The 57,671-nt window shown below is 42.1% G+C and carries 54 protein-coding genes and 1 pseudogene (1 of these 55 running past the window's edge); 44 read left to right on the forward strand and 11 right to left on the reverse strand.

The genetic code is table 11. The features are described 5' to 3' along the window. Positions 1-193 precede the first annotated feature (193 nt). The 5 genes from K5Q29_RS05540 to K5Q29_RS05555 form a co-directional block, all read right to left on the reverse strand. Positions 194-580: a DUF6176 family protein gene (locus K5Q29_RS05540; RefSeq protein ID WP_105139563.1), complete on the reverse strand. Its 387-nt coding sequence runs from the start codon at positions 578-580 to the stop codon at positions 194-196. Positions 581-628: 48 nt separating this feature from the next. After that, on the reverse strand, positions 629-2,344 hold the full coding sequence (ilvD, locus tag K5Q29_RS05545) for a dihydroxy-acid dehydratase (protein WP_105139562.1): 1,716 nt from the start codon (positions 2,342-2,344) through the stop codon (positions 629-631). 160 nt (positions 2,345-2,504) lie between these two features. Beyond that, complete coding sequence (locus K5Q29_RS10700; protein WP_105139561.1) at positions 2,505-2,921, reverse strand: hypothetical protein; 417 nt, start codon at positions 2,919-2,921, stop codon at positions 2,505-2,507. Further along, on the reverse strand, positions 2,896-3,834 hold the full coding sequence (locus tag K5Q29_RS05550; protein WP_205032680.1) for a phosphodiester glycosidase family protein: 939 nt from the start codon (positions 3,832-3,834) through the stop codon (positions 2,896-2,898). The genes K5Q29_RS10700 and K5Q29_RS05550 overlap by 26 nt, the downstream gene beginning before the upstream one ends. Then, entirely contained in the window at positions 3,821-4,873 is a 1,053-nt protein-coding gene (locus K5Q29_RS05555; RefSeq protein ID WP_205032681.1) for a bifunctional glycosyltransferase family 2/GtrA family protein, read from the reverse strand. The genes K5Q29_RS05550 and K5Q29_RS05555 overlap by 14 nt, the downstream gene beginning before the upstream one ends. Positions 4,874-5,098: 225 nt before the next feature. On the opposite strand from K5Q29_RS05555, the gene K5Q29_RS05560 reads away from it, so the two are divergent. From K5Q29_RS05560 to K5Q29_RS05585, 6 genes are all read left to right on the forward strand, one after another. Then, on the forward strand, positions 5,099-6,802 hold the full coding sequence (locus K5Q29_RS05560; RefSeq protein ID WP_105139558.1) for an acetolactate synthase large subunit: 1,704 nt from the start codon (positions 5,099-5,101) through the stop codon (positions 6,800-6,802). Continuing rightward, on the forward strand, positions 6,795-7,271 hold the full coding sequence (gene ilvN / locus K5Q29_RS05565) for an acetolactate synthase small subunit (RefSeq protein WP_024412902.1): 477 nt from the start codon (positions 6,795-6,797) through the stop codon (positions 7,269-7,271). Before K5Q29_RS05560 ends, ilvN begins: the two co-directional genes overlap by 8 nt. 138 nt (positions 7,272-7,409) lie before the next feature. Further along, positions 7,410-8,432 (forward strand): ketol-acid reductoisomerase, encoded by a 1,023-nt coding sequence (gene ilvC / locus K5Q29_RS05570; RefSeq protein ID WP_009910803.1) that lies wholly within the window; start codon positions 7,410-7,412, stop codon positions 8,430-8,432. A gap of 294 nt (positions 8,433-8,726) precedes the next feature. Beyond that, on the forward strand, positions 8,727-9,977 hold the full coding sequence (gene ilvA / locus K5Q29_RS05575) for a threonine ammonia-lyase IlvA (RefSeq protein ID WP_002937416.1): 1,251 nt from the start codon (positions 8,727-8,729) through the stop codon (positions 9,975-9,977). A 9-nt stretch (positions 9,978-9,986) separates the two neighbouring features. Further along, positions 9,987-10,889, forward strand: coding sequence for an SPFH domain-containing protein (locus K5Q29_RS05580; RefSeq protein ID WP_002942264.1), 903 nt, complete (start codon positions 9,987-9,989; stop codon positions 10,887-10,889). An 85-nt stretch (positions 10,890-10,974) separates the two neighbouring features. Further along, positions 10,975-11,184: a hypothetical protein gene (locus tag K5Q29_RS05585; protein ID WP_009910800.1), complete on the forward strand. Its 210-nt coding sequence runs from the start codon at positions 10,975-10,977 to the stop codon at positions 11,182-11,184. Between the two features lie 123 nt (positions 11,185-11,307). Here K5Q29_RS05585 and K5Q29_RS05590 read toward each other — a convergent pair whose 3' ends face one another. Together K5Q29_RS05590 and K5Q29_RS05595 are read right to left on the reverse strand one after the other, a co-directional pair. Then, positions 11,308-12,051, reverse strand: a complete 744-nt coding sequence (locus K5Q29_RS05590; RefSeq protein ID WP_012775335.1) for an amino acid ABC transporter ATP-binding protein — start codon at positions 12,049-12,051, stop codon at positions 11,308-11,310. Further along, positions 12,044-13,609 (reverse strand): ABC transporter substrate-binding protein/permease, encoded by a 1,566-nt coding sequence (locus K5Q29_RS05595; RefSeq protein ID WP_024393418.1) that lies wholly within the window; start codon positions 13,607-13,609, stop codon positions 12,044-12,046. Before K5Q29_RS05595 ends, K5Q29_RS05590 begins: the two co-directional genes overlap by 8 nt. A 126-nt stretch (positions 13,610-13,735) precedes the next feature. Here K5Q29_RS05595 and K5Q29_RS05600 point away from each other — a divergent pair, with 126 nt between their 5' ends. The 8 genes from K5Q29_RS05600 (at position 13,736) to sufB (ending at position 22,245) form a co-directional block, all read left to right on the forward strand. Next, on the forward strand, positions 13,736-14,572 hold the full coding sequence (locus K5Q29_RS05600) for an undecaprenyl-diphosphate phosphatase (protein WP_014638628.1): 837 nt from the start codon (positions 13,736-13,738) through the stop codon (positions 14,570-14,572). Between the two features lie 127 nt (positions 14,573-14,699). Continuing rightward, positions 14,700-15,422 carry an adaptor protein MecA gene (gene mecA / locus K5Q29_RS05605; protein ID WP_002938171.1) on the forward strand — a complete coding sequence of 241 codons (723 nt, stop codon included), beginning with the start codon at positions 14,700-14,702 and terminating at the stop codon, positions 15,420-15,422. Continuing rightward, positions 15,419-16,591, forward strand: a complete 1,173-nt coding sequence (locus K5Q29_RS05610; RefSeq protein WP_024414291.1) for a glycosyltransferase family 4 protein — start codon at positions 15,419-15,421, stop codon at positions 16,589-16,591. The genes mecA and K5Q29_RS05610 overlap by 4 nt, the downstream gene beginning before the upstream one ends. Before the next feature lie 395 nt (positions 16,592-16,986). Further along, positions 16,987-17,760: a Fe-S cluster assembly ATPase SufC gene (gene sufC, locus K5Q29_RS05615; protein ID WP_002938165.1), complete on the forward strand. Its 774-nt coding sequence runs from the start codon at positions 16,987-16,989 to the stop codon at positions 17,758-17,760. A 16-nt stretch (positions 17,761-17,776) separates the two neighbouring features. Continuing rightward, the gene (gene sufD, locus K5Q29_RS05620) at positions 17,777-19,039 is read left to right on the forward strand and encodes a Fe-S cluster assembly protein SufD (RefSeq protein ID WP_105139564.1); all 1,263 of its coding nucleotides are present in this window, start codon (positions 17,777-17,779) and stop codon (positions 19,037-19,039) included. 3 nt (positions 19,040-19,042) lie between these two features. After that, positions 19,043-20,266, forward strand: a complete 1,224-nt coding sequence (locus K5Q29_RS05625) for a cysteine desulfurase (RefSeq protein WP_221877044.1) — start codon at positions 19,043-19,045, stop codon at positions 20,264-20,266. Next, positions 20,253-20,693: a Fe-S cluster assembly sulfur transfer protein SufU gene (gene sufU / locus K5Q29_RS05630; protein WP_105115869.1), complete on the forward strand. Its 441-nt coding sequence runs from the start codon at positions 20,253-20,255 to the stop codon at positions 20,691-20,693. The genes K5Q29_RS05625 and sufU overlap by 14 nt, the downstream gene beginning before the upstream one ends. Positions 20,694-20,829: 136 nt before the next feature. Then, the gene (sufB, locus tag K5Q29_RS05635; RefSeq protein ID WP_002938151.1) at positions 20,830-22,245 is read left to right on the forward strand and encodes a Fe-S cluster assembly protein SufB; all 1,416 of its coding nucleotides are present in this window, start codon (positions 20,830-20,832) and stop codon (positions 22,243-22,245) included. Between the two features lie 519 nt (positions 22,246-22,764). Here sufB and pbp3 read toward each other — a convergent pair. After that, positions 22,765-24,006, reverse strand: coding sequence for a D-alanyl-D-alanine carboxypeptidase PBP3 (pbp3, locus tag K5Q29_RS05640; RefSeq protein ID WP_221877045.1), 1,242 nt, complete (start codon positions 24,004-24,006; stop codon positions 22,765-22,767). 212 nt (positions 24,007-24,218) lie between these two features. Between pbp3 and K5Q29_RS05645 the strand changes: the two genes are divergently transcribed. From K5Q29_RS05645 to K5Q29_RS05690, 10 genes are all read left to right on the forward strand, one after another. Further along, on the forward strand, positions 24,219-26,009 hold the full coding sequence (locus K5Q29_RS05645; protein WP_105139097.1) for an oligopeptide ABC transporter substrate-binding protein: 1,791 nt from the start codon (positions 24,219-24,221) through the stop codon (positions 26,007-26,009). A 376-nt stretch (positions 26,010-26,385) separates the two neighbouring features. After that, on the forward strand, positions 26,386-27,384 hold the full coding sequence (locus K5Q29_RS05650; protein ID WP_002942324.1) for an ABC transporter ATP-binding protein: 999 nt from the start codon (positions 26,386-26,388) through the stop codon (positions 27,382-27,384). A 2-nt stretch (positions 27,385-27,386) separates the two neighbouring features. Next, positions 27,387-28,328, forward strand: coding sequence for an ATP-binding cassette domain-containing protein (locus tag K5Q29_RS05655; protein WP_002938145.1), 942 nt, complete (start codon positions 27,387-27,389; stop codon positions 28,326-28,328). A gap of 1 nt (position 28,329) precedes the next feature. Continuing rightward, positions 28,330-29,286, forward strand: coding sequence for an oligopeptide ABC transporter permease (opp4B, locus tag K5Q29_RS05660; RefSeq protein ID WP_002938143.1), 957 nt, complete (start codon positions 28,330-28,332; stop codon positions 29,284-29,286). A gap of 13 nt (positions 29,287-29,299) precedes the next feature. Beyond that, complete coding sequence (locus tag K5Q29_RS05665) at positions 29,300-30,202, forward strand: ABC transporter permease (RefSeq protein WP_024394948.1); 903 nt, start codon at positions 29,300-29,302, stop codon at positions 30,200-30,202. Positions 30,203-30,323: 121 nt separating this feature from the next. After that, positions 30,324-30,689: an Asp23/Gls24 family envelope stress response protein gene (locus K5Q29_RS05670; protein WP_002939192.1), complete on the forward strand. Its 366-nt coding sequence runs from the start codon at positions 30,324-30,326 to the stop codon at positions 30,687-30,689. A gap of 2 nt (positions 30,690-30,691) precedes the next feature. After that, positions 30,692-32,356: a DAK2 domain-containing protein gene (locus K5Q29_RS05675; RefSeq protein WP_105139096.1), complete on the forward strand. Its 1,665-nt coding sequence runs from the start codon at positions 30,692-30,694 to the stop codon at positions 32,354-32,356. A gap of 100 nt (positions 32,357-32,456) precedes the next feature. Next, complete coding sequence (gene tsaE, locus K5Q29_RS05680; RefSeq protein ID WP_105139099.1) at positions 32,457-32,897, forward strand: tRNA (adenosine(37)-N6)-threonylcarbamoyltransferase complex ATPase subunit type 1 TsaE; 441 nt, start codon at positions 32,457-32,459, stop codon at positions 32,895-32,897. Then, positions 32,890-33,417, forward strand: a complete 528-nt coding sequence (locus tag K5Q29_RS05685; protein ID WP_105105672.1) for a GNAT family N-acetyltransferase — start codon at positions 32,890-32,892, stop codon at positions 33,415-33,417. Before tsaE ends, K5Q29_RS05685 begins: the two co-directional genes overlap by 8 nt. Further along, on the forward strand, positions 33,414-34,607 hold the full coding sequence (locus K5Q29_RS05690; protein ID WP_105139095.1) for an LCP family protein: 1,194 nt from the start codon (positions 33,414-33,416) through the stop codon (positions 34,605-34,607). The genes K5Q29_RS05685 and K5Q29_RS05690 overlap by 4 nt, the downstream gene beginning before the upstream one ends. Positions 34,608-34,715: 108 nt before the next feature. Here K5Q29_RS05690 and K5Q29_RS05695 read toward each other — a convergent pair whose 3' ends face one another. Further along, complete coding sequence (locus K5Q29_RS05695; protein WP_024395377.1) at positions 34,716-35,018, reverse strand: hypothetical protein; 303 nt, start codon at positions 35,016-35,018, stop codon at positions 34,716-34,718. A 1-nt stretch (position 35,019) separates the two neighbouring features. Next, positions 35,020-35,433, reverse strand: a complete 414-nt coding sequence (locus K5Q29_RS05700; RefSeq protein WP_029171023.1) for an HIT family protein — start codon at positions 35,431-35,433, stop codon at positions 35,020-35,022. A 62-nt stretch (positions 35,434-35,495) separates the two neighbouring features. Between K5Q29_RS05700 and K5Q29_RS05705 the strand changes: the two genes are divergently transcribed. The 12 genes from K5Q29_RS05705 to K5Q29_RS05760 all read left to right on the forward strand — a co-directional run bounded on the left by K5Q29_RS05705 (position 35,496) and on the right by K5Q29_RS05760 (position 46,956). After that, complete coding sequence (locus K5Q29_RS05705) at positions 35,496-36,230, forward strand: ABC transporter ATP-binding protein (protein ID WP_024406554.1); 735 nt, start codon at positions 35,496-35,498, stop codon at positions 36,228-36,230. Continuing rightward, a complete protein-coding gene (locus tag K5Q29_RS05710; RefSeq protein ID WP_105139094.1) occupies positions 36,227-37,267 on the forward strand; it encodes an ABC transporter permease in 1,041 nt (346 codons plus the stop codon). The genes K5Q29_RS05705 and K5Q29_RS05710 overlap by 4 nt, the downstream gene beginning before the upstream one ends. A gap of 49 nt (positions 37,268-37,316) precedes the next feature. After that, positions 37,317-38,111 carry a cell cycle regulator CcrZ gene (gene ccrZ, locus K5Q29_RS05715; protein ID WP_002942360.1) on the forward strand — a complete coding sequence of 265 codons (795 nt, stop codon included), beginning with the start codon at positions 37,317-37,319 and terminating at the stop codon, positions 38,109-38,111. Continuing rightward, a complete protein-coding gene (gene trmB / locus K5Q29_RS05720) occupies positions 38,108-38,746 on the forward strand; it encodes a tRNA (guanosine(46)-N7)-methyltransferase TrmB (RefSeq protein ID WP_002939002.1) in 639 nt (212 codons plus the stop codon). The genes ccrZ and trmB overlap by 4 nt, the downstream gene beginning before the upstream one ends. Before the next feature lie 297 nt (positions 38,747-39,043). Continuing rightward, positions 39,044-39,514, forward strand: a complete 471-nt coding sequence (gene rimP, locus K5Q29_RS05725) for a ribosome maturation factor RimP (protein ID WP_002942369.1) — start codon at positions 39,044-39,046, stop codon at positions 39,512-39,514. Positions 39,515-39,586: 72 nt separating this feature from the next. After that, entirely contained in the window at positions 39,587-40,729 is a 1,143-nt protein-coding gene (gene nusA, locus K5Q29_RS05730; RefSeq protein WP_014638606.1) for a transcription termination factor NusA, read from the forward strand. Between the two features lie 16 nt (positions 40,730-40,745). Next, complete coding sequence (gene rnpM, locus K5Q29_RS05735) at positions 40,746-41,042, forward strand: RNase P modulator RnpM (RefSeq protein ID WP_002942375.1); 297 nt, start codon at positions 40,746-40,748, stop codon at positions 41,040-41,042. Next, the gene (locus tag K5Q29_RS05740) at positions 41,029-41,337 is read left to right on the forward strand and encodes a YlxQ-related RNA-binding protein (RefSeq protein WP_002942377.1); all 309 of its coding nucleotides are present in this window, start codon (positions 41,029-41,031) and stop codon (positions 41,335-41,337) included. The genes rnpM and K5Q29_RS05740 overlap by 14 nt, the downstream gene beginning before the upstream one ends. 17 nt (positions 41,338-41,354) lie before the next feature. Further along, positions 41,355-44,177: a translation initiation factor IF-2 gene (infB, locus tag K5Q29_RS05745; RefSeq protein ID WP_105139093.1), complete on the forward strand. Its 2,823-nt coding sequence runs from the start codon at positions 41,355-41,357 to the stop codon at positions 44,175-44,177. A 154-nt stretch (positions 44,178-44,331) separates the two neighbouring features. Continuing rightward, a complete protein-coding gene (rbfA, locus tag K5Q29_RS05750) occupies positions 44,332-44,685 on the forward strand; it encodes a 30S ribosome-binding factor RbfA (protein WP_002942382.1) in 354 nt (117 codons plus the stop codon). A gap of 280 nt (positions 44,686-44,965) precedes the next feature. After that, entirely contained in the window at positions 44,966-45,637 is a 672-nt protein-coding gene (locus tag K5Q29_RS05755; protein ID WP_105139092.1) for a colicin lysis protein, read from the forward strand. 164 nt (positions 45,638-45,801) lie between these two features. Further along, a complete protein-coding gene (locus K5Q29_RS05760) occupies positions 45,802-46,956 on the forward strand; it encodes a carbohydrate-binding domain-containing protein (RefSeq protein ID WP_105139091.1) in 1,155 nt (384 codons plus the stop codon). 35 nt (positions 46,957-46,991) lie between these two features. On the opposite strand, the gene K5Q29_RS05765 is transcribed toward K5Q29_RS05760, so the two are convergent. Next, positions 46,992-47,651 carry a trimeric intracellular cation channel family protein gene (locus K5Q29_RS05765; protein WP_024385176.1) on the reverse strand — a complete coding sequence of 220 codons (660 nt, stop codon included), beginning with the start codon at positions 47,649-47,651 and terminating at the stop codon, positions 46,992-46,994. Positions 47,652-47,883: 232 nt separating this feature from the next. Here K5Q29_RS05765 and K5Q29_RS05770 point away from each other — a divergent pair, with 232 nt between their 5' ends. The 8 genes and pseudogenes from K5Q29_RS05770 to K5Q29_RS05805 all read left to right on the forward strand — a co-directional run. Beyond that, positions 47,884-48,852 carry a thiamine pyrophosphate-dependent dehydrogenase E1 component subunit alpha gene (locus tag K5Q29_RS05770; protein WP_013730549.1) on the forward strand — a complete coding sequence of 323 codons (969 nt, stop codon included), beginning with the start codon at positions 47,884-47,886 and terminating at the stop codon, positions 48,850-48,852. Between the two features lie 255 nt (positions 48,853-49,107). Continuing rightward, complete coding sequence (locus K5Q29_RS05775; protein ID WP_002942393.1) at positions 49,108-50,103, forward strand: alpha-ketoacid dehydrogenase subunit beta; 996 nt, start codon at positions 49,108-49,110, stop codon at positions 50,101-50,103. Positions 50,104-50,444: 341 nt separating this feature from the next. After that, positions 50,445-51,833, forward strand: a complete 1,389-nt coding sequence (locus tag K5Q29_RS05780; protein ID WP_024385178.1) for a dihydrolipoamide acetyltransferase — start codon at positions 50,445-50,447, stop codon at positions 51,831-51,833. A 273-nt stretch (positions 51,834-52,106) separates the two neighbouring features. Beyond that, on the forward strand, positions 52,107-53,867 hold the full coding sequence (lpdA, locus tag K5Q29_RS05785) for a dihydrolipoyl dehydrogenase (protein WP_044677893.1): 1,761 nt from the start codon (positions 52,107-52,109) through the stop codon (positions 53,865-53,867). 142 nt (positions 53,868-54,009) lie between these two features. Beyond that, positions 54,010-54,864: an HAD family hydrolase gene (locus K5Q29_RS05790; RefSeq protein ID WP_205032646.1), complete on the forward strand. Its 855-nt coding sequence runs from the start codon at positions 54,010-54,012 to the stop codon at positions 54,862-54,864. Between the two features lies 1 nt (position 54,865). Beyond that, positions 54,866-55,105, forward strand: a complete 240-nt coding sequence (locus K5Q29_RS05795; protein WP_029171014.1) for a SemiSWEET transporter — start codon at positions 54,866-54,868, stop codon at positions 55,103-55,105. Between the two features lie 167 nt (positions 55,106-55,272). Then, positions 55,273-56,103 (forward strand): annotated as a pseudogene (licT, locus tag K5Q29_RS05800) (BglG family transcription antiterminator LicT); the annotation flags it as partial. A 202-nt stretch (positions 56,104-56,305) separates the two neighbouring features. Further along, on the forward strand, positions 56,306-57,671 hold the 5' portion of the coding sequence (locus K5Q29_RS05805) for a beta-glucoside-specific PTS transporter subunit IIABC (RefSeq protein ID WP_105139090.1). Its footprint extends 545 nt past the window's final position; the window shows 1,366 of its 1,911 coding nt (coding positions 1-1,366); it begins with the start codon at positions 56,306-56,308; its stop codon lies off the right edge, out of view.

Below are 57,671 nucleotides of genomic sequence, written 5' to 3' on the forward strand. Positions count from 1 at the left end.
TAAACTGTAACTGGTTTTAGCCATTTCTTTTTCCTCCTTTATCTAACCTGAACAATTAGATTATAACAGGAAAAAGAAATGGAAGCTCAAAGCCTTGGCAGCCACCAGCATAGCTGGTGGTTTTCTTGTTTTTCTCTTCGAGAAAAACTGGCTCGAAGCCATAATAAAAAGAAAATGAGTTGCATGAAGCAGCTCATTTTTTAAATGTTTTATCGTATTGTCTATCTAGTTCTTCCATGGTTTCATAAACAGGTTTGGGAATCATGACAACTTGCGGAGCCAAATCTACCATACTGTAGCTTGGGTCGATGCATTCTTCCCAGTATTCTAAATGTTTTTTGTCGATATAGGATTCTGAATCTTCGACTTCAATCCCTCCTTCGGCTTGGACAGAGTACCAGTAGAGGTATTCGCGGCCGTCCAGTACTTCACGGAAGATGGTTTCGACATACATTTTCTCTCCTTCAAGAGTCAGAAGAGTGTCTTCCATGTGCTCGTTGAGAAAGGCCATCCATTCATCTACTTTGGCAGTTTTCCCTTCTTTGACTCGAAAGCGGGAGAGTTCGACGTTTAGTTTCATTTTTCTCCTTTTGGAAAACCCTGCCGCGAGGACAGGGTCGTTGAGTTCTTATTTTTTCCCCGTACGTTCTGGTCTCCAGAAGTCGGTAACGGCTCCTTTAGAGGCAGAGGATACGGTATGGGCATATTTGCCGAGAACACCACGAGAGTAGAGTGGTGGAATGACAGTTGTTTTCTTGCGTTCTTCGATTTCTTGGTCAGAAACGTGCATGGTGATTTCTTTGGTATCTTGGTCAACCGTCACCAAATCACCTGTACGGAGGTAGGCAATTGGACCACCATCCTGAGCTTCAGGTGCGATGTGTCCAACGACCAGTCCATAGGTACCACCAGAGAAACGACCGTCTGTTAGAAGGGCTACCTTGTCACCTTGGCCTTTTCCGACAATCATGGAAGAAAGGGACAGCATTTCAGGCATACCAGGACCGCCTTTTGGTCCAACATAGCGGACAACGACTACATCGCCATCTACAATTTCGTCAGTCAAGACTGCTTCGATCGCTTCTTCTTCAGAATCAAAGACCTTGGCTGGACCTGTATGGTTGCGGACTTTCACACCAGAAACCTTGGCAACGGCACCTTCAGGAGCAAGGTTACCTTTGAGGATGATGAGTGGGCCATCTGCACGTTTTGGATTTTCAAGTGGCATGATGACATCTTGACCTGGAGTCAAGTCTGCAAAATTCTCTAGGTTTTCAGCAACGGTTTTACCTGTACATGTGATGCGGTCGCCATGAAGGAAGCCGTTTTTGAGCAAGTATTTCATAACAGCAGGGACACCGCCGACATTATAGAGGTCTTGGAAAACATATTTACCAGATGGTTTGAGGTCTGCCAAGTGAGGCACACGCTCTTGGAAATCGTTGAAATCTTCCAGTGTTAATTCAACATTAGCAGCATGGGCGATGGCTAGAAGATGGAGCGTAGCGTTGGTTGAGCCCCCCAGAGCCATTGTGACTGTAATAGCATCTTCAAAGGCTTCACGAGTCATAATGTCAGATGGTTTGATGCCAAGTTCTAGCATGCGTACAACAGCACGACCAGCTTCTTCAATATCAGCCTTCTTCTCAGGAGATTCAGCAGGGTGAGAAGAAGATCCAGGAATAGACATGCCCATTACCTCAATGGCAGTAGCCATGGTATTGGCAGTATACATACCACCACAACCACCAGGTCCAGGACAGGCATTACACTCAATCTGACGAACTTCTTCAGCAGTTAAGTCGCCATTGTTCCATTTTCCGATTCCTTCGAAGACAGAAACCAAGTCAATATCTTTACCATTGAGGTTTCCTGGTGCGATGGTTCCACCGTAGGCAAATACGGCAGGAATGTCCATATTGGCGATAGCAATCATAGAGCCAGGCATGTTTTTATCGCAGCCACCGATTGCGACAAAGGCATCCACGTTGTGCCCTCCCATAGCTGCCTCAATAGAGTCGGCTATGATGTCACGGGAAGTCAAGGAGAAGCGCATACCAGGTGTTCCCATGGCGATTCCGTCTGCAACGGTGATGGTACCGTATTGGACAGGCCAGGCACCTGCTTCTTTTACCCCTTCTTTGGCTAATTTTCCAAAGTCATGAAGGTGGATGTTACAAGGTGTATTTTCAGCCCATGTCGAAATAACCCCAACAATGGGCTTTTCAAAGCTATCATCGGTCATTCCTGTTGCGCGAAGCATGGCACGGTTGGGTGACTTGACCATCGAATCGTAGACAGAACTACGATGACGGAGGTTTTTAAGTTTGTTTGTATCGGTCATAATTTTCTTCTCCCTATCTTATTTTACCCATTATATCATAGATATGAAAGAAACGATAAAAGATTTGATGAATAATTGGAAATTTCCGAATTTTTCAACAATTCATTCTACAGTAAAAGGCACCTAAGAATTTTAAGTGCCCTTATCATTTATTTGTAGATTAAGTGGTCGTTTTTCGACGATTGTTTGCGGATGGATTGATGAAAAAAACGACTAAGGATAGAACTAGGAAGGCTGCGCCGATGTACCAATAAGGTTGATCTAAGGTAGTTGAACGTCCAGATAGGTTGATAATGCCTCGGAGAAGACAACCAGCTGTAATAGTTGCAACGCCAGAATTCCACAAATTATAGGAGAGACGTGAAAGAGTAGGTATAAGTTGCAGCAGACCGAGTAGCACAGCTCCGCCTATTAATGGTACACAGAACATATAATGCATAAAGACAGAGACTTCGCCATAGCTGAGACTTTCATAGATTCGACTGAAAATAAACAGGAAAGCTGTTATTGCTAAGTAGGAGATAAATGTTCTTGAAACTCTTGTAGTTGAATTAGTAACCGATGTAGACAATGTCACTTACCGCCCTTTCTGAGATAGTATTTCCATTTGTTGTTGGGTTGTTAACAACTTGACCGTTGAAGTAAAGAGTAGATGAACCACCGCCATCAAGGTTGTAGGCAGTTTGAGCACCATATTGTTTCATAACTTCTGCCAATTGATAGAGAGAGAGTCCTTCGCTTTCAGACGTACGTCCATCTGCTACGACGATGATATAATGATTTTCATCGATAATCCCGATAGCAGAACGAGGGTTGGATGACATTGCACGTCCGACTTCTGTTGAAGTATCAACGACAATTTCGCCGTTTTCGACCAATGATGGACCAAATGCTAAGAGGTTGACAACGCCCTTGTCAATCAATTCTTGGGCGGTAATCTCATTTTCATAAATGACCTCAAACGAGCCGTCTGCGTAGATGGCCAAGTCGCCATAAGATGCATTGTCCCGAACGGTGTCTCGATACAGAACCCCATTCTTAATAACATAACCAGTTGAGTTGGCCCCGTAGTAGTCACCATTAACCGCTAGAATGGCATTGTTTGCTGCCGCTGTTTCTGAGGTTTTAGCTGTTACGTTTGTGCCGTAAGTGTTTTGTGCAAGTGCTGTTTTTAAATACTCGGGTGAGCTGACTTGAATATCTGCGACGTAAACAGTTGTGTTATTGGTAGTAATCGTCTCTAAATTTATCTGAATATTATCGTCAGAGTAACTAGTATCAGTAGTAGATACATTGGTTGCTGTTGTGGCAGTGGTGGAAGACGAAGCTGTGGTCGTATTCTGAACGCTCGTAGAAGCAGCATTGCTTGCTGAGACGGCTGTTATCGCTTCAGAAATGACGAAGGTTTTTAACATGGAGTAAGTAAAGCCTCCTGTCAAAAGCATTCCGAAGATGGATGCGTAGGCAAAGGGTTTTTTAAGCAATTTCATGGGAAAATGATTTCCTTTCTTTAAAAATAATATTCTTTTGAACAAACCAAGAAGCTAGGAAAAGGAAGATACCAACTGCAAGTTTGACAATGTAGAGGTTGAGTTCTAGAATTTGGTGGAAGAGATAGAGGAGGGCTGTATCGCAAAGGAAGAGGACAAAGGCTAGTGTAAAGTAGCCTGCGCCTGTTCGTGCGATGCTCTCTTCATTGTTAAAGACTAATTTCTTATTAAGTGCAAAATTGCAGGTAGCGCTACAAATGCGAGCAATCGTGTTTGCGACCAATAAGCGTACAGCAGTTGGTAAGCTAGTGAGTAGCAATAAGGCAAGTGCATATACTCCGTAGTCAACTAGAAATCCACCAAAAGATGTCAGGGCAAATTTGAAGAGATTTTTGTAAACGAGCAGCCCATCTTTTATGGGACGAAAATGCGAACTGGCATTATCATCGATATAAATAGTTTGAATTGGAACTTCCGTAATTTTATAGCGTTGACTTGCCTGAGTTAACATGTTCATCTCGTACTCATAGCGGTCGCCTTCAATATCTAACATGAATGGAATTAAGTCAGTATGGAATCCACGCAAGCCTGTTTGTGTATCGGACACATTGACACCAGTTTGCAGTCTAAACAATACTCTGGTTAGTTTGTTACCAAATCGGCTACGGAGCGGGATGTCCTTAGTAAATTGACGGACGCCAAGGATGAGGCGGCTTGGTAGATTCATGGCGGCGCGTGCGACACGGTCAATATCATTTACAGCGTGTTGACCATCTGCGTCAGCAGTTACGATAACACCTGGTTTTCTCAAATCTTGGATGAAACTAAAGGCTGTTCGCAAGGCTTGGCCTTTTCCTTTATTGACATCATGGTGTAGAACAATCGCATAGGTTTTGGCGATTTCAAGAATATTTTTGGATGCGCCAGTACTACCATCATCTACAACGATGACCTGACAATTTAGCCTGTTTTTCATTATTTCTAATAGTTGGATTAATTTTTCATCTGGCTGGTAAGCCGGTATCACTACATAATACATATCCTAAACCTCATTTATTTTTCTTGTTAGGACTACTATACTGAAGTTTTCTAAAAGCAAGCTGAAACCAAGCCGGTCAAGGGATTTGCTTAAGTTTTGCTTAAGAAAATGTTAGGAAATAGTTAAGAAAACGAACAAATGTAGGAATTTTCAGAAAATTCCTTGACATTCTACTTCCTTGTGATATTATAGTAGATAACAAATTTGCAGAGAGGAGGAATATTCGTGCAAGAAATTCAACTAGACCAACCGCGTTCGGGGTCCTATCTCATTTTAGACACCCTGCATCAACTAGGAGTAGACCTTGTTTTTGGTTATCCTGGTGGGGCAGTTTTGCCTCTATATGATGCTATCTATCAATATGAGGGAATCCAGCATATTTTGGCTCGTCATGAACAAGGAGCGGTCCACGAGGCCGAAGGATACGCTAAATCATCAGGAAAGGTGGGCGTAGCCATTGTAACCTCTGGGCCAGGAGCTACCAATGCCATTACTGGAATTGCGGACGCAATGGGTGATAGTGTTCCTCTTTTAGTTTTTACTGGTCAAGTCGCAACACGTGGTATCGGTAAAGATGCTTTTCAGGAAGCAGATGTCTTGGGGATGACAATGCCGATTACCAAGTACAATTACCAAATTCGGGATACGGCAGATATTCCTAGAGTCATTACAGAAGCTCTCCATATTGCAACAACGGGGAGACCGGGTCCCGTTGTTATTGATGTTCCAAAAGACATCCAAGAAAGAGTTGTTGATTTTTATCATGACCCAACTCTACACCTACCAAGTTATCAGCCAACGATTGAACCAAATGGTTTGCAGGTTAAGAAAATTTTGAAACAGCTTAGCCAAGCTCAAAAACCAGTTATATTGGCTGGTGGTGGTGTCAATTATGCAGATGCCAATAAAGAATTAGTTGCCTTTGCAGAGCGCTACCGTATTCCAGTAGTTTCAACCCTCCTTGGATTAGGTGCAATGCCCATTGAGCATGAATTATCCTTGGCTATGGGGGGGATGCACGGTTCATACGCTGCCAATATGGCTATGGATCAGGCTGATTACATTATCAATATTGGAGCGCGATTCGATGACCGCCTAACAGGAAATCCAACAACCTATGCGCCAAATGCGACGGTAGCACATATTGATATTGATCCCGCAGAAATTGGTAAAGTTGTCAAAACGGCTATTCCAGTAGTGGGCGATGCTAAGGCAACCTTGAAAGCTCTACTTGCTTTAGAAACAGTCGAAACAGGCTATGCTGATTGGACGGCACAAGTATTGGAAAACAAACGTCGGGCGCCATTTTGGTATGATGAAGATGAAAAGGTTATTAAGCCACAGGCGGCAATTGAATTAATTGGTCAGTTGACGCAAGGGGAGGCCATTGTCGTGACAGATGTTGGTCAGCATCAAATGTGGGCTGCCCAATTCTACCCCTACAAACATGCACGTCAACTTGTAACATCTGGTGGCATGGGGACCATGGGCTTTGGTATTCCTGCAGCTATCGGCGCCAAATTAGCCAATCCAGATAAAGAAGTAATCATCTTTGTTGGTGATGGTGGCTTCCAAATGACCAACCAAGAATTGGCTATTTTGAATGGCTATGGTGTACCGATTAAGGTTGTATTGATCAATAACCACTCTCTTGGAATGGTTCGTCAATGGCAGGAATCCTTCTATGAAAAGCGTCGTAGCCAATCTGTATTTGACGATGAACCGAATTTCCAATTGTTGGCAGAAGCTTATGGCATTAGTCATTATAGTTTTGACAATCCAGCGACTCTAAGTGAAGACATGAAAGTTATCTTAGAAGATAAACCAATGCTCATAGAGGTTCATATTTCTAATCGTGAACATGTTCAACCGATGGTGCCAGCAGGTAAGAGCAATGCAGAAATGTTGGGGGTGAAGTTCAATGCGTAGAATGTTAACAGCTAAATTACGAAATTCATCAGGCGTCCTTAACCGCTTTACGGGTATTCTATCTCGTCGCCAAATCAATATTGAGTCCATCTCCGTCGGCCCAACAGAAGTAGATGGCATCTCACGTGTGACGGTAATTGTAGACGTGGCCAGTCACGATGAGGTCGAACAAATCATCAAGCAGCTGAACCGCTTGATTGATGTGGTTCGAGTACGTGACTTAACGGACATACCCCACTTAGAGCGTGAGGTGATTCTTGTCAAAATTTCAGCTCCGCCAACAAAACGAGCAGAAATTTTAGCGATTATCCAACCCTTTAGAGCAAATGTTGTCGATGTGGCACCTCACTCTATTACCATCCAAATGACAGGTGACGGAGATAAGATTGACGCCCTCCTGCGCGTGATTCAGCCTTACGGCATTAAGAATATCGCAAGAACGGGTGCGACTGGCTTTAGTAGAGACTGATTCTCTTCGATAATCAATCCTATACTGCGTTGACTTGGCTTGATGAACGTTAGTTCTATCTTCGTCTACATCGCCTAGTCTAGCCTTCGTTTTCTTTGAACATCCAAAATTACAAATAAAAATAGAAAAGAGAATCTTATGACAGTAACAATGCAATATGAAAAAGATGTAACAGTAGCAGCACTTGACGGTAAACGTATCGCCGTTATCGGTTATGGTTCACAAGGTCATGCCCATGCCCAAAACTTGCGTGATACAGGACACGATGTCATCATCGGTGTGCGTGCAGGTAAATCATTTGATAAGGCAAAAGAAGACGGTTTTGAAACTTTTGAAGTAGCAGAAGCAGCAAAACAAGCTGATGTTATCATGATTTTAGCTCCAGACGAAATCCAAGCAGACCTTTACAATGAAGAAATCGCTCCAAACTTGGAAGCGGGCAATGCCCTTGGTTTTGCCCATGGTTTCAACGTTCACTTTGAATTTATCAAGGTACCAGCAGATGTGGATGTCTTCATGTGTGCACCAAAAGGTCCAGGTCACTTGGTCCGCCGTACCTTTGAAGAAGGTTTTGGAGTACCAGCCCTCTATGCTGTTTACCAAGATGCAACTGGCAATGCAAAACATATTGCGATGGACTGGGCAAAAGGTGTTGGTTCAGCCCGTGTTGGTCTTTTGGAAACAACTTTCAAGGAAGAAACGGAAGAAGATTTGTTTGGGGAGCAAGCTGTTCTCTGCGGTGGTTTGACAGCCCTTATGCAGGCAGGTTTTGAAGTCTTGACAGAAGCAGGTTATGCACCAGAATTGGCTTATTTCGAAGTTCTCCACGAGATGAAACTTATCGTTGACCTTGTCTACGAAGGTGGCTTTAAGAAAATGCGCCAATCTATCTCAAACACTGCTGAATTCGGTGACTATGTATCAGGCCCACGTGTCATTACAGACCAAGTCAAAGAAAATATGAAGGCAGTCCTTGCAGATATTCAATCTGGTAAATTTGCAAATGACTTTGTAAATGACTATAAAGCAGGCCGTCCACGTATGGAAGCTTATCGTAAAGAAGCAGAGAATCTTGAAATCGAAAAAGTAGGTGCAGAACTCCGCAAAGCAATGCCATTTGTCGGACGCAATGATGACGACGCATTCAAAATCTATAATTAAACACTATCAAGGTAGATAGGGTGATAGTCAGCTTTACTTTGAGTGATGGCAATACATTTAAGGTTTGAGTTGGCAGATGAGGGGATGTCATTCCTTTTTTCCCCTATCTCCGAAAATGAATAAAAGAGCTGGTTTTCCCAGCTCTTTTGCCCATTTTGTTCATAAATAGACCTTTACAAAATTAAACATTCGTTTTCTGTTGAACAACATGCTAGTAGCTTGAATATAAGTCTAATTGCTAGGATTTTTCAGGGAATATTGGTACAATAAATATAGAAAGAAATTAATGGAACTATGATTACAGCAAAAAATGTAGAACAAGCATACTCCGTTCTTAAGCGCGTGGTAGTACGTACCCCCTTGGATTATAGTCGATACTTGTCGGAAAAATATGGTGCAACTATTTATTTAAAAAGAGAAAATGAACAGCGTGTTCGATCTTTTAAAATTCGAGGAGCCTATTATGCTATTTCACAATTGACAGATGATGAGAAGTCACGCGGAGTGGTCTGTGCTTCGGCCGGAAACCATGCTCAAGGGGTGGCCTACACCTGTCAGGAAATGCAAATTCCTGCTACGATTTTCATGCCCATTACAACTCCGCAACAAAAAATAGGGCAGGTTAAATTTTTCGGAGGAGACTACGTAGAGATTCGGCTCGTAGGTGATACCTTCGATGAGTCAGCCAAGGCAGCACAAGATTATACTCAGGAAAGTGGGAAAACCTTTATAGACCCATTCGATGATGAAAATGTGCAGGCTGGTCAGGGAACAGTAGCTTATGAAATCTTGGAAGAAGCGGAGGAGCAAACCATTAGTTTTGACCAAATTTTAGTTCCCATAGGAGGAGGTGGTCTGGTTGCAGGCGTTTCGGCCTATCTGAAAGAACATGCACCTGAAATTAAGATTGTTGGTGTTGAAGCAAGTGGGGCACGGTCAATGAAAGCGGCTTTTGATAAAGGTCGTCCGGTTAAATTAGACCAAATTGATAAATTTGCTGACGGTATTGCGGTACAGAAAGTTGGTAAGTCGACCTACGAAGTGGCTCGGAAATACGTAGATCGCCTGATTGGTGTGGATGAAGGATGGATTTCTGGGACTATTTTAGACCTCTATTCTAAGCTGGGTATTGTTGCTGAGCCAGCAGGAGCAGCAACGATTGCAGCTCTTGAGGTAGTCAAGGACCAAATCAAGGGGCAAACCATTTGTTGTATCATTTCTGGTGGTAATAACGACATCAACAGGATGCCGGAAATGGAGGAACGTGCGCTTATCTACGAGGGAATTAAACACTACTTTGTTGTTAATTTTCCACAACGTCCAGGGGCTCTTCGTGAATTTGTAAATGATATTCTAGGGCCAAATGATGATATTACTCGTTTTGAATATATCAAACGTGCCAATAAGGGAACAGGGCCGGTTCTAATCGGTATTGCCCTAGGAGATAAAACAGATTATACGCAGTTTATTTCTCGCTTGGAAGAGTTTGATCCCCAGTACATCAATCTTCATGAAAATGATTCGCTTTATAAAATGCTAGTTTAGGAGGTCATTATGGTGCTTGGTCCAATTGTTTTTATTGGTAGTTTCTTGTTCTTTGTACTGATTGCTTTGATTTTGATTGCTTCAGGGCTATACGTTGTCAAGCAGCAGACGGTCGCTATTATTGAGCGCTTTGGGAAATATCAAAAAACATCTACTTCAGGTATTAACTTTAAAATACCATTTGGAGTCGATGTCATCGCAGCCCGCATTCAATTGCGAATGTTGCAAAGTGAAATTGTGGTAGAAACCAAGACGCAGGATAACGTTTTTGTCACAATGAATGTGGCAACTCAATATCGAGTAAATGAAAATAATGTGACGGATGCCTATTACAAGCTCATGCACCCAGAAGCACAGATTAAGTCCTATATTGAAGATGCCCTGCGTTCATCTGTACCTAAATTGACCCTGGATGAGCTCTTCGAGAAAAAGGATGAGATTGCACTTGAGGTACAAAAACAAGTAGCAGAAGAAATGTCAACCTACGGTTATGTTATTGTCAAAACCTTAATTACCAAGGTAGAGCCAGACGCCGAGGTTAAGCAATCTATGAATGAAATTAACGCAGCTCAGCGGAAACGGGTTGCGGCCCAGGAATTGGCAGAAGCTGACAAGATTAAAATTGTCACAGCAGCAGAAGCGGAAGCTGAAAAGGATCGCTTGCATGGTGTAGGTATTGCACAACAACGTAAGGCGATTGTAGACGGACTGGCAGATTCGATTCGTGAACTGAAAGAATCAAATGTTAGCCTATCTGAAGAGCAGATTATGTCTATCTTGCTGACCAACCAATACTTGGATACTCTTAATAATTTTGCACAAGGAGGTAATCAAACTATCTTCCTTCCGGGGAATCCGGAGGGGGTCGAAGACATAAGGACGCAAATACTATCATCTCTTAGGGCAAAATGATGGTAAAAAGCGAACATTTTACTTGACAAAATAGGTTAAAACATATTATACTAAATTGCACGAATAAAAAAGAAAGGGGTTTCTAATGACTAGTTACGAAAAAGTAGCCGCTGTTGTCGGCTGGGTTCGTGAAAAGAAAATCACAGGTTACCGTATCAGTAAGGAAACAAATGCTCGTGAAATGTCAGTTATCGCTCTTGCACAAGGTCGCGCTAAGATTGACAATATTTCATTTGCAACTGCCTTGGGTTTGATTGATTTTTACGACAAAAACCACAAGAAATTTGAAAACTAATCTAAATGGTTTCGTTTAGAGATGTCCAAAAAGAGGAATTTTGCGATTCCTCTTTTTTTAGTCTAAAAAAACTTACCAGCTTTGAAACTGGTAAGTAATAGTCTTCTATGGAACAGATTGAGTTTATCCAAGGAAACGCTGAAGGAATTCACGTGTGCGTTCTTCCTGGGGATTTTCAAAGATTTGCTGTGGGCTGCCTTCTTCGGCGATGACACCCTTATCCATAAAGATGACGCGGTCAGATACGTCACGGGCAAATTCCATTTCGTGAGTTACGATAAGCATCGTCAATCCTGATTTTGCCAAATCTTGCATGGTTTTGAGAACTTCCCCGACCATCTCTGGATCGAGAGCAGAAGTCGGCTCATCAAAGAGGATAACTTCTGGGTCAACAGATAGGGCGCGTGCAATGGCCACACGTTGTTTCTGTCCACCAGAGAGTTGACTTGGTTTGGCTTGCCAGTACTGTTCGGTCATGCCAACCTTGTTGAGGTTTTCCTTGGCGATTTTTTCTGCCTCAGCTCGATCTCGTTTCAGTACCGTAGTTTGTGCTACAATGGCATTTTCCAATACATTTAGATTGTTGAAAAGGTTGAAGGATTGGAATACCATACCTAGTTTTTCACGGTAAGTCGTCAAATCATATCCTTTAGCCAAAACATCTTGTCCGTGGTATAGAATCTGTCCTTCAGTTGGTGTTTCCAAAAGGTTGATAGATCGGAGGAAGGTTGATTTTCCTGAACCAGATGAACCGATGATTGAGATAACCTCGCCCTTTTCAACGCTAATAGAGATGTCTTTGAGGACTTGATTTTGTCCGTATGATTTCTTTAGATTTTTGATTTCAAGAATTACATTTTTAGTCATGTGGCACCTCGACTTGCATTTGGTTTGCACCTGTTGTGTATGTATCTGTATCAAAATGCTTTTCAACTGCGCGTAAGATACGTGTCACAGTAAAGGTTAGAATGAAGTAGATAATAGCAATAACCGTAAAGGTTTGGAAATATTGATAGGTTTGGGTTGCGACAGTATTTCCTGAGAAATAGAGTTCAACAACTGAGATAACGTTCAATACAGAAGTATCTTTGATATTGATGACAAATTCATTACCAGTCGCTGGTAAGATGTTACGAATAACCTGTGGAAGGACAATCTTACGCATGGTCTGATTATGGGTAAATCCGAGAGCAGTCGCAGCTTCAAATTGGCCCTTATCGACGGCAAAGATACCACCGCGGACAATCTCACTCATGTAGGCACCTGTGTTGATGGATACAATGAAGATAGCGGCAAGTGTGCGGTCAAGATTGAGTCCGAATGCTTGGGCGGTACCATAGTAAATAACCATGGATTGTACAATCATCGGCGTACCACGGAAAATTTCGATGTAGATATTGATAATCCAACCGAGTACTTTTTGACCAATAGCAAGCGCCTTATTTGCTGCTTTTGGAGCTGTACGGAAGACACCAATGAGGAGACCGATAGCAGTACCGATAATTGTACCGAGGATGGAAATGAGTAATGTCATCCCAGTTCCGCGCAGAAGTTGTTGCCAGTTGTTAACAACAATATTCCAAACTTGGGCGAAGAAACTAGGTGTTTCGCCTTCGCTGGCTTCTTCAACGGGTTGGTTTTCAATCATATCATCCATAAGTGCGATTTGCTCTTCTTCTGAAATAGTTGCTAAGACTTCGTTGACCTGAGTGATACGAGCGTCATCTTTGCGCATACCGACAGCAATGGTCACGTCTTCGGCATTGGTCTCAAAACTGTCTGCCAATTCAACCATTTTGAAGGCTTTATTTGCCGCTTCTGCTGTACGACCTTCTGGACGTTCAGAAACATAGGCGTCTATAATGCCAGATTCTAAAGCTTGACGGATTTGGGAGAAATCTCCCATGGCAGTCTGTTTGTTAGCCCCTTCAATTTGGTCAATCAAATCATAGAGGTAAACCCCTTGCTGGGCAGTGATTTTTGCGCCAGCAAAATCTGCCAAGCTGGTTGCGTTTGCGTACTGACTATCAGAACGAACAACCAGGGTAGGAATTGAAGTGTAGTAGCTATCTGAGAAGGCGATTTCTTTCTTGCGCTCTTCTGTCGGGCTCATACCGGCGATAATCATATCGATTTTACCCGATGTAAGAGCAGGGACCAACCCTTCCCACTTGGTTTTAACAACCAAGAGTTCTTTGTCCATGGATGCAGCGATTTTTTTTGCAACCTGAACATCATATCCGTTGGCAAATTGATTGGTTCCCTCAATAGGAACGGCACCGTTGCTATCATCTTCTTGGGTCCAGTTAAATGGTGCGTAGGCGGCTTCCATACCGACCCGCAGGTATTCGTCTGCCCGAACCCCTGTTGTTACAGAAAAAACAGCGATTAGGGTCAGCAGAAATATACTGAGTTTACGTTTCATAATGTCTCCTTTAAAATGCTATTACACCATTTTATTAAAAATTCTGACAAATTTCAATATCCTTGTACTATGAATAGGGAGTTTTTTTATGATATAATGTAGAGAATTGATGAAAAGGAGCTTTTTATGCTATTGGAATTGTTGAAGGCTATATTTTTAGGAATCATTGAAGGGGTAACGGAATGGTTGCCAGTTTCTTCAACTGGGCATTTAATTTTGGTTCAAGAGTTCGTGAAATTAAACCAAAGTAAGAACTTCCTAGAAATGTTTAATATTGTCATTCAGCTAGGAGCAATTCTAGCAGTTATGACTATTTACTTTAAAAAATTGAATCCATTCCAGCCTGGAAAAACCAAGCGTGATATTCAATTGACTTGGCAATTATGGGCTAAGGTTGTCATTGCCTGTATTCCGTCCATCCTAATTGCAGTCCCGTTGGATAATTGGTTTGAAGCGCACTTCAATTTTATGGTACCGATTGCGATTGCTTTGATTGTCTACGGTATTGCCTTTATTTGGATTGAGAACCGTAACAGAGGTGTAGAGCCACAGGTGACGGACTTAGCGAAAATGTCGTATAAAACAGCCTTGTTGATTGGGTGTTTCCAGGTCTTAAGTATCGTTCCGGGGACTAGTCGCTCAGGTGCGACCATTCTGGGAGCAATCATTTTGGGGACCAGCCGATCTGTGGCGGCAGATTTTACCTTCTTCCTTGGGATTCCAACCATGTTTGGTTATAGTGGCTTGAAGGCTGTTAAATATTTCTTAGATGGCAATAGCCTGAATATGGAGCAGGTATGGCTCTTGTTAGTCGCTAGTGTGACGGCTTACTTGGTATCCTTAGTTGTTATTCGTTTCTTGACAGACTTTGTTAAAAAACATGATTTCACGGTTTTTGGTTACTACCGCATCATTTTAGGGGCGATTTTATTGGTTTATGCCTTTATCACATTTTTATTTTAAGAGCAGGGAGACCTGCTTTTCTTTTGTCTTTCGAGCTTGGTTTTAGTATAATGGTGGAAGATATGTATGAGTATTGAAAATGATCAATCAATTTTAAGAAATTGATGAATCAATGAATGAGGTAGTTATGAAAGTAAAGCAAATTAGTGATTCAACCTTGAAAATCACTATAAAATTAGATGATTTAGAAGAGAGAGGAATGGAACTTTCGGACTTTCTCATTCCGCAAGAAAAGACAGAGGAGTTCTTCTATACAGTTTTGGATGAATTGGATTTACCAATGACTTTCCGAGAAAGCGGTATGCTGAGTTTTCGTGTGACTCCGAAGCCAGATCGGGTGGACATATTTGTTACCAAATCTGATTTGGATCAGAGCTTGAATTTCGATGAATTTACAGATTTGTCGGAACTTGGTGATGTCGCAAGTATGACTCCAGATGAGTTTTTCAAGAGTTTGGAGCAAACCGTTCGAGAGAAAAGTGCACCGGATGCAACAGCCGTTCGTCATTTGGAAGAGGTAGAGCAAGAGGAAGAAGCAGATGAAGAGGAGCAGGAGCGCTATATTTACTATATTTTGGAATTTCCAACGATAGAGGATCTGTTTACTTTTGTTGGTACGGTTGATTATCCAGTAGAAGAATCGGAATTATATAAAATGGATGGTCACTACTACTTGACCGTTCTTATCAATGTAGAAAATCGTTCCAAGCAGTATCCAGGCTACATTCTCTCAAGAATGTTGGAATTTACCAATGATACTAAGTTGACCAGACCTGCTTTACAAGAACACGGAACTTTGATGCTTCCGCTTGCGGCAATCGAGGAGCTTAGGAAGGTTCCGACAGTATGATTCCTTTTGCTCTAAAATACATAATGGTCATTATTACAACCATGGTCATATCAGCCATTGCGACCCCCTTGGTTCGTTTTATGTCCCTGAGGGTTGGAGCAGTCGATAATCCCAATGCACGGCGGATAAATAAGGTACCCATGCCTTCAGCGGGAGGTCTGGCTATCTTTGTGGCATTTACCATTTCTGTCCTATGGTTTTTACCAGGAATTGTTACCCGTGTCAATTACCATGGCACTTACTTGCATTATATCTGGCCCCTGGTCCTAGCATCCAGCATTATCGTTCTTACGGGATTCATTGATGATGTCAAGGAGCTAAAGCCTGCTCCTAAAATGTTTGGTATTCTAGCTGCAGCGACGATCATTTGGATTTTTACGGAATTTCGTTTTGATAGCTTTAAGATTCCTTTTGGAGGACCTTTCCTTCAATTTCCTGTCTGGCTCTCTTTTCTATTAACGGTCCTTTGGATTGTTTCCATTACGAATGCAGTCAACTTGATTGATGGTCTGGATGGTCTGGTTTCGGGAGTATCGATTATTTCCTTGACAACGATGGGAATTGTGTCTTATTTCTTTTTGCATGATAGCAATATTTTTTTGACCTTAACCATCTTTGTTTTGGTTGCGGCGATTGTAGGATTTTTACCCTATAACTATAATCCCGCCATCATTTATCTTGGCGATACAGGAGCCCTTTTCATTGGGTTTATGATCGGAGTCTTGTCGCTTCAAGGACTGAAAAATTCGACAGCTGTTGCAGTGGTTACTCCGATGATTATTCTTGGAGTGCCTATTACGGATACTGTAGTAGCCATTATTCGTCGAAAATTGTCTGGGCAAAAAATCTATGAAGCAGATAAGATGCATCTGCATCATCGCTTGCTCTCTCTGGGACTTACTCATCGTGGCACAGTATTGGTAATTTACGCCATCTCTTTCTTATTCTCCCTGACCTCTCTTTTGCTCAATGTTTCGAGTCGAATAGGGGGGATTCTCCTATTGGTGACCATGGGACTGGGAATTGAGATTCTCTGTGAATTGATTGGCATCTTTGGTATCAATAGAACTCCGTTGCTCAATCTTCTTCGGTTTATTGGTAATAGTAGTTACCGTCAAGAAAAAATCGCAAAGTATAAAAAGTGCTACGAAGAGAAAAAAAGAAAATAAGAATCTTTCTAAACAAGATAAGAGCCGTCAGGCTCTTTTTTTGATATAATATAGTGGATATGGTTAATTAAAATTGTCAGAAAAGACTATTTTATAGATTAACACTCTCTGAAAATCATCATTAACACGAAAAGAGGCTGGGCTCAAGCCCAGCACCGCTTCTCAAAGTTGGCGTCAATATCTCAGCGCAGTAGTGGTTAACAGCCCAGTGGAGTGAAACAGTCTGGGAATAGACTGTTTCAGCTCAACAACTAGAAATAAAGACTTGTTGACGAACTCTTCTATGAATGGTCGGGTTCTTTCCCACTGCCAAAGTTGAGTCTTATCGGTGTATCTAGTTAGCTTGGTCAGTTAATGTGGTTTTTGAAGAGGACAAAAATGAAAAGGAGCGCAGCATGTCAGTATTAGAAATCAAAGACCTTCATGTGGAAATTGAAGGCAAAGAAATCTTGAAGGGTGTGAATTTGACCCTTAAAACAGGTGAAATTGCAGCCATCATGGGACCGAACGGAACAGGGAAATCCACCCTTTCAGCAGCCATCATGGGCAATCCAAGTTATGAAGTGACCCAAGGTGAGATTCTGTTTGATGGTGTCAATATTTTAGAATTAGAAGTTGATGAACGTGCCCGTATGGGACTCTTCTTGGCTATGCAATACCCGTCAGAAATTCCAGGCATCACCAATGCAGAGTTCCTCCGTGCTGCTATGAATGCTGGTAAGGAAGATGAAGACAAGATTTCTGTTCGTGACTTCATCACTAAGTTGGATGAAAAAATGGAACTCCTCAACATGAAAGAGGAAATGGCAGAGCGCTACCTCAACGAAGGTTTCTCAGGTGGTGAGAAAAAACGCAATGAGATTCTGCAATTGCTCATGTTGGAACCAACTTTTGCCCTTCTTGATGAGATTGACTCAGGTTTGGACATTGATGCGCTTAAAGTCGTGTCAAAAGGAATCAATGCTATGCGTGGGGAAGGCTTCGGTGCCATGATTATCACCCACTACCAACGCTTGCTCAACTACATCACACCAGACGTTGTCCATGTCATGATGGAAGGCCGTGTCGTGCTTTCAGGCGGACCAGAATTGGCGCAACGCTTGGAAAAAGAAGGATATGTCCAAGTTGCAGCTGAGCTTGGCATCGATTACAAAGAAGATGACATTTAAGTCTTTGGAGGAAGCTATGACCAAAGAAAAAATTCAAGAATTTTCAGCCTTGCAGGCAGAACCAACTTGGTTGACAGACCTGCGTCTTAAGGCTTTTGACAAAATAGCAGAGCTGGATTTGCCGGTTATCGAGAGGGTCAAGTTTCACCGTTGGAACCTTGGTGACGGAAGCCTAGCCACAAATGATGAAATCGGGGCTGTTCCAGATTTTACAGCTATCGGTGACAATCCTATGTTGGTCCAAGTTGGTAGCCAAACTGTTCTAGAACAGTTGCCGATTGACCTTGTGGAGAAAGGTGTAGTCTTTACAGACTTCGCATCGGCTATGGACATCATTCCAGATGTGCTTGAAAAATACATCGGCGCTGCCGTAGCCTACGACGAGCACAAATTAGCAGCTTACAACACAGCTTATTTTAACGCAACAGCTGTTCTCTACGTACCAGATAATGTTGAAATCGACCAGCCAGTTGAGGCCCTTTTCTACCAAGACAGCACTAGTCCAGTTGCCTTTAACAAACGTGTCCTCATCATCGCAGGAAAAAATGCCAAGCTTAATTATCTAGAACGTTTTGAAAGTTTAGGCGACGGCACAGCAGTGACTTCAGCCAATATTGTCGTGGAAGTAATTGCTCTTGCTGGTAGCCAAATCAAGTTTGCGGCCATTGACCGCCTTGGTAAGCATTTGGATACCTACCTCAATCGTCGTGGCTATCTCGGAAACGATGCAACGATTGACTGGGCGATTGGTCTGCTCAACGAAGGAAATGTGGTTGCCGATTTGGACAGCGAATTAAAAGGAAACGGCAGTCATGCCAACCTCAAAGTTGTCGGACTGTCATCAGGCCGTCAAGTCCAAGGTGTTGACACCCGTGTGACCAACTATGGTCATAATTCGGTCGGACACATCCTGCAACATGGGGTTATCTTAGAAAGCGGAACCTTGACCTTCAATGGTATCGGACACATTGTTCGTGGTGCTAAAGGTGCAGACGCCCAGCAAGAAAGCCGTGTCCTCATGCTGTCTGACAAGGCTCGCTCCGATGCCAACCCAATTCTCCTCATTGATGAGAACGAGGTCACAGCTGGACACGCAGCCTCAATCGGTCAGGTGGACCCAGAAGACATGTACTACCTCATGAGTCGCGGTTTGGACCGAGCAACTGCTGAACGCTTGGTTGTTCGCGGTTTCCTTGGCGCAGTCATTACCGAAATTCCAGTCAAAGAAGTTCGTGACCAACTGATTGCCGTGATTGAAGAAAAACTAACAAAGAGATAAGATATGGATTTGGAACGCATTCGCAAGGATTTTTCAATCCTAGACCAAGTTGTTAATGATGAGCCGCTGGTCTATTTGGACAATGCGGCGACCACTCAAAAACCGCAGCAGGTACTAGATGTGCTGGCGGATTATTACCAGAAGGACAATGCCAATGTCCACCGTGGCGTTCACACTCTATCTGAGCGGGCGACGGCTCGCTACGAGGCGGCTAGGCAGAAGGTGGCAGATTTTATTCAGGCTAAGTCTAGCAAGGAAATCCTCTTCACCAGAGGAACGACCACCAGTCTTAATTGGGTAGCTCAGTTTGCAAAGGAAATTCTCCAGCTAGACCAGGAAGTGATTATCTCGGTCCAAGAGCACCACTCCAATATCATCCCTTGGCAGCAAGCCTGCCAGCAAACAGGTGCCAAGCTCCGCTATGTGACCCTAAAAGACGGCGAGCTAGACATGGATCACCTGCGGTCGCTACTGTCTTCTAAGACCAAGTTCGTCTCTCTGGCTCATGTGTCCAATGTTCTGGGCAGTGTGGCTCCTATTGGGGAAATAGCAGAGCTGGTGCATGAAGTTGGAGCCTACTTGGTAGTGGACGGAGCCCAATCAGTTCCCCACATGGCCGTCAACGTGCAAGAATTAGACGTGGACTTCTATGCCTTTTCGGGTCATAAAATGTTAGGACCGACAGGAATTGGCGTTCTCTACGGCAAGGAAGAATTGCTCAATCTCATGTCGCCTGTTGAATTCGGCGGTGAAATGATTGACTTTGTCTATGAGCAGTCAGCTACTTGGAAAGAATTGCCTTGGAAGTTTGAAGCTGGAACGCCCAATATTGCAGGTGCGATTGGTCTGGGAGCAGCCGTTGATTACCTGACCGAAATTGGTATGGACGCTATCCAGGCCCACGAGGCAGAACTGGTTGACTATGTCTTTCCAAAATTGCAGGCTATTCCAGGCTTGACCATTTATGGCAGTCAGGACCTGTCCAAGCGGACGGGAGTTATTGCCTTCAACTTGGACGACTTGCATCCACACGATGTGGCAACTGCTCTGGACTATGAAGGTGTTGCTGTGCGGGCTGGCCACCATTGTGCCCAACCGCTTCTCAGATATTTGCAGGTGCCTGCTACTGTACGAGCAAGTTTTTACATCTACAATACCAAGGCTGACTGTGATAAGTTGGTCGAGGCAATCATCAAGACAAAGGAGTTTTTCAATGGCCCTATCTAGATTAGACTCTCTTTATATGGCGGTTGTGTCTGAGCACTCCAAGTCGCCTCGTCACCGCGGAAGTTTGGACGGAGTGGAAAAGTTAGAGCTCCACAACCCAACCTGCGGTGATGTGATTGAACTATCAGTCAAGATTGAAAAAGATGTGATTACCGATATTGCTTTTGACGGAGTTGGCTGCACCATTTCAACCGCATCAGCTTCTATGATGACTGAAGCAGTGCTTGGCAAAGAAATCAGTCAGATTCAAGAACTAGCAGAAATCTTCTCACAAATGGTCCAAGGGCAAGAGGGCACACGCCAGAAGGAACTAGGAGACGCCTCCCTTCTCGCAGGGGTTGCCAAATTTCCCCAACGCATCAAGTGTGCTACACTTCCATGGAATGCCATTAAGAAAGCAATCGAACGAAATGAAAGTGCTGAATGAGCATCAACAAATAAATGAAAACGAAAATCATACAGAAAGGATTGTTCAGTTTCTGATTGGAATTGAACAGGCCCAGCAAGCATTGAAGTGAGCGAAACTGCCAATCTCATACTTATTGGGCTTAGTATCTTATATTATGTCAGAAGAAAGAATTGAACCAACCCCGATTGATCTTGGGGAATACAAATTCGGTTTCCATGATGAAAACGTGGAACTGGTGGCTTCGACAGGTAAGGGTTTGAACGAAGAAGTCATTCGTGAAATGTCCCGTATCAAAGGCGAGCCTGAATGGATGTTGGAATTCCGGTTGAAATCCTATGAAACCTTCAAGAAAATGCCGATGCAGACTTGGGGAGCCGACTTGTCTGAACTGGATTTTGATGACATTGTTTACTATCAAAAACCGTCGGATAAGCCAGCACGCAGCTGGGACGATGTGCCAGACAAAATTAAGGAAACCTTTGAACGCATCGGGATTCCAGAAGCCGAGCGTGCCTACCTAGCGGGTGCTTCTGCCCAGTACGAATCAGAAGTGGTCTACCACAACATGAAGGAAGAGTACGACAAGCACGGTATTATCTTTACAGATACCGACACGGCTCTTAAAGAACACCCAGAGCTTTTCAAAAAATACTTTGGAAAACTTGTTCCGCCGTCAGATAATAAACTAGCTGCCCTCAACTCAGCGGTTTGGTCAGGTGGTACTTTCATCTACGTACCGAAAGGGGTTAAGTTGGATATTCCACTCCAAACCTATTTCCGAATCAACAATGAAGGAACGGGTCAGTTTGAACGCACCCTCATCATCGTGGATGAAGGGGCAAGTGTTCACTACGTAGAAGGCTGTACCGCTCCGACTTACTCAACGGCCAGCCTCCACGCTGCTATTGTGGAAATCATTGCCCACGAAGGTGCCTACATGCGTTACACGACCATTCAAAACTGGTCAGACAACGTCTATAACTTGGTAACCAAGCGTGCCCGTGCTGAGAAAAATGCCACAGTTGAGTGGATTGACGGCAACCTTGGTGCCAAGACGACCATGAAATACCCAGCGGTTTATCTAGAAGGTGAAGGGGCTCGTGGTACCATGTTGTCCATTGCCTTTGCTAATAAGGGGCAGGTCCAAGATACCGGTGCTAAGATGATTCACAACGCCCCACGCACCTCATCTTCTATCGTGTCCAAATCCATTGCCCGTGGCGGCGGAGAAGTCAACTACCGTGGTCAAGTAACCTTTGCTAAAAACTCAGCCAAGTCAATCAGCCACATTGAATGTGATACCATTATCATGGATGATATTTCCAAATCAGATACCATTCCATTTAATGAAATCCACAACTCACAAGTGGCCCTCGAACACGAAGCCAAAGTATCAAAAATCTCAGAAGAACAGCTCTACTACCTCATGAGCCGTGGCTTGTCCGAGTCAGAAGCTACAGAGATGATTGTCATGGGCTTTGTCGAACCATTCACCAAAGAACTCCCAATGGAATACGCAGTCGAACTCAACAGACTGATTGCCTATGAAATGGAGGGCTCGGTTGGTTAGATTTTTGGCAATTTAGCAAACATGAGTTTGCTAAAAGCCAAAAAATCTCCAACCGAGGTGGGAGATAAGGAGTAGCGAAAGCTACTCTACATTGAAATGCCAACGCTCGTTGGAAATAGAGAGCGACGGCAGTCGCTCTTCTTTGTAATCATATAAAAATTCGATACCTTCCACGCTCGTCATTTTCTGTAAGAAAATGATATGTAGTGAGGAGTTCCACAGGAACTCTCTCCAACCGACGTTGGAGATAGGGAGCGATGGAAATCGCTCTTCTTTGTAATTCGGCCAACCTTGTGACTCAAACAGCTTTAAAGTTGTTCAAGCCCGTCAAACTCCCCACTGAAGTAGGAGATGAGGAGCGACGGCAGTCGCTCTTCTTTATAAATAACATAGTCTGGGAGACTATTTTTACCCTACTGACATCGCTTCCTGTAAGGAAGTGATATGTAATAAGGAGCAGCAGATGTCGCTCTGCGATAAAAAAATAGTATGTCGAAAATCGTTCGACATACTATTTTTTTATAATTTTTCATTGACATAGCGGACAAATTGATTCCACCAAGAGAAAGGCCAGGATGCTTCTTTCATATCGCTAGGGATAATCATATCGACACTAGCTTGCTCGGAAATATAACCTTTTCCAATGAGATCTTGATCTTTCAGTTGCAGTTTGCCAACTAGGGTCCCTGCTTTGAGGGGAGCATCAATTTCTTTTATATCCGTTGTGAAAGTTGCGGTGGGGACATTATCAGTTTGATTTCGTTGAACAACAGTTAAATCTGCTGCCGCAACAACAGGACTTGTTTCTTTTTCACCATTGAAAACCTTTATCTTACTATCTTCAAAAGCTTCACCTTTTTTTACTAGCGTAACAAGCGAAAAGTTAGAATAAACATAGTTCATCAAATCATTTGTCGCGACAAATCGATTTTCTGGCGAGGTCAGCCCATCAGTGGCATTCAATACTACTGTGATAATGCGCATACCAGCTTGTTGGGTTGTTGCAAGAAAACTTGAACCTGCTGAGTTTGATGTCCCTGTTTTTAAGCCGTCAACCCCTCCACGAGCGTGAGTACCATCGCTTAGCATTTGGTTGGTGCTATAGTAAGTGTAGCCACCAAAATCGTAGGCGTTTAGTGAGGTAATGTCAAGTACCTGAGGATAGTCGAGTATTAATCGTCTAGCAATGATAGCAACATCTAGGGCTGAAAACATATTTACATCTTCAGGACTGGAACCTGGATAAATATTTTCACCCAAGTCGGTATTGTCTAGTCCGGATACATTGACAATCTTTGCGTCAGTAATTCCCCATTCTTGGACTTTTGCTTTCATTCGATCCACGAATGCAGCTTCGCTACCGGCTATTTTTTCTGCCAGAGCAATAATAGCACTATTGGATGATGTTATTAAAGAAGCGTTTAATAGGTCTCTTACTGAATAGGACCGTGCATCAAGGTTGACGTTGCTTAATTCTGTATTAGAAGTGAGGCTATAGGGATAATCAGAAATATCTACCATAGTATCTAAAGTGATCTCACCCTTTGCCAGTGCTTCGTAGACCAGGTAAATGCTCAATGTCTTACTGATAGAAGCGATGCTTGCTTTGGTTTCGGCATCTTGCTCATACAAGATTTTGCCGCTACTTACTTCGACTGCGATAGCATGCTTGGCTGCAACAGAAAAATCTTCTGCCAAAATAGGTGTGGAAGTGAAAAAAACGGCAAGGATTGTAGTGAGTGTTAGTAAAAGTTTACGCATAATCATTCCTTTTGGGGGTATTTTATTCTATTATATCACAAGAAATGTGAGAAAAATTTGGAAAAAACATGTAAAGAATGAGAAAATGATGAAAAAATATGTTTTTACAAAATTTTCTGACAAAAAGACTTTATTTAAGAAAAATTTATGATATAATGATTTTTATAAGACATAGTAATAAGTGTCAAACAAAAAGAAAACAGAGGTGTTTTATGAAAAAGACAACGAAACTTTTTGCACTTGCAGGTGTGACTCTCCTTTCAGCATCTGTTCTTGCAGCATGTGGTTCAAAACAATCAGGTGCAGCAAAACAGGAATTGTCATTCCCAGCTGAAGTAAAACAAGATGGAACAGCAGTCGCAGATGCTCAATTGAAATATGCTTGGGTATCTCCTACAACTTCATCAGGTCTTTTAATTGACGAGTTGACTGAGAATACTACTGATTCAACATTTGGTGGTATGGTTGATATTTCAATGTTCGGTTACGACGGAGAACGTAAGTTGGACGACTCAGGTCTTGCCAAGGCTGAATTTGATGTAAAAGGCAAGAAAATCACAGTCAGCTTGACTGGTAAGGATTACAAGTGGTCAGATGGTGAGCCATTCACAATCAACGACTATATCTTTACAATTAAGTCAATGGCAAGCAAAGACTATACAGGTATTCGTTTTGATGATAAATTCTTGAACATTGAAGGTATGCAAGAATTTGTTGATGGAAAAGCATCAGACGTCTCTGGTATTAAGAAAGTTGATGACTATACAGTAGAATTGACTGTAAAAGAAATGTCCCCTTCAATGATGTATGCAGGTGGTGATGTCCCAGCCTATATCCAACCAGAACACATCTATAAAGATATCCCTGTTGCAGACTGGGAAAAGAGCGAATACTCACGTACTGCGAAGCTTGTTGGTATGGGGCCGTGGAAGATTAAGGAAATCGTCAATGGTGAGTCTATCACTTACGTACCAAACGAATACTTTTTCAAGGGTACGAAACCAAAAACAAGCTCATTGAAGATTGACATCGTATCTCCTGATACTATTGTTTCTGAAATGAAAGCGGGGAATTATGATATCGCAGAAATGCCGGTTGATCAGTTAGATTCATATAAGGATGCTTCTAACTTGAATATCGTTGGTCAGTTAGAGTCGTCTTATGAGTATATCTCATTTAATTTTGGTAAATATGACGAAGCAGCTGGTAAGAACGTTATGGATGAAAATGCCAAGATGAATGATGTGAAACTTCGTCAAGCGATTGCCTATGCGATTGATACCAAGACAGCTGGTAAGTCATTGTACAACGGTCTTTACCACCCTGCAAAATCATTGATTATCTCATTCTTCGGCGATATTCATGATTCAGAATTGGAAGGCTATTCGTACGATCCTGAAAAAGCGAAAAAACTTTTGGATGAAGCTGGCTACAAAGATGTAGATGGTGATGGTATCCGTGAAGGCAAAGATGGTAAGGCATTCAAGATTACCTTTGCGGCTCGTAAACGTACTGAAGCTAACGAAGCTCTTGTACAACAATACATTGCTTGGTGGAAAGAAGTTGGCTTGAATGTCGAACTTTACACAGGGCGTACAGTTGAAGGGAAGTCGTTCTACAATTCAGTTCAGGCTAATGATGCTGCTATTGATATGTATGCTGGTGGATGGTCAACAGGTTACGATCCAAACCCAAGTGGTCTATGGGGGCCTATCGCAGCCTTCAATATGTCACGTTTCGTGTCCGATGAAAACACTAAGTTATTGGAAGCTATCAGTTCAGCAGAGTCGTTTGATGATAAGAAAAACGTTGAGAACTATAAGGCTTGGCAAAAATATGCTCACGAGCAAGCATTTGCTATTCCAACGTTTGAGTCAGAAAAAATTACTGCGGTTAATAAACGTGTGAAAAGCTATGATACAAAATACGGCTCAGCTTCAGGTACAGGTCTTGCTTATGAGGGTATCGAACTTACTGCTGATAAAGGTGTAGTGGCAGAATAATTTGTTAGAAGACAATAGAATCTGAAAAAGCCAATTTGATTGGCTTTTTTCAGATTGCTATTGGAATTTTCAGATAATTGTGGTATAGTAGACTCAGTACACAAAAATGAGTCCCTACTAACAAAAACTCAAGATGAAGAACATTAACCTACTCAATTCCTAATTGAGACAGTGATAGAGATGGTCTTGATTTATGATTGGATATAGGTACATTTTTTACTTCTGGGTAATCGCTATCAAACGATAATTTGGTAGAAATATGTTATTCTAGAGTAGTTATATAAAGTCAGTTAATCAAACGTTATATGAACTTGATAATCGTAAGGCTATTGAATTGATTGAGCTTGATTAGCTGGCACATAAAGGAGGAGAAAGCGTGGCTACCGAAAAACCGCTTTTAGACATTAAAGATTTACACGTCGGTTTCCGTATTGGAGATGATTATTTTGACGCTGTTGACGGTGTTGATATCTCATTGCAAAAAAATGAAATTTTGGCAATTGTAGGGGAATCTGGCTGTGGTAAATCAACTTTGGCAACGACCATCATGGGCTTGCATAACCCTTTGAATACCAAAATCACAGGAAGCATCCAGTACAATGATATGGAATTGATTGGCATGGATGAAGCTAAGTACAATACGGTACGTGGTAATGATATTGGTATGATTTTCCAAGATCCCTTGGCTTCTCTAAATCCATTGATGACGATTGGTGCACAGATTGATGAGGCACTGTTCTATCATACTGATTTGGATGCCAATGCTCGTACAGAGCGAGTTTTGGAACTCTTGGCTCAGGTAGGTATTCCAAATCCTAAGCGGACATTTAAACAGTATCCACATGAGCTTTCAGGTGGTATGCGTCAGCGTATCATTATTGCTATGGCCTTGTCTTGTAAACCGCCAATTATTATTGCGGACGAACCTACAACGGCCTTGGATGTTACAATTCAAGCACAAATCTTGGATCTCTTAAATGATATTCAAGCGGAGACAGGTTCAGGTATTATTTTGATTACTCATGACTTGGGAGTAGTTGCAGAGACTGCTGATCGTGTGGCGGTCATGTACGGTGGTCAGTTTGTCGAAGTAGCGCCAGTAGAAGAATTGTTTACCAATCCAAAACATCCATATACACGTTCGCTCTTGAAGTCAAATCCTCAATCAGGTAGCGAGGGTGGCGATCTTCATGTTATTGAAGGTATTGTGCCACCGATTACAAAAATGGTTCGTAAGGGTTGCCGTTTTGCTCCACGTATTCCGTGGATTGGAGCAGAGGCTCATGAAGAGAATCCGAGCATGCACGAGGTAGGTCCGAATCACTTTGTCCGTTGTACCTGCCATGAGACATTCTATTTTGAAGGGGAGGCCTAATAGTGGGATTTATTGAAGTAAAAGATTTAAAAGTCCATTATCCAATTCGTAGTGGCTTCTTTAACCGTGTGACGGATCATGTCTATGCTGTCGATGGCGTTAATATTGAGTTTGAAGAAGGAAAAACCTATGGTTTGGTAGGTGAGTCAGGTTCTGGGAAATCGACCATTGGTAAGGCAATTATCGGTTTAGAGCGTGCCACTTCTGGTCAGATTATCTATGAGGGACAAAATGTAACCAACAAATCACGTGGTAAAAAAGGAAACTTTAATCGTGATGTTCAAATGATTTTCCAAGATTCTCTTTCAAGTTTTAACCCTAAAAAACGTATTTTGGACATCATTGCGGAACCAATCCGTAACTTTGACCGTTTATCTCCAGATGAAGAAAAGAAAAAAGTTCTTCAACTCTTGGATACAATCGGTCTAAATGAAGAAGCTCTGATTAAATATCCTCATGAATTCTCAGGTGGTCAACGCCAACGTATCGGTGTTGCTCGTGCCTTGGCTAGTAATCCTCGTTTGATTATTGCAGACGAGCCGGTTTCTGCCTTGGATTTGTCTGTGCAGGCACAGGTCTTGAATTATATGAAACGTATCCAAGATGAGTTTAAGCTCAGCTATCTCTTTATTTCCCATGACCTCGGTGTTGTGCAACACATGTGTGATGAATTGTTCATCATGTATCGCGGACGTTTCGTAGAAACAGGAAATAAGAACGATATTTATAATAATCCACAACACATTTATACTAAACGTTTGTTGTCAGCTATTCCAACGATTGACCCACTCAATCGATTGAAGAATAAAGAAAAGCGTTTGGCTGCTGAAAAAGAATATCAAGAAATGCAAGGTCAATACTATGATGAAAACGGTCGTGTGTACGATTTGAGATCCTTCTCAGAAACTCATCAAGTAGCCCTTCCAGAAGGAGGTCAGAACTAAGATGTGGAAAACAGTATTACGTCGTTTACTCATGATGATTCCGCAGATTATTATTTTGAGTGTCATTGCGTTCTTTGTTGCGAAGATGATGCCGGGGGATCCCTTTACAGGATTGATTGACCCAAATATTGATCCAGCAATCATTGAACAAAAACGGATTGCGGCAGGTTATTATGACCCAATCCCTGTTCAGTATTTCCGTTGGGTAGGCAATCTTTTGCAAGGAGATTTTGGTCAGAGTGTTATTTTTAAACAACCAGTTGTTGATGTCATCATGCAGCGCTTGAATAATACAATTGGATTATCCCTCTTGACGATGGTATTGACTTATTTGATTGCACTTCCATTGGGTATGATTGCAGGTCGTTATCAAAACTCACTTGCAGATAAAATCATTGGCGTGTATAACTTCTTGACATTTTCAACTCCAACTTTCGTTTTTGCCATCCTCATGCTCTGGATGTTTGGCTTTAGTTTGGGCTGGTTCCCGACGCGCGGTTCGATTAGCGGTGGTGTGGAAGGATTTGCAGCGACTCTCAGTCGTTTACACCATATGATTCTGCCAGCGATTACAATGGCGATTTTGTCAACAACAGTTACTATTCAATATCTCCGTACGGGGATTATTGATGCTAAGAGCCAGGACTATGTTCGTACAGCTCGTGCCAAAGGTGTTCCTGAGAGAGTTGTTTATAACCGTCATATTTTCCGTAATTCGATTTTACCGATCGCATCTTTCTTGGGTTATGAATTGACAGGATTAATTGGTGGTTCTATCTTTATTGAAAATATTTTCACTTACCCAGGTATCGGTCAGTTATTCTTTAACTCTATTTCTAGTCGTGACTATAGTGTTATCTTAGCTTTATTGTTGGTATTTGGTATGGGTACTTTGTTGGGGACATTGATTTCAGATATTATCATGAGTATCGTGGATCCACGTATCCGTGTGAAATAGAAGGAGGAGTAAGGTGAGTAAAGAAAATAAAAAACAAGTACAATCTGCTTCAACTCCTCCAGGTGGCTTCCGTGTCATCGCGCGGGAGTTTATGAAAGATCGACTTGCATTGACCTCATTAATTATCTTAGTGACGGTTCTCTTAGCAGTCTTTATCGGTGCACTTCTGTTGAATCAAGAACAAGTTATGAAAGTCAACCTTTTGGGACGTTACTTGGAACCAGGTGTTAACGGCTATATCTTGGGGACAGATGAAGGTGGTAAAGATATCTTTGGTCAGCTGATTATCGGTGCTCGTAACTCAATCATTATCGGTTTTACCATTACGATTATTACTAGTATCGTTGGTATCTCTATCGGTTTGATTTCTGGTTATTACGGTGGTCGTTTGGACGGATTCTTGATGCGTATTGTCGATTTCATCATGATTTTGCCGGTAACAATGTTGATCATTGTTTTCGTGACAGTTATCAAGAACTATACGATCTATCACTTCATTCTCATCATGAGTGCCTTTTATTGGACGGCCAAGGCTCGTCTATTCCGTACAAGGACTTTGTCAGAGGCAAGCTTGGATTATGTCAATGCATCAAAAACATTGGGAACAAGCGACTTCATGATTATGTTCCGTGAAATTTTACCAAACTTAAGTTCATTGATTATCGTTAACTTGACCTTGAACTTTGCGGGAAATATCGGTATCGAGACTTCGTTGACTTATCTTGGTTTCGGTCTACCATCGACAGTACCAAGTTTGGGTACCTTGATTGCCAATGCCCGCAATGCAGATATTTTGGAAAACAAGACATGGATTTGGTTGCCAGCAGCCATCTTCATCCTTGTGATGATGCTCTGTATCAACTATGTCGGACAAGCTTTCCAACGTGCAGCAGATGCTAAGCAGCGTTTAGGTTAATTGTGAAAAGGGTTCCTTTGGGAGCTCTTTTTTTGTAAAATCCGATGTAACAAGCTTGTTTTTTACAGAAAGCAGAAAATGTGGTAAAATGGAGTGATAAAACTATTTGAGGTAACGAATTATGACTGTTAAAATCAATACTAAAGACGGCCAAATCGAATTGACTGATGACGTGATTGCCACAGTTGTTGGCGGTGCTACGACTGAGATTTTCGGTGTTGTTGGGATGGCTAGTAAGTCTGCGATCAAGGATAATTTTCAAGCACTTTTGAGAAAAGAAAATTATTCTAAAGGTGTTGTGATCAAGACCTTGGAAGATGGTCGCATTGCAGTCGATGTTTATACTGTGATGAGCTACGGTGTAAAAATCAGTGAAGTATCTCGCAATATCCAAGAACGTGTTAAGTTCAACTTGGAAAATCAACTAGGTATCTCTGTAGATGCCGTCAATGTCTTTATCCAAAATATCAAAGTCGTAGGAGAATAATTGTGTCTAAAATTACAACTAGTTTATTTCAAGAAATGGTGCAAGCAGCATCAACTCGTCTGAATAAACAAGCCGAATATGTGAACTCACTCAATGTTTTCCCAGTTCCAGATGGGGATACTGGTACCAATATGGGGATGACTATTACCAATGGTGCTAAAGAAGTAGCAGATAAGTCTGCTTCTACTGTTGGAGAAGTTGCACAAATTCTTTCTAAGGGCTTGTTGATGGGAGCTCGTGGAAACTCAGGTGTTATTACGTCACAATTGTTCCGCGGTTTCGGTCAATCTGTTAAAGGCAAGGTTGAATTGGACGGTAAGGATTTGGCGCAAGCCTTTCAACATGGTGTAGAAGTGGCTTATAAAGCCGTTATGAAGCCAGTTGAAGGTACTATTCTTACTGTTTCGCGTGGGGCAGCCACTGCCGCTTTGAAAAAGGCAGAAGAGACTGATGATGCGGTTGAGGTCATGCGTGCTACTCTTGACGGTGCTAATCGTGCTCTTAAGAAAACGCCAGAGATGCTTCCAGTCTTGAAGGAAGTTGGTGTTGTCGATTCAGGTGGACAAGGTCTTGTTTACATTTATGAAGGCTTCTTGTCAGCTTTGACGGGTGAGTATATTGCTTCGGAAGATTTTGAGGCGACACCAGCTGTTATGTCTGAAATGATCAATGCTGAGCACCATAAGTCAGTTGCTGGTCATGTAGCAACTGAGGATATTACCTTTGGTTATTGTACCGAAATCATGGTAGCTCTTCGCCAAGGTCCTACTTATGTGAAGGACTTTGATTATGAAGAATTCCGTAACTACCTCAACGACCTTGGGGATTCCCTCCTTGTGGTCAACGATGATGAAATCGTTAAAGTCCATGTCCATACAGAAGATCCAGGTTTGGTCATGCAAGCGGGTCTTCAATACGGTAGCTTGGTCAAGGTAAAAGTGGACAATATGCGTGAGCAACATGAAGCTCAGGTCGAAAAAGAAGAAACTTTCCAAAAACCGACTGAACAAAAAGAGTATGCTATTATTGCGGTTGCTGCTGGTGAAGGTTTGACAGAAATTTTCAAATCACAAGGCGTTGACTATGTGATTTCAGGTGGTCAGACTATGAACCCATCAACAGAAGATTTTGTCAATGCTATTGAATTGGTTAATGCCCGCAATGTCATTTTGTTGCCAAACAACAAAAATATCTTGATGGCTGCTCAGACGGCTGCTGAGGTTGCAGAAGTTGCAGTTAAGGTTGTGGAAACTAAGACCCTACCACAAGGTTTTACTAGCTTACTTGCCTTTGATCCAAGTCGTGATTTGGAAAGCAACTTTTCAGCGATGACGGCATCGCTTGCAGAGGTGAAAAGCGGCAGCGTGACAACTGCGGTTCGCGATACAACCATTGACGGTCTTGAAATCCATGAGAATGATAACCTTGGTATGGTTGATGGCAAGATTGTGGTTTCTAATCCAGATATGATGGAAACACTTGTCGCTACATTTGAGAAAATGCTCGATGAAGATAGCGAAATCGTGACAATCTACATCGGTGAAGATGGTAATGAAGAATTGGCTCAAACTCTTGCTGAACAGCTAGAAGAACAATTTGAAGATGTCGAGGTCGAAATCCATCAAGGAAATCAACCAGTCTACCCATATCTTTTCAGCGTAGAATAAACAAAATCGCAGGCTCTGGCTTGCGATTTTTTCTGTCGACTTGTCTACAATTTCCAGTAGACCTATGACAAACTACTGGGGCTATGGTATAATTAAAGATATGTATAGTCAGAATGAAAATGAATTGATTGCCATTGGTGAGAGAATTGGGAAAGCCTGTAAGCCAAATCAAGTTCTAGTATTATCAGGAGATTTGGGTGCTGGGAAAACAACTCTGACCAAGGGTTTGGCCAAGGGTTTAAAAATTGAACAGATGATTAAGAGTCCTACTTATACGATTGTTCGAGAGTATGAGGGGAACATGCCACTCTATCACTTAGATGTTTATCGAATTGGAGATGATCCTGACTCGATTGATTTGGATGATTTTCTTTATGGAGGTGGTATAACGGTTATCGAGTGGGGAGAATTACTGGATGTCAGTCTATTTGATGACTATTTGCTCATTCGTATAGAGAAAGAGGGAGATGGTCGACGATTGACAGTCGAATCTCATGGGGCTCAAAGTAGCGATTTAGCGAAGGAGTTCCAAAATGTCTGAAAAAGAAGTGTATTTTAGTGAAGCTGAACCAGCTGATGCAGCAGCTTTTATTGATTTTATGAATCAAGTTGCTGGAGAAACGGATTATCTGGTCATGGATGAGACTGGTTTTCGATTTAGTGTTGATGAAATGGAGACCATCTTCGAAGCAGGAATCGAAAATCCTCGTGAATTGTGCCTGTTGGCTAAGGTTGGTTTGGAAGTCGTCGGCGCAATTTCTGTTAAGTCCTCTAAGCAGTTTCGCATTAGCCATATCGGAAATATTTTTATTGCAGTAAAAAAAGCCTATTGGGGTCACGGTCTAGGGACGATTTTACTGGAAGAAGTATTGCATTGGGCAGAGGAAATGGATGTATTGAAGCGTTTGGAATTAACGGTTCAGGTTCGCAATCAGGCGGCAGTACATTTATACCAAAAACTAGGATTTAACATTGAAGGAACCCAGGTACGTGGGGCTAGAACAGATAAAGGAGAATGGCTTGATCTTTATTATATGGGCAAGTTAATTGGTGAAGTATGACAATTGGAAAAAAAATATTCTTAATGTCTTTGGCTATTATTGGTTTAACAGTAGGTGCCGGCTTAATATATGGAGCCAGCTTGTTAAATTTTTCTACGGATGCTATTTCGAAAACATTTAAGCAATTAGATGGAGAAGAAAAAATCACTCCGATTGATGCGACAGAGCCCCTAACTATCCTACTGATGGGGGTGGATATGGACCAAGCGACCCGTGGAGGAGATTGGGAGGGTGGTCGTAGTGATTCGATGATTTTGGTAACCGTCAATCCTAAGACTAAGGAAACCAATATGATGAGCTTGACTCGTGATATTATGGTTGAAATCGCAGAAGCGAGCGGGGAATCTTCAGGAACGGTTGAAAAACTAAATCATTCTTATAGCTACGGACAGGCACCGATGGCCATTGCCACGATCGAAAAGATGATGGATATTAATATTGACCGCTATATCGAAATAAATATGGATGGTCTGGTTGAGCTTGTTGATGCGGTTGGAGGTATTGAGGTAAATAATACTCTTGGCTTCCCTATATCCATTTCGGAACATGAGCCTGCCTACACCTCTATCGTTCAGCCGGGGAAACAGTTGGTAAATGGAAATCAGGCGCTGGTTTATGCTCGGATGCGCTATGATGATCCTGAGGGGGATATTGGTCGTCAGAGACGTCAACGTGAAGTTATAACGGCTATTATAAAAAAACTCCTTCAGTTAGACGGTTTTACCCAGTATAAGAAGATTCTGACTGCCATTTCCAATAATATGCGAACCAACATTGAGATTAGTCCTGCGACAATTCCAAGTCTCTTGGGGTACAAAGACTCTGTCTCCAAGTTGAATTCCTATCAGTTGCGCGGTGTGGATCAAATGGTTGATGCAATCTATTATCAATTACCAACCAGCGAACACCTATTGGAAATGCAAAATATTTTGAAAAAATCTATCGGCTTAGAAGAAAAGACCGACTTAGTCACAAACGTGAAGGTTTACGAAGGACAAGTGGGATTACCAAGTCCAATCAACGTTTATGATGTATATACAAATCTCTTGTTGCTAGAAGCAAGTCCGTGGGCGGAACGCTTGGATCCAGAAATAGGGAATCCATCAGCTACTACGACTGTAACAACAGAAGAGCAGGTAATCGATTTTTCAACAGAGCCAGTACTTGGTGATGAAAACGGGTCACAATAATGTAGTCATTCAGTTTTTCTTTTATTACTTTGACGAGCGAGTATAAAAGCCTATAAAAATAGAGGTTGTTTGCAACCTCTATTTTTATATATTTGGAAATTCCCTATGTCAGGGAGTGCTATTCTCATTCTGGTATTTTTTGAGAATCTGTTGGATTTCTTCCAAGTTTCCTGCAATACTTTGCTGATAGACTCGAGTCTTATATTGTAAGTCAGAAGCCATTTCCTGCAAGGGTTCTTGAAAACTTTGGATAATGGCAAGTTGTTCCTGAATATTGTCCTTGCTCAATTGAATATCTGATAGAAGTTGTTTGGTTTCCTGTACTTCTTTAGCAATTTTATCCCGATGCGTGACTGCAAGGAAGCTGGCGGTAGCGGCGCTTACGGCTAAAATGATATTACGAAGTTTCATATTATTCTCCTAGATAGAGCTCTTGTGCCAGTTGAGCCAGGGCTGGGAAGTCAGGGTCGTTGGCTTTAAATTGAATGTTCAATCCATCTTGATTGTTAAAGCGTGGTAAGAGATGGATGTGTGTATGAAAGACGGTTTGTCCAGCGGCCTCCTCGTTGTTATTAACGATGTTTAGACCACTAGCTCCAAGTTTTTCTTTTAACTGACGAGCGATGGTCGGCACAACAGAAAAGAGTGTGGCTGCAGCTTCTTCATCCATGTCAAGCACGTTTCGGTAGTGTTTTTTAGGGACGACCAATGTGTGTCCTTTTGTGACCTGAGTGATGTCTAAGAAGGCTAATACTTGGTCATCTTCGTAGACTTTTGAAGCTGGTATTTCTCCAGAGATAATTTTGCAAAAAATACAATCCGACATAATGGCAACCTCTTTCTGGGATTTTTGTTATAATAATTATATCAAATTGTAGGAAGAAATGTATGTTAGAAGTAAAAAATGTAACTGGAGGATATGTCAATATCCCGGTTTTGAAAGATGTATCTTTTACCGTTGAGGATGGTCAATTAGTAGGTCTAATTGGTTTAAATGGTGCAGGGAAATCAACGACTATTAAGGAAATTATCGGTCTTTTGACACCTTATCAAGGACAGATTGCAATTGACGGCCTAACTTTGCTACAAGGGGCTGAAAATTATCGGAAGAAGATTGGGTTTATCCCTGAAACACCAAGTTTGTATGAAGAACTAACCCTCAAAGAGCACTTGGAAGTGGTAGCAATGGCCTATGATTTATCCTGGGAGCAAGCTTGGGGACGTGTTGAGCACTTGTTAAAACTGTTTCGCTTGGATGAAAAATTGGACTGGTTTCCTGTCAACTTTTCAAAGGGAATGAAGCAGAAGGTCATGATTATTTGTGCTTTTATGGTGGAGCCGAGTCTGCTGATTGTTGATGAGCCTTTTCTGGGATTAGACCCTGTGGCTATCTCTGACTTGATTACTCTTTTGGAGGAAGAAAAATCTAAGGGTACTTCCATTCTCATGTCCACTCACGTTCTTGACTCAGCTGAGAAAATGTGCGACTCTTTTGTGATTTTACATCAGGGACAGGTCCGTGCAACTGGAAATTTGGAGGAGCTACAAAGTGCATTTGGTATGGATGGTGCAAGTCTGAACGAAATTTATCTGGCCTTGACGCAAGAAGGAGTGGCTGGATGAAAGAATTGTTTCAACAACGCCGACTAGATTTTTTAAATCGTTGTTCCAAATATCTGCGCTATGTTCTGAATGACCATTTTGTTTTGGTTCTCATGGTTTTATTAGGCTTTTTGAGTTTGCAATACCGTCAATTATTGTTGTCATTCCCTGAGAATCCGTTGCCGATTGTTTTGGTGGTTATTGCAATCAGTCTACTGGTGCTATTGTCCGGAAGAATTGCGACTTATTTAGAAGAAGCTGATCAAATCTTCTTATTGACCAAGGAAAAAGACATTCTGCAAGGACTCGAGGTTGCGGCCAGACGCACGGTCTTGTTTTGGTCCTCTATACAGGTGGTGGTTCAGCTTGTTTTGTTACCAATCTATTTGAAACTGGGTTTTCCGGTGTGGATGATTGTAGCTGGTCTTCTTACTTTGTTGGTTTTAAAATGTCTTCTTGTCAAGCGCCAATTAGTGGCTTATCAGTCACAGGGAGTATTGGACTGGTCTAAGGCTATTCAAGATGAACAAAAAAGGAAACAGTCTATTTTACGTTTCTTTGCCTTGTTTACGACGGTTAAAGGCATCAGCACGACAGTTAGACCGAGAAGCTATCTCAATGGAATCTTGCGTCTTGTCAAGTCGAGACAGACTTGGTTTTATCTCTACTTACGGGCTTTCTTGCGTTCAGGAGACTACTTGGGCTTGACGATACGTCTACTGTTGTTGGCGATTTTGTCTCTATTTGCCATCGAAGAATCGTGGTTATCCATCGGCCTAGTTTTAGTCTTTCATTATTTGCTTGTCTTCCAGTTGTTGGGGCTTTACAAGCACTATGATTATCAATATGTAACACAACTGTATCCTTTGGAGAAAGCTTCCAAGAAAATCGGTCTTCAGAATTTGCTTAGAGTGATTTTATACAGTCTATTACTGGTGGAATTGGGCTTTGCTCTGCTATTTTCTAAAGAGAATACGATGGTAGTCGTCTTACTTCTCGTGGGGATTTTCTTGCATGAAATATATTTGCCTCTAAAATTAAAAAAATTGATTGACTAAATAGACGAAAATTAGTAAAATAGTAAGGAATTTTTAAAGGAGGAAAGGCATGCAGTTTGATACCAGTGGGCTACAATTACAGTCTATTGCAGGAAATAGTGGCAAAGCGTTTAAAGGCCTACGGTCAGACGGAACGCCAGTCTTTGTGAAGTATGAGATGCCTCCGATAGTGTCTGCTCTTGCGCGTGAGCAAATTACACCACCCGTTTTGTCAGCAAATCGTGAAGTAGGAATGGGGCATCGTGTAGAGCAGGAGTGGTTGAATGGTCGTACCTTGGAGCGTCAAGATATGACTAGTAAACAGATTCGTCAAATACTGGTGAGAATGCACTATTCTCGCATTTTGCTCAATCAGGCTTTGCAGATGAATTATACCTATATGGAACCTCAGGATTTGGTTTATCGTTGGCAAAAAGAGGCGCCAACTAGATTGGGACAGAATTCTTATCTGCAATCTATCTGCCAAGATTTATTGAATAATCTACCAAGATTCCGTCAAGAGGTGGCAACATTTGTTCACGGAGATTTGCATCATAGTAACTGGGTAGAAACGACGTCTGGTTTGGTGTATTTGACAGATTGGGAGACCGCTTGTGTAACGGATCGGATGTTGGATGTTGCCTATATTTTGACGCATTATATTCCTCGTCAGTCCTGGGAAGAGTGGCTTCGGGCTTATGGCTACAAATATAACAGCACAGTATTAAATAAGGTTTATTGGTATGGCCAGCTTGGCTATCTAAACCAAATTGCTAAGCATGTAGAAAGCTACAATGTTTTGGCTGCAAATAAAGAAATTTATGCTCTACGGCAATTCCGTCAGAGTTTCTATAAGGAAGTATGAGAGTTAGAAATCGTAAGGGAGCGAGTGAGCTTCTAGCAAACAATCCCCAGTATGTTATCTCCAATCCAGAGGAATGTAAGGGGAAATGGGCAGAGATTTTTGGAAACAATAATCCTATCCACATAGAAGTTGGTTCTGGTAAAGGTCGCTTTGTCACTGGTATGGCTGCGCAAAATCCAGATATTAACTATATTGGTATTGATATTCAGATGACCGTGTTAAGCTATGCCTTGGACCGTGTGCTTGAAGCTGGCTTGCCAAATATAAAATTATTGCAGGTGGATGGTTCGAGTTTGACCAACTATTTTGCACCGGCAGAGATAGATCAGCTTTATCTGAATTTTTCAGATCCATGGCCTAAGAAACGTCATGAGAAACGCCGTTTGACCTACAAGTCATTCTTGGATACCTACAAGGAAATCCTACCTGAGAAGGGAGAAATCCACTTCAAAACAGATAATCGTGGTCTGTTTGAGTATAGCCTAGCTAGTTTTTCTCAATATGGCATGGTCTTGAAGCAAGTTTGGCTAGATTTGCATGCTGATGGTTTGGAAGGTAACGTTATGACTGAGTATGAGGAGAAATTCTCAAACAAGGGTCAAGTCATCTATCGTGTGGAAGCACAGTTTCAATAATTCCCTTAGTGGAAAATGAGGAGAGGTCTAGCAGAGACCTTTTTCCTTTGTCGAATAAACTAAATGACTATAATCCATCGTTTTCCTTTACAAATAGGGATAGATATGATAGAATAATGGAAGTGAATAATGAGAAAAGGGGTTGGCGTCAGTCAACCCTTTCCCTGTACACGGATTTCTGTATATAGAATGAATGATAGTACAAGGGAGTTTACTGTCAAAGGAAATAGAGAGTCCTGGATAGTGCGAACTATTTGAGTAATGTATTTCTAGCGACTGTAAAAGTAGGAGGTGTTTATGTCATCAATTATTGAATTGGTCACAGCAGCAATTACCCCCGCTATTCAAACTCCTTACGAGTTGGTAGATGTGGAATATGGTAAAATGGGCGGTGACTATGTCCTATCGATTTTTGTCGATAAGGAGGGTGGAATCTCTCTTCAAGATACGGCAGATTTATCCGAAAAGATCAGTCCGATTTTGGACACTATCAAACCAGATCCATTTCCAGACCAATACATGCTGGAGGTAACAAGTCCAGGTTTGGAACGTCCTTTAAAAACGGCAGATGCTGTTGAAAAGGCAGTTGGAAAGTACATCCATGTCAAGCTCTATCAGGCAATTGATAAAATCAAGGTTTTCGAAGGAACTTTGCTCTCTTTTGATGGAACAGACCTGATTATGGAATATATGGATAAAACTCGTAAGAAGGAAGTGACTATTCCTTACCAGACGGTGGCTAAGGCCCGTTTGGCTGTTAAGTTATAATGCTCTTTCATGAGTATTTTAAAAGATATTAGACTTTAAGAAAGGACCTTTTGAGCGCAAAAGGAAAACAACATGAGTAAAGAAATGCTAGAAGCCTTCCGTATTTTAGAGGAAGACATGGGTATTAACAAAGCGGATATCATTGATGCAGTTACAGAGTCGCTTCGTTCAGCTTATAAACGCCGTTATGGTCAATCAGAATCAGCAGTGATTGAATTTGACGAGAAAAAAGGCGATTTCCATGTATTTACTGTTCGTGAAGTAGTAGATGAAGTATTTGATAGCCGACTAGAAATTAGTCTAAAAGATGCCTTGGCTATTTCATCAGCTTATGAAATGGGTGACAAAATTAAATTCCAAGAAGACCCAGCGGAATTTGGACGTGTAGCTGCTCAATCAGCTAAACAGACCATCATGGAAAAGATGCGCAAACAAAAGCGTGCCATTACCTTCAATACCTACAAGCAACATGAAAATGAGATTATGTCAGGTACGGTAGAGCGTTTTGATAATCGCTTTATCTATGTCAACCTTGGTACGATTGAAGCACAGTTGTCAAAACAGGATCAAATTCCTGGTGAGGTTTTCCAATCTCATGATCGCATCGAAGTCTATGTCTACAAGGTAGAAGACAATGGTCGTGGGGTTAACGTATTTGTTAGCCGTAGCCATCCAGAAATGATTAAACGTCTCATGGAGCAGGAAATTCCAGAAGTATACGATGGAACAGTTGAAATCATGAGTGTTGCCCGTGAAGCTGGAGACCGTACGAAAGTGGCTGTTCGTAGCCATAATCCAAACGTAGATGCCATCGGTACTATCGTTGGTCGTGGTGGTTCAAATATCAAGAAAATCACTAGCAAATTCCATCCAGCTCGTTATGATGCTAAGAATGACCGTATGATTCCTACTGAGGAAAATATTGACGTTATCGAGTGGGTAGCTGATGAAGCGGAATTTATCTACAATGCCCTTGCACCTGCTGAAGTTGACCAAGTATTGTTTGACACGGAAGATGGGAAACATGCTACAGTCGTTGTACCAGATGATAAGTTGTCATTGGCAATTGGTCGTCGAGGTCAAAACGTTCGTTTGGCAGCGCATTTGACAGGATTCCGTATCGACATCAAGTCAGCATCGGAGTATGAAGCTTTTGAAGCAACTCAATATGCAACAGACGAAGTTGTAGAAGAAGTCGAAGAAGAACAAGAATAAGGCAAAAGGAGCAACCATGGCAAAAGCTAGAAAAATACCCTTGCGCAAGTCTGTGGTGTCCGGTGAAATCATCGACAAACGGGATTTGCTCCGTATTGTAAAAAATAAAGAAGGTCAAGTATTTATCGATCCAACAGGCAAGGCAAATGGTCGTGGAGCTTACATCAAGCTTGATAATGATGAGGCAAGCCAAGCTAAGAAACGTCGTGTCTTCGATCGTTCCTTTAGTATGGAAGTGGCCGAAGAATTTTACGATGAATTAATTGCCTACGTTGATCATAAGATCAAGAGGAGAGAACTTGGACTCGAATAAGAGACAGAAAATCTTAAATTTATTAGGTTTGGCCCAGCGAGCTGGTCGCCTGGTTTCGGGTGAGGACCTGGTTGTTGAAGCTATTCAAAAAGGGCAGGCAAAGTTGGTGTTTTTAGCCGAAGATGCTGCTGGAAATTTAAGTAAAAAAGTAACAGATAAAAGTCATACCTATCAAGTAGAAGTTGTAACAGTGTTTTCAACACTGGAATTGAGTGCAGCTGTCGGCAAGGCTAGAAAAGTTCTTGCAGTGACAGACGCTGGATTTACAAAGAAGATGAGGTCTATTATGGAATAGAACAGGAGGACAAGGCATTGTCTAAGAAGAGATTGAATGAAATAGCCCGTGAATTAGGCGTAAGCAGTAAGGAAGTTGTTGCTAAGGCTCAAGAATTGGGCTTTGAAGTCAAAAGCCATGCTTCAAGCGTAGATGAAGCAAGTGCTAAACGCCTTGCAGAAAGCTTTGGTGGACAAAAATCAGAGGCAACTAAAGTTGCGGCAAAAGTTAGCAAGCCTGAGAAGGTTGATGAAACTCCAAAAGTGGAAACAGCTAAGGTAGAAAAAGCTAAGGAAACACAGCCAGTAGTAAAAGAAGAAGTTGCGACAAGTGCAGTACAATCAGCTCCACATCGTCCACAGAGTCGAAACTTTAAGGCAGAGCGTGAAGCACGTGCCAAAGAGCAGGCTGCTAAGCGAGCTCAGGGGCAAGGAAAAGGTGGTCAAGCTAAATCTGGTCAGGACCGTCGTGACAACCGTCAACAAGGTCAGGGACGTTCAAACAATGAGCGAAATGATCGACGCGACAATCGTCGTGACCAGCGTTCAGAAGAGCGGAAAGACAACCGATTTGGTGATCGTCGCGATAATCGTGACAACCGTCGTCAGGACAACCGTTCGGGTCAGTCAGCTCGCTTTGAACAAAGAGAGGCTGCAAAACCAGCAGGACCTAAAATTGACTTCAAAGCGCGTGCTGCTGCTTTGAAAGCAGAACAAAATGCGGAGTATGCTCGTACTAGTGAAGAACGTTTTCGTCAGGCTCAGGAAGCTAAGAAGCAACCTAAGAAGCCAAAAGAAATTAAGTTTGAAGAACCGGTTGTGGAAAGCAAACCATTTGTGAAGCCTGCACCTGTTGCATCGGTACCAGAGCAAGTTGCAGAAACTACTGTAGATACCCGTCGTAAGAAACAAGCTCGACCAGATAAAAAACGTGACTTTAATAGTGACGAAGAAGATGGTCCACGGAAACAACAAAGAAATCGAAATAGTCAAAATCAAGTGAGAAATCAAAGAACAAGTAACTGGAATAACAACAAGAAAAATAAAAAAGGCAAGGCTAACCAACCTGCCAAACCTGTCACAGAACGCAAGTTCCACGAATTGCCAACTGAATTTGAATATACTGCTGGCATGACCGTCGCAGAAATTGCAAAACGGATCAAACGCGAACCTGCTGAAATTGTGAAAAAACTCTTCCTTATGGGAGTTATGGCGACTCAAAACCAATCTTTGGATGGAGATACTATCGAACTCCTCATGGTTGATTATGGTATTGAAGCGAAAGAAAAGGTAGAGGTCGATAACGCAGATATTGAGCGTTTCTTCGTAGAAGAGGGCTACCTCAATGAAGAAGAGATGACAGAACGCCCACCTGTTGTGACTATCATGGGCCACGTTGACCATGGTAAAACAACCTTGTTGGATACCCTACGTAATTCTCGTGTTGCTACTGGAGAAGCTGGTGGTATCACACAGCATATCGGTGCCTACCAAATTGAGGAAGCTGGTAAGAAAATTACCTTCTTGGATACTCCAGGACACGCGGCCTTTACTTCTATGCGTGCACGTGGAGCATCTGTTACCGACTTGACCATCCTAGTCGTTGCAGCAGATGATGGTGTCATGCCACAAACAATTGAGGCTATCAACCACTCAAAAGCAGCTAATGTACCAATCATTGTAGCTATCAACAAGATTGACAAGCCAGGTGCAAACCCAGAGCGTGTCATCGGTGAATTGGCTGAGCACGGTGTTATCTCAACTGCTTGGGGTGGAGAATCTGAATTTGTAGAAATCTCAGCTAAGTTTAACCAAAACATTGATGAATTGTTGGAAACTGTTCTTTTGGTTGCTGAAATTCAAGAACTGAAGGCAGACCCAACTGTTCGTGCGATTGGTACAGTTATCGAAGCGCATTTGGATAAAGGGAAAGGTGCGGTTGCAACCCTCCTCGTTCAACAAGGGACACTTAATGTTCAAGACCCAATCGTTGTCGGAAATACCTTCGGACGTGTTCGTGCCATGACAAACGACCTTGGTCGTCGTGTTAAAACTGCTGGTCCATCTACACCGGTATCTATTACTGGTTTGAACGAAGCACCTATGGCAGGCGATCACTTTGCAGTTTACGAGGATGAGAAATCAGCTCGTGCAGCAGGTGAAGAACGTGCTAAACGCGCTCTTCTTAAACAGCGTCAAGCAACGCAACGAGTTAGTCTTGAAAACCTCTTTGATACCCTTAAAGCGGGTGAGGTTAAGTCAGTTAATGTGATTATCAAGGCTGACGTACAAGGTTCAGTTGAAGCACTTGCATCATCGCTTCAAAAGATTGAAGTAGAGGGAGTACGTGTCAATATCGTCCACTCTGCAGTCGGAGCTATCAACGAATCAGATATTACTCTTGCGGAAGCTTCAAATGCTCTTGTGATTGGTTTCAACGTTCGTCCAACAGCTGAAGCACGTAGCCAAGCTGAAGCAGATGATGTTGAAGTACGTCTTCACAGCATCATTTACAAGGTTATCGAAGAGATGGAAGATGCCATGAAAGGTATGCTTGACCCAGAATATGAAGAAAAAATCATTGGTGAGGCAATCATTCGTGAAACCTTCAAGGTATCCAAAGTTGGAACGATCGGTGGTTTCATGGTTGTTCGTGGTAAAGTTACCCGTGATTCAAGTGTTCGAGTTATCCGTGATGGTGTTGTAGTATTTGATGGTAAACTAGCTAGTTTGAAACGCTATAAAGATGACGTGAAAGAAGTTGGTAATGCTCAAGAGGGTGGTTTGATGATTGAGAACTACAACGACTTGAAAGTTGATGATACCATTGAAGCTTACATCATGGAAGAAATCAAAAAATAATATTTTCTCATTGTCAAAATCATAGACAAGTGATTTTGTCGAGGAAGTGATAATTTAATAGATTTAGTAGGTTTTAAAGCAATAGTTTTTAATCTACTTGGATTATTCAAGCTGGGGAAACTCAGCTTTTCTATCATCTAAGAAAGGAAAGAATATGGCGAATCATTTTCGTACAGACCGTGTCGGGATGGAAATCAAGCGCGAAGTCAATGAGATTTTGCAAAAGAAAGTTCGTGATCCACGTGTGCAGGGAGTGACCATTACAGATGTTCAGATGGTCGGCGATTTGTCAATGGCCAAGGTTTACTACACAATCATGAGTAATTTGGCATCCGATAATCAAAAAGCACAAACGGGTCTTGAAAAAGCGACGGGAACCATTAAGAGAGAACTTGGTCGTAAGTTAACTCTTTATAAAATTCCGGATTTGGTCTTTGAAAAAGACCAATCAATTGAGTACGGCAATAAAATTGACCAAATGTTGCGTGCTCTTGATCAGAAAGATTAACAACAAAAGTCGGATGGAAACATTCGGCTTTTTCTGGCTCGGATGCTTTGTCCATATATGGTGGCGTTTACAAGCCTTCGGAAAGATGTTATACTAATACTCAATGAGAATCAAAAGTAGCCTAGGAAACGAAGCCGAAGATAGAACTCTGTTACTATCTTATTTCAAGGTAACAGGCTGAAAACCTCCACTGGAGCTTTTCACTCATCAAGGCTCTTGATAACGGATAATGTTGATTTTCGAAGAGTATAAGACCAAAGATAGAGCACAGGAGGAAGTTATGAAAACATTTATTGGTAAACTGATGTTAGTGTCCACGGTTGTACTATTAGCTGCTTGTCAGTCTAATCAGGTAAAAGGTGGTGAGAGTTCTAGCTCTAGTGCTTCAAGCCAAGTTTCAGATAGTTCTAGTTTGCAGCAAGCGTCAACAATAGCATCTAGCTCCGAGACGCAAGCATCCTCAGTGACCACTCCTGAGCTAAGTGAGGTATACCAATCAGTTATTGATCGTTATCAAGCGAATATGGGGCAGCCTGCTGAGGCAATCAATCAGGATGAGGTCAGTAGCTATCTGAGCTTATTAACTAGTCAGGAGCAAGAATATAGTGGAATATTTTATAGTTTGTATGATGTCAATCATGATGGTACAGAGGAGCTGCTTCTAGCTTTGGACAAGTCGGGAGAATATGTCTTAATTGACCTCTATACTCAGCTTGCCGATGAGAGTCTACGTTTGGTGGATAATTTCCGCAATCTTGGATTTGAAATTGGACCGGACGCCCTACTTCGTCCTTTACAGGATGGAACATACTTATTTGAAGGAGATGGTATTTTTCGCATTTATCAATACAATGCGATGATTCCAGGTTTAAAACGCATTTCTGAATCAGATACAAACCCTGAAACTTCTCCCTTGCTTGAGTTGAAAAGCTTGCATTGGGTTAAGCTATAGATTTTATCAATGATTATTCCTAGGCTGGGTTTCCCGGCCTTTTGTAGTTCCTAAGAACTTTAAGTTTTCTTTTGGCAATCGTTAATCTTTCTTTTAGGAAGGAAAGGTAAACTAGGAGCATATCAGGAAGGGATACGACTTCCTAAAGAAAAGGAATCTTTATTATGAAAACAAATCTTAAAAAATTACTTTACTCTGGTGTTACTCTTATGAGTCTTGGTGTCTTAGCAGCATGTTCATCTACTTCAAGTTCAACGACTACTTCAAGCTCAGCAGCAACTAGTCAGACAAGTGTAGCGACAACTTCAAATAATAGCACTTCATCAGATTCGAGCTCGTCATCTATTGACTGGTCAGCCCTTCCAACGACAGAAGTGACGCTTTCAAACGATGGCTTGAAAATTACTGAGGGTGGAACCTATATTTTGACTGGTTCAACAACAGCTGGTGTAACGGTTGAAACAGATGCCAATGTTCGCATCATTCTAGCAGGTGCTGAGATTTCAAGTTCAGATACTGCAGCAATCAATGTTATTAATGCTGACAATGTTGAATTGGAAATCAAAGATGGTACGACCAATACAGTGAAAGATACCAGCAATCATACAGACACCAATATTGAGGGGGCTATCCATGTTGAAGCAGATTTGACCATCACTGGTAATGGTAGCCTGACAGTTGAGGGGAACTTCCAAGATGGTATTGTATCGACGGACGACCTTGTCGTGAATTCAGGAAACATTACCGTTACTGCAGTGGATGATGGTATCCGTGGTAAGGATTCATTGACAATCAATGGTGGTACAATCAATGTAACAGCAGGTGGTGATGGTATCAAGTCTACAAATGATACAGATACTACCAAAGGTTATACAACTATCACAGGTGGTGAAATTACTGTAAAAGCAGGTGATGATGGTATTAAAGCGGAGACGGCTTTGACAATTGACGGAGGTACCATTACAGTATCAGAATCTGCTGAGGCACTTGACGGTACTAACATCACGATTAATGGTGGTACATTAGATGTTTACGGTTCAGATGATGCTATTAATGCGGCAAGTACAACGTCATCAGATATCTTTATCAAGGTAACTGGTGGTGACTTGAAAGTAGCTGTAGGTAGTGGAGATACGGATGCCTTTGATGCTAATGGAGACATTTACATCTCCGGTGGTACAATTGATGTAACAGCTCAATCTGCTTTTGACTTTGATGGAACTGCTGAATTGACAGGTGGTACTGTGACAGTTAACGGTGAACAAATTACTCAAATCACAGCAACAGGACCAGGTGCAGGTGGTCATGGTGGCTGGTAATCAATAATAATACAAAAAGGTCTGAGTTGACGAACTCAGACCTTTCGTTTGCTTTCCATATTGGGAAGATTGATTTTGTATTTAATTACCAATAAACGAATGATTAAAGAAATGGTAAAAATAGTGATGAAAGTTGGAATTTGTGGTAATTTCCAATTTACAACGCAAAGATGATAGAGGACTCCTGAGAAAAATGCAAGGACAGCATAGACATCTTCTTTAAGAACAATGGGTGTTTCATTGACGAGTAAATCACGGGCGATTCCGCCTCCGACACCTGTCAAAGCTGCCAGAATACCACTGGTTAGAGCGTTTAGCTGGAGAGAGATACCAGTACTGGCTCCAATGAGGGCGAAGATGGCTAGACCGATTGCATCAAAGATAAGGTTTGTCTGGGAAAGGAAATGAATCATCTTCTTATCAAGTGGTTTGTCCTGCTTTAGATTGATAACAATCAAGTACATGCTAATCGCTACTCCGAGAGATAAATAGATGGCTGTAGGATCGGTCAGAGCAGTAGGAATGCGATTGGCCATCGTATCTCGAATAATTCCCCCACCAACGGCGGTAATGATGCCGAGCAAGCTAATTCCAAAAATATCTAACTTTTTCTTAAATCCTTTTACGGCCCCCGAAACAGCAAATGCGATAGTGCCTACGTAGTTACAAATCATCAGAAATAAATCGAATTCCATAAGAACCTCCGTACCTATATTAACAGAAAGAAAGACGGCGTGCAAGCTCATTTTAAAGTTTGTGAAAAAAGTTTCAAACAAGGAAAATAAATCTTTTTGGAATTTGTGAAAAAACGCACTAAATCAAGGTTTTCACGAAAATTTGTGTAAAAAGAAAACGGTTCAATTACTTGCCATTTGTGAAATATTGGTCTATCATAGTACAGAAAGAGAAAAACCTTTGGAGGAAATTATGGTATCTATCACAAAAGAACAACATTTGGACATGTTCTTGAAAATGCAACAAATCCGTGATGTTGATATGAAATTAAATAAATTAGTGCGTCGCGGTTTCGTACAAGGTATGACTCACTTCTCAGTCGGTGAAGAAGCTGCAGCTGTTGGACCTATTGCTGGATTGACAGATGAGGACATCATCTTCTCACATCACCGTGGTCACGGTCACGTTATTGCAAAAGGTATTGACATCAATGGCATGATGGCTGAGCTTGCTGGTAAGGCAACTGGTACATCAAAAGGTCGTGGTGGTTCTATGCACTTGGCAAACGTTGAAAAAGGAAACTTTGGTTCAAACGGTATCGTAGGTGGTGGTTATGCCCTTGCAGTTGGTGCAGCCCTTACGCAACAATACCTTGGTACAGATAACATTGTTATTGCCTTCTCAGGTGATTCAGCTACTAACGAAGGTTCCTTCCATGAATCAATGAACTTGGCGGCAGTTTGGAACTTGCCAGTTATCTTCTTCATTACAAACAACCGTTATGGTATCTCAACAGATATTTCTTACTCAACTAAGATTCCTCATCTCTACCAACGTGCAGCAGCATACGGTATTCCAGGTCACTATGTTGAGGATGGTAACGACGTTATTGCCGTTTATGAAAAAATGCAAGAAGTCATCGAGTACGTTCGTGCAGGAAACGGACCAGCAATGGTTGAGGTTGAATCATACCGCTGGTTTGGTCACTCAACTGCAGATGCAGGTGTGTACCGTACAAAAGAAGAAGTTAACGAGTGGAAAGCAAAAGACCCACTTAAGAAATACCGCAAATACTTGACAGAAAACAAGATTGCGACAGACGAAGAATTGGATGCCATCGAAGCACAAGTTGCAGAACAAGTAGAAGCATCTGTAAAATTCGCACAAGAAAGCCCAGATCCAGACATCTCAGTAGCTTACGAAGATGTTTTCGTAGACTAACGTAAGAAGTTTGACTAAGCTCTAAAGAGCAAGTCAAACTACGGTAGCCACTATGGTGGACTACCTACTTACCTCACTAACTTCGCCTATTCAGCAATATCGGCTGAATAGTCTCCGTGTCGTAAGTAACATCAGAGTTGAAAGGAAAGTCAAACTAAGGTGTCTTAAGCAGGGACTATAGACAATTACATTGTGGTAATTGATTGGTTTTCCTTAGTACGTTAAAGATAAATTGATATAAATTAGGAGTAAAAAATGGCTGAAACAAAAGTAATGGCCTTGCGTGAAGCGATTAACTTGGCTCAGAGCGAAGAAATGCGTAAGGATGAAAAAGTATTCTTGATGGGTGAAGACGTCGGTATCTACGGCGGTGACTTCGGTACATCTGTTGGTATGTTGGACGAGTTTGGTCCAAAACGCGTTCGCGACACGCCTATTTCTGAGGCAGCAATCGCTGGTTCTGCGGTTGGTGCGGCTCAAACAGGTCTTCGTCCAATCGTTGACTTGACCTTCATGGACTTCATCACAATTGCCCTTGATGCGATTGTTAACCAAGCGGCTAAAACCAACTATATGTTTGGTGGTGGCTTGAAAACACCTGTAACCTTCCGTGTGGCATCTGGTTCAGGTATCGGTTCAGCGGCACAGCACTCACAATCTCTTGAAGCTTGGTTGACTCACATCCCAGGTATCAAAGTTGTTGCACCTGGTACAGCTAACGATGCAAAAGGTCTCTTGAAATCATCTATCCTTGACAACAACCCAGTTATCTTCTTGGAGCCAAAAGCTCTTTACGGTAAAAAAGAAGAAGTGAACTTGGACCCAGATTTCTACATTCCACTTGGTAAAGGTGAAATCAAACGTGAAGGTACAGATGTAACCATCATTTCATACGGTCGTATGTTGGAACGTGCCTTGAAAGCGGCTGAAGAAGTAGCTGCAGAAGGCATCAGCGTAGAAGTGGTTGACCCACGTACCCTTATCCCATTGGATAAAGAATTGATCATCGAATCTGTGAAGAAAACTGGTAAGGTTATCTTGGTTAACGATGCTTACAAAACAGGTGGTTTCATCGGTGAAATCGCATCAATCATCACAGAAAGCGAAGCCTTTGACTACTTGGATGCACCAATCATCCGTATCGCTTCAGACGATGTACCAGTTCCTTACGCAAACATTCTTGAAAACGCAGTATTGCCAAACGTAGAGAAAATCAAAGCGGCAATCTACAAGCAAGTAAACAAGGGTTAATCTTATCGTCATCCGCTTATCTTTTCCGGCTGTGTTGATTTGGCTTACCTAAGGTCAGTTATGCCTGCACCAAATTGACTTGTCAGAAAAGCAATCGGAAAGACGATAACCCTAATATGCTAGAAATAAAATGTTCTAGCATGACTAAGAATGCTTGGAAAAGAATTAAGTCACTTCGATTATCGAAGTCTGGTTTGGTTCTTGACAAGGTAAGAAACTGAAAGAAAGGATTAGAACACGAACTAAATGCTCGGAATTTAGATAGTCCGCCTTGGATGTGAAGCATCCTGCGTTGGACTCCTAAAATTCGGTCGCATTTGGACGTTCTTTGTATCATAATTATGGCTATTGAAATCATTATGCCTAAGCTCGGTGTGGACATGCAAGAAGGTGAAATCATCGAGTGGAAAAAACAAGAGGGCGATTTTGTCAACGAAGGCGACGTCATCTTGGAAATGATGTCTGACAAGACCAGCATGGAGCTGGAAGCAGAAGAGTCAGGCGTCCTATTGAAAATTGTTCACGGAAACGGTGCTACCGTTCCTGTAACAGAAGTTATTGCCTACATCGGTGCTGAAGGTGAGACGGTTGAAGCCGGTGCTTCAGCTGCACCTGCTGTTGAACCAGCAGCGGCTATTGAAGAAGTACCTGCTGGTCGTACACCAGTGATTGTTGCTCCTGCACCTGCTGCCAAACCACAAGGTGGTGGCAAGGTTCGTGCGACTCCAGCAGCACGTAAATTGGCGCGTGAGCTTGGAATCGATTTGGGTCTTGTTCCAGGAACAGGTGCTAACGGTCGTGTCCACAAGGTTGACGTCGAAGACTTCAAGGGAGCAGCTCCCAAAGCAACTCCGCTTGCAGCCCGTATTGCAGCAGACCAAGGTGTTGACTTGTCAACCCTTACAGGTTCAGGTGTCAACGGTAAGATTGTCAAGAACGACGTTCTTGCAGTACTTGCTCCTGCAGCTGTAGAAACGGCTGCTCCAGCACCAAAAGCAGAAGAAAAACCAGCTAAAGAATTGCCAGAAGGCGTTGAAATCATCAAGATGAGCCCAATGCGTAAGGCGATTTCAAAAGGTATGGTCAACTCTTACTTGACTGCTCCGACATTTACACTTAACTACGATATTGACATGACCAACCTCATGGCACTTCGTAAGCAAGTCCTTGAGCCAATCATGAACAAGACTGGTTTGAAAGTAACCTTTACAGACTTGATCGGTCTTGCGGTTGTTCGTACTTTGATGAAAGAAGAACACCGTTACATGAACGCATCTTTGATTAACGATGCACAAGAAATCGAATTACACAAGTTCGTCAACCTTGGTATCGCAGTAGGTCTAGATGATGGCTTGGTGGTGCCAGTTGTTCACGGTGCAGATAAGATGAGCTTGTCTGACTTTGTAGTGGCTTCAAAAGATGTCATCAAGAAGGCTCAATCTGGTAAGTTGAAGGGGGCTGAAATGTCAGGTTCGACCTTCTCTATCACCAACTTGGGTATGTTTGGTACTAAAACCTTTAACCCAATCATCAACCAACCAAACTCAGCAATCCTTGGTGTAGCATCAACTGTTCAAACACCAGTTGTTATTGATGGTGAAATCAAAATCCGTCCAATCATGGCACTCTGCTTGACCATCGACCACCGTATCATTGATGGTATGAATGGTGCTAAGTTCATGGTTGACTTGAAGAACTTGCTGGAAAACCCATTGGAATTGTTGATCTGAGATAAGATGCAAAAGGCGTTAAGAAAACCGTATGAAAATAGGAAATCAACGATGTGCCTTGAGGCACGAGGAGATTTATCTTTTTCAATAGGTTTTTAGCCTGTGCTCAATTTGGTAAAGAGAAAAAATAAAGAAAGGGAATAAGAGCGAGAGAGTTTTAGCAATTGAACCCGAGCGGAAAGCTCGGAAAAAAGATAAATCGTTTAGAAAATCAGGATTTTCTACGATTTCCTATTTTTCAGTCGCTTTCTCTTCGCTCTTGGTATCTTAAACATGGCAATTGAAATTATTATGCCGAAACTTGGTGTAGATATGCAAGAAGGCGAAATCATCGAGTGGAAAAAACAAGAGGGTGATTTTGTCAACGAAGGTGATGTTATCTTGGAGATGATGTCAGACAAGACAAGTATGGAATTGGAAGCGGAAGAATCAGGTGTTCTTTTGAAAATCGTTCATGGTAACGGTGCAACTGTTCCTGTAACAGAAGTCATTGCTTACCTTGGTGCAGAAGGTGAAACTGTTGAAGTGGGTGCTGCACCTGCTCCAGCTGAAGTTGCTCAAGCAACTGCCGATTTGAAAGCAGCTGGTTTGGAAGTACCTGCAGCTCCTGCAACAGCTCCACAAGCTCCTAAGGCTGAATTGGCAGCTGACGAGTACGACATGGTTGTTGTCGGTGGTGGTCCTGCTGGTTACTACGCTGCTATTCGTGGTGCTCAATTGGGCGGTAAAATCGCTATCGTTGAGAAATCAGAATTTGGTGGTACTTGCTTGAACAAGGGTTGTATCCCAACTAAGACCTACCTTAAAAACGCTGAAATCCTTGACGGCTTGAAGATCGCAGCTGAGCGCGGTATCAACCTTGCTTCAACTAACTACACCGTTGATATGGACAAGACAGTTGACTTCAAGAACAAGGTTGTCAAGACATTGACTGGTGGCGTTCAAGGTCTCTTGAAAGCTAATAAAGTGACTATCTTCAACGGTCTTGGTCAAGTAAATCCTGATAAGACTGTTGTTATTGGCGACAAGGTTATCAAAGGTCGTAGCATCATTCTTGCAACAGGTTCTAAAGTATCACGCATCAACATCCCAGGTATTGATTCTAAGTTGGTATTGACTTCTGATGATATTCTTGATTTGCGTGAAATTCCTAAGTCACTCACTGTTATGGGTGGTGGCGTAGTTGGTGTGGAACTTGGTTTGGTTTACGCATCCTACGGTACAGAAGTAACAGTTGTTGAAATGGCTGACCGTATTATTCCAGGTATGGACCGCGAAGTGTCTGTTGAATTGCAAAAAGTCCTTTCTAAGAAAGGTATGAAATTCTTGACTTCCGTTGGTGTATCTGAAATCGTTGAAGCCAACAACCAATTGACAATCAAGTTGAACGACGGCTCAGAAATCGTTTCTGAAAAAGCCCTTCTTTCAATCGGTCGTGTACCACAATTGGCTGGTCTTGAAAATCTTAATCTTGAATTGGACCGCGGTCGTATCAAGGTCAACGAATACCAAGAAACATCTATCCCAGGTATCTACGCACCAGGTGATGTCAACGGTACTAAGATGTTGGCACACGCTGCTTACCGTATGGGTGAAGTGGCAGCTGAAAATGCGATCCACGGTAACCACCACAAAGCTAAATTGGACTTCACACCAGCAGCGGTTTACACACACCCAGAAATCGCTATGGTTGGTTTGACAGAAGACCAAGCTATCGAGAAATATGGTAAAGAAAACATCCTTATCGGTCGCAACAGCTTCACTGGTAACGGTCGTGCCATCGCTTCTAACGAAGCACACGGTTTCGTAAAAGTTATCGCTGAGAAGAAATACCACGAAATCCTAGGTGTTCACATCATCGGTCCAGTTGCAGCTGAAATGATCAACGAAGCAGCAACCATCATGGAATCTGAGTTGACAGTTGACGACGTGGCAGCATCTATCCACGGTCACCCAACTTTCTCAGAAGTGATGTACGAAGCCTTCCTTGATGTTCTTGGCGTTGCGATCCACAACCCACCAAAACGTAAATAATATGATAAATGAAAAGAAAGTCCACGCGGCTTTCTTTTTTTGCATGTTCATAGGATAGTATCAATCTTTCGCAGTTTTGGACTGTTATTTGATAGAAAAACAGACTATACTTGTAGTAGAAAAAAAGGCAAGGAGAATAAAGATGCGCAAGATTATTTTTTTAGATGTGGATGGGACCTTGGTTGACTATCATAATCGTATTCCAGAATCAGCTGTTCGGGCTATTCGACAAGCTCGTGAAAATGGGCACTTGGTCTGTGTCTGTACTGGTCGCAGTCGGGCAGAGATGCAGCCAGAATTGTGGGAAATTGGCCTGGACGGAATGATTGGTGGCAACGGCTCCTATGTAGAGTATCAGGGAAAGGTTGTTATGCACCAACTCATTTCTAAGGAAGATGCAAAAGCTGTTGTAGACTGGCTCCATGAACGAGGGCTAGAGTTTTACTTGGAAAGCAACAATGGCCTCTTTGCAAGTGAAAACTTCCGCGAACGAGCTCGCGAAACCATGAAAATTTATGCTATGAATAAGGGGAAAACCGCCGAAGAAGTTGCTCACCAAGAAGTTGAAGATGTCATGTACGGCATGATTTTTGACGGTCAGCTCTACCGAGACGATCTCAACAAGGTCAGTTTTGTACTCGATTCCTATCAGGATCATTTGGACTCCAAGGCGGCGTTTCCACAGTTAGTAGCTAATACCTGGGGTGGTCGCGGAGAGACGGCGCTATTTGGTGATTTAGGCGTGAAAGACATTGACAAGGCACATGCGATTGATGTTTTGTTGGAACACCTTGGAGCAAACAAAGAGGACACCATCGCATTTGGAGATGCTAAGATTGACATCCCTATGCTAGAGTATTGTGCGGTTGGGGTTGCTATGGGAAATGGCGGAGCGGAAATCTTGGCTATGGCTGATATGGTGACAGACGATGTAGAACATGATGGTCTTTATAATGCTTTCGAAAAATTGGGATTGTTAGAAAAACAGGAGGGGTAGTATGATTGGATTTGTAGCGGCTTGCTTGACAACTTTTGGATTTTTGCCACAGGTCATACAGGTAGTAAAAACGAAGGAAACTCAGGCTATTTCACTCGGAATGTATAGTATGTCTGTCACAGGTATCGGTCTATGGTTAATCCATGGCATTTTGATAGGAGATGCGGCGCTCATCGTTGCGAATAGTATTTCCTTTGTTTTATCTGGTATTATTCTGTTCTATAAACTACGTTACAAATAAGATTTTTAAACCGCTTGCAAAACGATTTGTAATCTGATAAGATAAGAGTAGGATTGTTACTGATAAGCAGGCAAAACCTAAGCAGATAGTGAATAGTCTGGCGACAGTCTTATTTGCTATGTGTTTAGGTTCTTTTTTATCAGTTGAATAAAGAGGCGGTAAAGTAGATGCAGATTGAAAAAGTTTATAACAACAATGTCATTCAAGCAATAGATCAGCAGGGCCGTGAGTTGATTGTCATGGGGAAAGGATTAGGTTTTCAGAAAAAAGCAGGGGAAGAATTAGACACCAGTAAAATCGAGAAAACCTTTGTGCTACAAAATGACTATCAACAATCAGATTTATCAAGTCTGTACCTGCAAATGGAGAGCAGTGAAGTGGAAGTAGTCAATGCCATTATCAATAGGGCAGAGGAAACTTTAGAAGTTCAGTTTGATTTGTCTTTGTATCTAGCATTAGCAGACCATTTACATTTTGTATTTCAGCGATGCCGTGAAGGTATCTTTATTGAGAATCCGCTATCTTGGGAAGTACGTAAGTTTTATCCGAAGGAATACCAAATTGGCTTAGAAGCCTTGCAGTTGGTGCAGGAACGTTTAGGCTTGGAACTAGGAAAGGGAGAGGCCTCGTCTATTGCTCTTCATCTGGTAAATGCTCAGAAAAATGGTGCGTTTGGGAAAGAGACTCAAATCATCAGTAAGATTGTCACACAAATTTTAGATATTGTTCGCTTGCATTTTGGCTCTGTCAGCTATGAAGAAGATACAAGCTATCATCGATTTGTAACACATATCCAGTATTTTGCTCAACGTGTTGTCAATGGTGTTATAGAGGGGCAAAATGATGCCTTTCTGTATGAACAGGTAAAGGCTAACTATCCTGAATCGTTTGCTTGTACGACTAAGATTCGTCAGCATATTGCGGAGGTTTATCAATTTGAGATGTCAAAAGATGAACAAGTCTATTTGACTATTCATATCCAGCGCTTAAAAACAAGTTGGAAAAAAAGTCAAAAAAACTCCAGAAAACGCTTGCAAAAAATTTTGCAATGTGTTATTATAATCTCAACAAAAGGATTGTTACTGGTAAGCAGGCAAAACCTAAATATATACAAGATACTCTTTTTGGCTTGGGTCGAGAGGTAGTGTTTGGTATATGTTTAGGTTTTTCTGTTTTTCCAGAAAAGAAAGGAGCCGGAAAATGGCAAAGGATTATACAGATTTAGCTACAGATATAGTAGCTCATGTCGGAGGAAAAGAAAACATCAGCAGTCTCAAGCACTGTGTGACTCGTCTTCGTTTTGGTCTCAAAGATGAGAGCAAGGCAGATACAGACTACCTTAAAGCGCGTGATGGTGTTGTGACAGTTGTACAAGCAGGCGGTCAATACCAAGTCGTTATCGGTAACCATGTACCAGATGTTTATGCAGCGGTGCAAAAAGTTGCAGGGATCGCAGGGGATGGCTCATTGGATATTGACGAAGGCGACGGACCGAAAGGAAATCTATTTGATCGTTTTGTTGACCTTGTTGCAGGTGTGTTCCAACCTTCTCTAGGTGTTTTGGCAGCGGCTGGTATTATCAAAGGTGTTGTTGCAATCTTAGCTGCTACTTTGGGATGGAACAATACTAATTCAGCTTTATATGTAATTTTGGAAGCAGCAGGTGATGGGTTCTTCCAATTCTTGCCAATCGTACTTGGCTTTAACGCTGCTCGTAAATTTAATATGAACCAATTTACTGGTATGGCGATTGCGATGGCTTTGGTCTATCCAACATTACCAACTACATTGGCGACTTTGACAGAAGCTGGTCTTAATAATGTTTTTGGTATTCCATTTGTCTTACCAACAGCTGGTAGTTATCTATCAACTGTTATTCCAATCATTCTAGCAGTTTGGGTAGCATCTCATATTGAGAAATTCATGAAGAAAATCACACCAGATGTGGTAAAAGTCTTCATCGTTCCATTTGTAACACTATTGATTACTGTTCCTCTGACATTCTTAGTTGTGGGACCTGTCGCAAACTATATCTCTGATTTGTTGACAGCCGGCTTCACTGCAGTCATGAGCTTTAGCCCGATTGTTTATGGACTTTTGCTTGGTCTCTTGTGGCAAGTCATGGTAATGTTTGGTCTTCACTGGGCATTGGTGCCAATGGCTATCTTGGAATTCTCACAAAACGGTTCATCAGTTATTCTTGCAGCAGCCCTTCTTCCATGTTTCACTCAGACCGGTGTCCTTGGTGCAATTCTTCTGAAAACAAAAGAAGAAAAAGTGAAATCTGTTGCAATGCCAGCATTCATCTCTTCTATCTTTGGTGTCACTGAGCCAGCAATCTATGGTATTACGCTTCCGATGAAAACCCCATTCTATATCTCTTGTGTTGTATCAGCGATAGTTGGTGCTTATGTCCAAGCGATGAATATGACTACATATGCTTTTGGAGCAATGGGTGTGTTCCTCTTCCCAGGGTTCGTTAGCTCTGATGGTGGCATGGGTGACTTGACTGTGGCTCTTATTGGTACAGCTATCGCACTAATCGCTTCATTTGCTATCCAAATGG

The organism is Streptococcus sp. 2018037, from assembly GCF_019754195.1.
Classification (GTDB): Bacteria; Bacillota; Bacilli; order Lactobacillales; family Streptococcaceae; genus Streptococcus; species Streptococcus hashimotonensis.

What these genes read in the sequence shown, in the direction of transcription:
- K5Q29_RS05540 (WP_105139563.1), bottom strand. Translation starts at nt 580, where the DNA reads ATGAAACTAAACGTCGAACTCTCCCGCTTTCGAGTCAAAGAAGGGAAA.
- ilvD (WP_105139562.1), bottom strand. Translation starts at nt 2,344, where the DNA reads ATGACCGATACAAACAAACTTAAAAACCTCCGTCATCGTAGTTCTGTC.
- K5Q29_RS05550 (WP_205032680.1), bottom strand. Translation starts at nt 3,834, where the DNA reads ATGAAATTGCTTAAAAAACCCTTTGCCTACGCATCCATCTTCGGAATG.
- K5Q29_RS05555 (WP_205032681.1), bottom strand. Translation starts at nt 4,873, where the DNA reads ATGTATTATGTAGTGATACCGGCTTACCAGCCAGATGAAAAATTAATC.
- ilvN (WP_024412902.1), top strand. Translation starts at nt 6,795, where the DNA reads ATGCGTAGAATGTTAACAGCTAAATTACGAAATTCATCAGGCGTCCTT.
- ilvC (WP_009910803.1), top strand. Translation starts at nt 7,410, where the DNA reads ATGACAGTAACAATGCAATATGAAAAAGATGTAACAGTAGCAGCACTT.
- ilvA (WP_002937416.1), top strand. Translation starts at nt 8,727, where the DNA reads ATGATTACAGCAAAAAATGTAGAACAAGCATACTCCGTTCTTAAGCGC.
- K5Q29_RS05580 (WP_002942264.1), top strand. Translation starts at nt 9,987, where the DNA reads ATGGTGCTTGGTCCAATTGTTTTTATTGGTAGTTTCTTGTTCTTTGTA.
- K5Q29_RS05585 (WP_009910800.1), top strand. Translation starts at nt 10,975, where the DNA reads ATGACTAGTTACGAAAAAGTAGCCGCTGTTGTCGGCTGGGTTCGTGAA.
- K5Q29_RS05590 (WP_012775335.1), bottom strand. Translation starts at nt 12,051, where the DNA reads ATGACTAAAAATGTAATTCTTGAAATCAAAAATCTAAAGAAATCATAC.
- K5Q29_RS05595 (WP_024393418.1), bottom strand. Translation starts at nt 13,609, where the DNA reads ATGAAACGTAAACTCAGTATATTTCTGCTGACCCTAATCGCTGTTTTT.
- K5Q29_RS05600 (WP_014638628.1), top strand. Translation starts at nt 13,736, where the DNA reads ATGCTATTGGAATTGTTGAAGGCTATATTTTTAGGAATCATTGAAGGG.
- mecA (WP_002938171.1), top strand. Translation starts at nt 14,700, where the DNA reads ATGAAAGTAAAGCAAATTAGTGATTCAACCTTGAAAATCACTATAAAA.
- K5Q29_RS05610 (WP_024414291.1), top strand. Translation starts at nt 15,419, where the DNA reads ATGATTCCTTTTGCTCTAAAATACATAATGGTCATTATTACAACCATG.
- sufC (WP_002938165.1), top strand. Translation starts at nt 16,987, where the DNA reads ATGTCAGTATTAGAAATCAAAGACCTTCATGTGGAAATTGAAGGCAAA.
- sufD (WP_105139564.1), top strand. Translation starts at nt 17,777, where the DNA reads ATGACCAAAGAAAAAATTCAAGAATTTTCAGCCTTGCAGGCAGAACCA.
- K5Q29_RS05625 (WP_221877044.1), top strand. Translation starts at nt 19,043, where the DNA reads ATGGATTTGGAACGCATTCGCAAGGATTTTTCAATCCTAGACCAAGTT.
- sufU (WP_105115869.1), top strand. Translation starts at nt 20,253, where the DNA reads ATGGCCCTATCTAGATTAGACTCTCTTTATATGGCGGTTGTGTCTGAG.
- sufB (WP_002938151.1), top strand. Translation starts at nt 20,830, where the DNA reads ATGTCAGAAGAAAGAATTGAACCAACCCCGATTGATCTTGGGGAATAC.
- pbp3 (WP_221877045.1), bottom strand. Translation starts at nt 24,006, where the DNA reads ATGCGTAAACTTTTACTAACACTCACTACAATCCTTGCCGTTTTTTTC.
- K5Q29_RS05645 (WP_105139097.1), top strand. Translation starts at nt 24,219, where the DNA reads ATGAAAAAGACAACGAAACTTTTTGCACTTGCAGGTGTGACTCTCCTT.
- opp4B (WP_002938143.1), top strand. Translation starts at nt 28,330, where the DNA reads ATGTGGAAAACAGTATTACGTCGTTTACTCATGATGATTCCGCAGATT.
- K5Q29_RS05670 (WP_002939192.1), top strand. Translation starts at nt 30,324, where the DNA reads ATGACTGTTAAAATCAATACTAAAGACGGCCAAATCGAATTGACTGAT.
- tsaE (WP_105139099.1), top strand. Translation starts at nt 32,457, where the DNA reads ATGTATAGTCAGAATGAAAATGAATTGATTGCCATTGGTGAGAGAATT.
- K5Q29_RS05685 (WP_105105672.1), top strand. Translation starts at nt 32,890, where the DNA reads ATGTCTGAAAAAGAAGTGTATTTTAGTGAAGCTGAACCAGCTGATGCA.
- K5Q29_RS05690 (WP_105139095.1), top strand. Translation starts at nt 33,414, where the DNA reads ATGACAATTGGAAAAAAAATATTCTTAATGTCTTTGGCTATTATTGGT.
- K5Q29_RS05695 (WP_024395377.1), bottom strand. Translation starts at nt 35,018, where the DNA reads ATGAAACTTCGTAATATCATTTTAGCCGTAAGCGCCGCTACCGCCAGC.
- K5Q29_RS05700 (WP_029171023.1), bottom strand. Translation starts at nt 35,433, where the DNA reads ATGTCGGATTGTATTTTTTGCAAAATTATCTCTGGAGAAATACCAGCT.
- K5Q29_RS05705 (WP_024406554.1), top strand. Translation starts at nt 35,496, where the DNA reads ATGTTAGAAGTAAAAAATGTAACTGGAGGATATGTCAATATCCCGGTT.
- K5Q29_RS05710 (WP_105139094.1), top strand. Translation starts at nt 36,227, where the DNA reads ATGAAAGAATTGTTTCAACAACGCCGACTAGATTTTTTAAATCGTTGT.
- ccrZ (WP_002942360.1), top strand. Translation starts at nt 37,317, where the DNA reads ATGCAGTTTGATACCAGTGGGCTACAATTACAGTCTATTGCAGGAAAT.
- trmB (WP_002939002.1), top strand. Translation starts at nt 38,108, where the DNA reads ATGAGAGTTAGAAATCGTAAGGGAGCGAGTGAGCTTCTAGCAAACAAT.
- rimP (WP_002942369.1), top strand. Translation starts at nt 39,044, where the DNA reads ATGTCATCAATTATTGAATTGGTCACAGCAGCAATTACCCCCGCTATT.
- nusA (WP_014638606.1), top strand. Translation starts at nt 39,587, where the DNA reads ATGAGTAAAGAAATGCTAGAAGCCTTCCGTATTTTAGAGGAAGACATG.
- rnpM (WP_002942375.1), top strand. Translation starts at nt 40,746, where the DNA reads ATGGCAAAAGCTAGAAAAATACCCTTGCGCAAGTCTGTGGTGTCCGGT.
- rbfA (WP_002942382.1), top strand. Translation starts at nt 44,332, where the DNA reads ATGGCGAATCATTTTCGTACAGACCGTGTCGGGATGGAAATCAAGCGC.
- K5Q29_RS05755 (WP_105139092.1), top strand. Translation starts at nt 44,966, where the DNA reads ATGAAAACATTTATTGGTAAACTGATGTTAGTGTCCACGGTTGTACTA.
- K5Q29_RS05760 (WP_105139091.1), top strand. Translation starts at nt 45,802, where the DNA reads ATGAAAACAAATCTTAAAAAATTACTTTACTCTGGTGTTACTCTTATG.
- K5Q29_RS05765 (WP_024385176.1), bottom strand. Translation starts at nt 47,651, where the DNA reads ATGGAATTCGATTTATTTCTGATGATTTGTAACTACGTAGGCACTATC.
- K5Q29_RS05770 (WP_013730549.1), top strand. Translation starts at nt 47,884, where the DNA reads ATGGTATCTATCACAAAAGAACAACATTTGGACATGTTCTTGAAAATG.
- K5Q29_RS05775 (WP_002942393.1), top strand. Translation starts at nt 49,108, where the DNA reads ATGGCTGAAACAAAAGTAATGGCCTTGCGTGAAGCGATTAACTTGGCT.
- K5Q29_RS05780 (WP_024385178.1), top strand. Translation starts at nt 50,445, where the DNA reads ATGGCTATTGAAATCATTATGCCTAAGCTCGGTGTGGACATGCAAGAA.
- lpdA (WP_044677893.1), top strand. Translation starts at nt 52,107, where the DNA reads ATGGCAATTGAAATTATTATGCCGAAACTTGGTGTAGATATGCAAGAA.
- K5Q29_RS05790 (WP_205032646.1), top strand. Translation starts at nt 54,010, where the DNA reads ATGCGCAAGATTATTTTTTTAGATGTGGATGGGACCTTGGTTGACTAT.
- K5Q29_RS05795 (WP_029171014.1), top strand. Translation starts at nt 54,866, where the DNA reads ATGATTGGATTTGTAGCGGCTTGCTTGACAACTTTTGGATTTTTGCCA.